Source organism: Nocardia sp. 852002-20019_SCH5090214 (assembly GCF_001665865.1).
GTDB lineage: Bacteria > Actinomycetota > Actinomycetes > Mycobacteriales > Mycobacteriaceae > Nocardia > Nocardia nova.
This window is the reverse complement of record NZ_LZMK01000293.1, coordinates 1-57,671: the sequence shown is the minus strand read 5'-3', so window position 1 is coordinate 57,671 and position 57,671 is coordinate 1. Positions and strand designations below refer to the sequence as shown.

At 68.7% G+C, this 57,671-nt stretch carries 47 protein-coding genes and 1 pseudogene (1 of these 48 running past the window's edge); 23 read left to right on the top strand and 25 right to left on the bottom strand.

All coding sequences use genetic code 11. The annotated features are described in order from the left end of the window. Window positions 1-412 carry the 5' portion of a cation:proton antiporter regulatory subunit gene (locus A5780_RS22880; RefSeq protein ID WP_030517228.1) on the bottom strand. Its footprint begins 71 nt before the window's first position, so only the first 412 of its 483 coding nucleotides appear in the window; its start codon is at window positions 410-412; its stop codon lies beyond the left edge, outside the window. Window positions 413-427: 15 nt separating this feature from the next. Continuing rightward, complete coding sequence (locus tag A5780_RS22875; protein WP_064905007.1) at window positions 428-802, bottom strand: DUF952 domain-containing protein; 375 nt, start codon at window positions 800-802, stop codon at window positions 428-430. A 433-nt stretch (window positions 803-1,235) separates the two neighbouring features. On the opposite strand from A5780_RS22875, the gene A5780_RS22870 reads away from it, so the two are divergent. Beyond that, window positions 1,236-1,430 (top strand): hypothetical protein, encoded by a 195-nt coding sequence (locus A5780_RS22870; protein WP_030517230.1) that lies wholly within the window; start codon window positions 1,236-1,238, stop codon window positions 1,428-1,430. Between the two features lie 81 nt (window positions 1,431-1,511). Here A5780_RS22870 and A5780_RS22865 read toward each other — a convergent pair whose 3' ends face one another. Further along, on the bottom strand, window positions 1,512-2,282 hold the full coding sequence (locus tag A5780_RS22865; RefSeq protein ID WP_064909557.1) for a TetR/AcrR family transcriptional regulator: 771 nt from the start codon (window positions 2,280-2,282) through the stop codon (window positions 1,512-1,514). A 197-nt stretch (window positions 2,283-2,479) separates the two neighbouring features. On the opposite strand from A5780_RS22865, the gene A5780_RS22860 reads away from it, so the two are divergent. After that, window positions 2,480-4,120: a DEAD/DEAH box helicase gene (locus A5780_RS22860; protein ID WP_197521836.1), complete on the top strand. Its 1,641-nt coding sequence runs from the start codon at window positions 2,480-2,482 to the stop codon at window positions 4,118-4,120. Between the two features lie 565 nt (window positions 4,121-4,685). Here the strand turns inward: A5780_RS22860 and A5780_RS22855 are convergent. Further along, window positions 4,686-5,423 carry an SDR family oxidoreductase gene (locus A5780_RS22855; protein WP_064909555.1) on the bottom strand — a complete coding sequence of 246 codons (738 nt, stop codon included), beginning with the start codon at window positions 5,421-5,423 and terminating at the stop codon, window positions 4,686-4,688. Between the two features lie 101 nt (window positions 5,424-5,524). Between A5780_RS22855 and A5780_RS22850 the strand changes: the two genes are divergently transcribed. Then, the gene (locus tag A5780_RS22850) at window positions 5,525-6,139 is read left to right on the top strand and encodes a TetR/AcrR family transcriptional regulator (RefSeq protein WP_064909554.1); all 615 of its coding nucleotides are present in this window, start codon (window positions 5,525-5,527) and stop codon (window positions 6,137-6,139) included. A 65-nt stretch (window positions 6,140-6,204) separates the two neighbouring features. Here the strand turns inward: A5780_RS22850 and A5780_RS22845 are convergent, their stop codons facing one another. Then, window positions 6,205-7,926 carry a DEAD/DEAH box helicase gene (locus A5780_RS22845; protein ID WP_227462841.1) on the bottom strand — a complete coding sequence of 574 codons (1,722 nt, stop codon included), beginning with the start codon at window positions 7,924-7,926 and terminating at the stop codon, window positions 6,205-6,207. Between the two features lie 251 nt (window positions 7,927-8,177). Here A5780_RS22845 and A5780_RS22840 point away from each other — a divergent pair, with 251 nt between their 5' ends. Beyond that, a complete protein-coding gene (locus A5780_RS22840; protein ID WP_227462847.1) occupies window positions 8,178-9,317 on the top strand; it encodes a YihY/virulence factor BrkB family protein in 1,140 nt (379 codons plus the stop codon). 62 nt (window positions 9,318-9,379) lie between these two features. On the opposite strand, the gene A5780_RS22835 is transcribed toward A5780_RS22840, so the two are convergent. Together A5780_RS22835 and A5780_RS22830 are read right to left on the bottom strand one after the other, a co-directional pair. Further along, on the bottom strand, window positions 9,380-10,402 hold the full coding sequence (locus tag A5780_RS22835) for a PHB depolymerase family esterase (RefSeq protein ID WP_064909553.1): 1,023 nt from the start codon (window positions 10,400-10,402) through the stop codon (window positions 9,380-9,382). 122 nt (window positions 10,403-10,524) lie between these two features. Next, window positions 10,525-10,758 (bottom strand): DUF3039 domain-containing protein, encoded by a 234-nt coding sequence (locus tag A5780_RS22830; protein WP_030517239.1) that lies wholly within the window; start codon window positions 10,756-10,758, stop codon window positions 10,525-10,527. A 337-nt stretch (window positions 10,759-11,095) separates the two neighbouring features. Here A5780_RS22830 and A5780_RS42070 point away from each other — a divergent pair, with 337 nt between their 5' ends. From A5780_RS42070 to A5780_RS22815, 3 genes are all read left to right on the top strand, one after another. Next, complete coding sequence (locus A5780_RS42070) at window positions 11,096-11,452, top strand: DUF3099 domain-containing protein (protein ID WP_051756799.1); 357 nt, start codon at window positions 11,096-11,098, stop codon at window positions 11,450-11,452. A gap of 66 nt (window positions 11,453-11,518) precedes the next feature. Next, a complete protein-coding gene (locus A5780_RS22820) occupies window positions 11,519-13,105 on the top strand; it encodes a methyltransferase (RefSeq protein WP_082976660.1) in 1,587 nt (528 codons plus the stop codon). 123 nt (window positions 13,106-13,228) lie between these two features. After that, the gene (locus tag A5780_RS22815; RefSeq protein ID WP_030517242.1) at window positions 13,229-14,197 is read left to right on the top strand and encodes a sigma-70 family RNA polymerase sigma factor; all 969 of its coding nucleotides are present in this window, start codon (window positions 13,229-13,231) and stop codon (window positions 14,195-14,197) included. 196 nt (window positions 14,198-14,393) lie between these two features. Here A5780_RS22815 and ppc read toward each other — a convergent pair whose 3' ends face one another. The 3 genes from ppc to A5780_RS22800 form a co-directional block, all read right to left on the bottom strand. Next, window positions 14,394-17,180, bottom strand: coding sequence for a phosphoenolpyruvate carboxylase (gene ppc, locus A5780_RS22810; RefSeq protein WP_082976659.1), 2,787 nt, complete (start codon window positions 17,178-17,180; stop codon window positions 14,394-14,396). 80 nt (window positions 17,181-17,260) lie between these two features. After that, a complete protein-coding gene (locus tag A5780_RS22805; RefSeq protein WP_063016615.1) occupies window positions 17,261-19,960 on the bottom strand; it encodes a bifunctional GNAT family N-acetyltransferase/acetate--CoA ligase family protein in 2,700 nt (899 codons plus the stop codon). Then, window positions 19,953-21,185, bottom strand: coding sequence for an acetoin utilization protein AcuC (locus tag A5780_RS22800; protein ID WP_064909552.1), 1,233 nt, complete (start codon window positions 21,183-21,185; stop codon window positions 19,953-19,955). Before A5780_RS22800 ends, A5780_RS22805 begins: the two co-directional genes overlap by 8 nt. 251 nt (window positions 21,186-21,436) lie before the next feature. Here A5780_RS22800 and A5780_RS22795 point away from each other — a divergent pair, with 251 nt between their 5' ends. Further along, on the top strand, window positions 21,437-22,123 hold the full coding sequence (locus A5780_RS22795) for a metal-dependent transcriptional regulator (RefSeq protein WP_030517246.1): 687 nt from the start codon (window positions 21,437-21,439) through the stop codon (window positions 22,121-22,123). A gap of 3 nt (window positions 22,124-22,126) precedes the next feature. Continuing rightward, window positions 22,127-23,107: a UDP-glucose 4-epimerase GalE gene (gene galE / locus A5780_RS22790; RefSeq protein WP_063016620.1), complete on the top strand. Its 981-nt coding sequence runs from the start codon at window positions 22,127-22,129 to the stop codon at window positions 23,105-23,107. 35 nt (window positions 23,108-23,142) lie between these two features. Here galE and A5780_RS39325 read toward each other — a convergent pair whose 3' ends face one another. Both A5780_RS39325 and A5780_RS22780 read right to left on the bottom strand, forming a co-directional pair. Next, window positions 23,143-24,588, bottom strand: a complete 1,446-nt coding sequence (locus tag A5780_RS39325; protein ID WP_197521835.1) for a DUF4192 domain-containing protein — start codon at window positions 24,586-24,588, stop codon at window positions 23,143-23,145. Between the two features lie 810 nt (window positions 24,589-25,398). Further along, on the bottom strand, window positions 25,399-26,112 hold the full coding sequence (locus A5780_RS22780; RefSeq protein WP_063016624.1) for a DUF5642 family protein: 714 nt from the start codon (window positions 26,110-26,112) through the stop codon (window positions 25,399-25,401). A gap of 320 nt (window positions 26,113-26,432) precedes the next feature. Between A5780_RS22780 and A5780_RS22775 the strand changes: the two genes are divergently transcribed. The 4 genes from A5780_RS22775 to speD all read left to right on the top strand — a co-directional run bounded on the left by A5780_RS22775 (window position 26,433) and on the right by speD (window position 32,539). Next, a complete protein-coding gene (locus tag A5780_RS22775; RefSeq protein WP_062962321.1) occupies window positions 26,433-27,365 on the top strand; it encodes a proteasome assembly chaperone family protein in 933 nt (310 codons plus the stop codon). Between the two features lie 90 nt (window positions 27,366-27,455). Then, complete coding sequence (locus A5780_RS22770) at window positions 27,456-29,963, top strand: RNA helicase (protein ID WP_064909551.1); 2,508 nt, start codon at window positions 27,456-27,458, stop codon at window positions 29,961-29,963. Between the two features lie 288 nt (window positions 29,964-30,251). Next, window positions 30,252-31,313, top strand: a complete 1,062-nt coding sequence (locus A5780_RS22765; protein ID WP_063016629.1) for a type III PLP-dependent enzyme — start codon at window positions 30,252-30,254, stop codon at window positions 31,311-31,313. A gap of 8 nt (window positions 31,314-31,321) precedes the next feature. Continuing rightward, entirely contained in the window at window positions 31,322-32,539 is a 1,218-nt protein-coding gene (speD, locus tag A5780_RS22760) for an adenosylmethionine decarboxylase (protein ID WP_064909550.1), read from the top strand. Between the two features lie 147 nt (window positions 32,540-32,686). On the opposite strand, the gene A5780_RS22755 is transcribed toward speD, so the two are convergent. The 3 genes from A5780_RS22755 to A5780_RS22745 form a co-directional block, all read right to left on the bottom strand. Beyond that, entirely contained in the window at window positions 32,687-33,139 is a 453-nt protein-coding gene (locus A5780_RS22755) for a gamma-glutamylcyclotransferase family protein (protein ID WP_063016633.1), read from the bottom strand. A gap of 241 nt (window positions 33,140-33,380) precedes the next feature. Next, complete coding sequence (locus A5780_RS22750) at window positions 33,381-34,175, bottom strand: MBL fold metallo-hydrolase (protein WP_030517255.1); 795 nt, start codon at window positions 34,173-34,175, stop codon at window positions 33,381-33,383. Window positions 34,176-34,235: 60 nt separating this feature from the next. Then, window positions 34,236-35,144, bottom strand: coding sequence for a hydrogen peroxide-inducible genes activator (locus tag A5780_RS22745; RefSeq protein ID WP_063016634.1), 909 nt, complete (start codon window positions 35,142-35,144; stop codon window positions 34,236-34,238). Window positions 35,145-35,277: 133 nt separating this feature from the next. Between A5780_RS22745 and A5780_RS22740 the strand changes: the two genes are divergently transcribed. From A5780_RS22740 to A5780_RS22730, 3 genes are all read left to right on the top strand, one after another. Beyond that, window positions 35,278-35,865: a peroxiredoxin gene (locus tag A5780_RS22740; RefSeq protein ID WP_030517257.1), complete on the top strand. Its 588-nt coding sequence runs from the start codon at window positions 35,278-35,280 to the stop codon at window positions 35,863-35,865. Between the two features lie 24 nt (window positions 35,866-35,889). Beyond that, window positions 35,890-36,429, top strand: a complete 540-nt coding sequence (locus A5780_RS22735) for a carboxymuconolactone decarboxylase family protein (RefSeq protein ID WP_063016636.1) — start codon at window positions 35,890-35,892, stop codon at window positions 36,427-36,429. Window positions 36,430-36,518: 89 nt separating this feature from the next. Then, window positions 36,519-37,214: a PhzF family phenazine biosynthesis protein gene (locus tag A5780_RS22730; RefSeq protein ID WP_030517259.1), complete on the top strand. Its 696-nt coding sequence runs from the start codon at window positions 36,519-36,521 to the stop codon at window positions 37,212-37,214. On the opposite strand, the gene A5780_RS22725 is transcribed toward A5780_RS22730, so the two are convergent. The 4 genes from A5780_RS22725 to A5780_RS40165 all read right to left on the bottom strand — a co-directional run bounded on the left by A5780_RS22725 (window position 37,215) and on the right by A5780_RS40165 (window position 40,281). Continuing rightward, on the bottom strand, window positions 37,215-37,865 hold the full coding sequence (locus A5780_RS22725) for a DUF5134 domain-containing protein (protein ID WP_064909549.1): 651 nt from the start codon (window positions 37,863-37,865) through the stop codon (window positions 37,215-37,217). 124 nt (window positions 37,866-37,989) lie between these two features. Next, window positions 37,990-39,213: an aspartate aminotransferase family protein gene (locus tag A5780_RS22720; RefSeq protein WP_064909548.1), complete on the bottom strand. Its 1,224-nt coding sequence runs from the start codon at window positions 39,211-39,213 to the stop codon at window positions 37,990-37,992. 127 nt (window positions 39,214-39,340) lie between these two features. Beyond that, window positions 39,341-39,973, bottom strand: coding sequence for a Pr6Pr family membrane protein (locus A5780_RS22715; RefSeq protein ID WP_064909547.1), 633 nt, complete (start codon window positions 39,971-39,973; stop codon window positions 39,341-39,343). Between the two features lie 119 nt (window positions 39,974-40,092). Then, the gene (locus A5780_RS40165; RefSeq protein WP_146098756.1) at window positions 40,093-40,281 is read right to left on the bottom strand and encodes a hypothetical protein; all 189 of its coding nucleotides are present in this window, start codon (window positions 40,279-40,281) and stop codon (window positions 40,093-40,095) included. 138 nt (window positions 40,282-40,419) lie between these two features. Between A5780_RS40165 and hrpA the strand changes: the two genes are divergently transcribed. Continuing rightward, entirely contained in the window at window positions 40,420-44,529 is a 4,110-nt protein-coding gene (hrpA, locus tag A5780_RS22710) for an ATP-dependent RNA helicase HrpA (protein WP_064909546.1), read from the top strand. 32 nt (window positions 44,530-44,561) lie between these two features. Here hrpA and nrdR read toward each other — a convergent pair whose 3' ends face one another. From nrdR to A5780_RS22695, 3 genes are all read right to left on the bottom strand, one after another. Continuing rightward, on the bottom strand, window positions 44,562-45,038 hold the full coding sequence (gene nrdR / locus A5780_RS22705; RefSeq protein ID WP_063016647.1) for a transcriptional regulator NrdR: 477 nt from the start codon (window positions 45,036-45,038) through the stop codon (window positions 44,562-44,564). A gap of 160 nt (window positions 45,039-45,198) precedes the next feature. After that, window positions 45,199-46,452: a hypothetical protein gene (locus A5780_RS22700; protein WP_064909545.1), complete on the bottom strand. Its 1,254-nt coding sequence runs from the start codon at window positions 46,450-46,452 to the stop codon at window positions 45,199-45,201. Between the two features lie 137 nt (window positions 46,453-46,589). Beyond that, window positions 46,590-47,081, bottom strand: coding sequence for a LysM peptidoglycan-binding domain-containing protein (locus A5780_RS22695; protein WP_063016651.1), 492 nt, complete (start codon window positions 47,079-47,081; stop codon window positions 46,590-46,592). A gap of 287 nt (window positions 47,082-47,368) precedes the next feature. Between A5780_RS22695 and lexA the strand changes: the two genes are divergently transcribed. Then, entirely contained in the window at window positions 47,369-48,139 is a 771-nt protein-coding gene (gene lexA / locus A5780_RS22690) for a transcriptional repressor LexA (protein WP_030517267.1), read from the top strand. Between the two features lie 86 nt (window positions 48,140-48,225). On the opposite strand, the gene A5780_RS22685 is transcribed toward lexA, so the two are convergent. Together A5780_RS22685 and A5780_RS22680 are read right to left on the bottom strand one after the other, a co-directional pair. Continuing rightward, window positions 48,226-49,215, bottom strand: a complete 990-nt coding sequence (locus tag A5780_RS22685) for a cytochrome c oxidase assembly protein (RefSeq protein ID WP_064909567.1) — start codon at window positions 49,213-49,215, stop codon at window positions 48,226-48,228. 68 nt (window positions 49,216-49,283) lie between these two features. Continuing rightward, window positions 49,284-50,297: a cation diffusion facilitator family transporter gene (locus tag A5780_RS22680; RefSeq protein WP_064909544.1), complete on the bottom strand. Its 1,014-nt coding sequence runs from the start codon at window positions 50,295-50,297 to the stop codon at window positions 49,284-49,286. Window positions 50,298-50,643: 346 nt separating this feature from the next. On the opposite strand from A5780_RS22680, the gene A5780_RS22675 reads away from it, so the two are divergent. The 3 genes from A5780_RS22675 (at window position 50,644) to A5780_RS22665 (ending at window position 53,271) form a co-directional block, all read left to right on the top strand. Further along, window positions 50,644-50,979 (top strand): Lsr2 family protein, encoded by a 336-nt coding sequence (locus tag A5780_RS22675; RefSeq protein WP_030517270.1) that lies wholly within the window; start codon window positions 50,644-50,646, stop codon window positions 50,977-50,979. Between the two features lie 175 nt (window positions 50,980-51,154). Beyond that, a complete protein-coding gene (locus tag A5780_RS22670; protein ID WP_064909543.1) occupies window positions 51,155-52,453 on the top strand; it encodes a diguanylate cyclase domain-containing protein in 1,299 nt (432 codons plus the stop codon). 5 nt (window positions 52,454-52,458) lie between these two features. Next, a complete protein-coding gene (locus A5780_RS22665; RefSeq protein ID WP_169812447.1) occupies window positions 52,459-53,271 on the top strand; it encodes an SAM-dependent methyltransferase in 813 nt (270 codons plus the stop codon). 9 nt (window positions 53,272-53,280) lie between these two features. On the opposite strand, the gene A5780_RS22660 is transcribed toward A5780_RS22665, so the two are convergent. Continuing rightward, window positions 53,281-54,291, bottom strand: coding sequence for an alpha/beta hydrolase family protein (locus A5780_RS22660; protein ID WP_064909542.1), 1,011 nt, complete (start codon window positions 54,289-54,291; stop codon window positions 53,281-53,283). A gap of 263 nt (window positions 54,292-54,554) precedes the next feature. Here A5780_RS22660 and A5780_RS22655 point away from each other — a divergent pair, with 263 nt between their 5' ends. Further along, a complete protein-coding gene (locus A5780_RS22655; protein ID WP_064909566.1) occupies window positions 54,555-56,642 on the top strand; it encodes an AMP-binding protein in 2,088 nt (695 codons plus the stop codon). A gap of 255 nt (window positions 56,643-56,897) precedes the next feature. Further along, window positions 56,898-57,671 (top strand): annotated as a pseudogene (locus A5780_RS42065) (hypothetical protein); the annotation flags it as partial.

The following is a 57,671-nucleotide window of genomic DNA, read 5'->3' as shown; positions in this document are numbered from 1 at the left end:
CCGCCACGAGCACGAAGTCCGGACCGGGCGAGGGGTAGATCTGCCCGGCCCGCATCACGGCGACGATCGACGCCTTGGTGCGGGTGCGCATGCGGGTGTCGCCGAGCGCACGCCCCGAATACGGCGATTCGTCACCGATCGGGAGCTGGCGGGTGGTGATGCCCGGCAGATCGCGATGATCGTCCTTGAGCTTCTCCACGAGCTGCGGTGCGCCCAGCAGATTGGCGAGTACGGCCGCCTCGTCGACGGTCAGCGGCACCTGGGCGGCGCAGTCGTCGGGATCGTCGTGCTTGGAGACGATGAGATCGATACCACCGTCACGATGCGCGACAACTCCGATCCGGCGCCCGGACCGCGCCTCGAAGTCCTTACGGACGCCAATTCCGGGCAGCTGTGTCACATCGACGTTCACGAAATCCAGCCTAGATCAAGCACTTCGAGAAGCCGGCCACTGAGCCGGATCCGCGGTGAGTGCCGGAAATGTCCCTTTTTCATCAGGGCCATAGTAACTGGTGCGCACCACCGCCGTGACGGGAAGCGGGCCGTAGAGGTGCGGAAAGCGCATCGAACCCGGGTCGTCGGCCACGCCCGGCTCCCAGCGCAGCGGCGCGCTCAGGCGGGTGACGTCGACCCAGAGCAGCAGCATATCGTCGCACCCGGCGAACAACCGGTTCGCCGGCAGATGCACCTGATGCGGTGCGGACAGATGAAGGAACCCCTCGGCCTCGAGCGAGGGTGCCACCCGTTCGCCGATTCGCTGCGCCTGCTCCCACTCCGCGGGCGTACAGAGATGAACCAGCATGCGCCCGTTGGTGTTTTCGGTATTCGAGGCGGCGGGGGCAACGTTGTCGGCAGTCACGGCTGCACCATACCCAGCGTGGCGCGCGCGACCCGCCGAACGGAACGAAGCGGACGTTTGATTGAGCGGTTGATTGTCGGTGGGCGCGGGTAATCTGCGAGCAGACAACTGGATCGGCCTTTTTCCGAAGTGTTGAACCACAGGTGGTGAACCGAGGTTCCCAAGGATGGTCATGGTGTTCGCCCACAGCGAAATACCTGGTCATGTTAGGGAAAACACATACAAACATCTTCGGGAACAAAGCCCCCGTCCCGAACGTCTGACAGAGTAGTCATCAGCCACTGCTGGGAAGTAGCGGTAGCGAGCCCGCGGAAGGGACCGCGGGCCCCACACCAGGCGAACGGCTTTCTGCGCCGGGAGCCAGGACGGAGGAGTCATGCCAGGAACACTGACAAGCACCCCACTGACTGCGGTCGATCGTTGCGACCGCTGCGGTGCGGCCGCGCGCGTGCGCGCGACACTTCCCGCCGGTGGCGAGTTGCTCTTCTGCCAGCACCACGCGAACGAGCACATGGAGCGCCTGCGCGAACTGGAGGCAGTCATCGATACCGAGTCGGCACCGGCACTGTAAGGCCGGCTCCTCACGTCCCCTGTCAGCCAAGGGCGGCCTCCGGGCCGCCCTTTTTCGTGTCTCGGATCACAGCACCTCCGATCACAGGTGCCGGGATGTCAGCCCGTCCAGCAGGCGGGCCAGTCCGTACTCGAAGGCGCCGTCCGGATCTCCGGGCGCCTGATACTGCTCCCCTACCGCGGCGCCCACCCGCTCCGCGAGCGGAAACGACTGCCCCGTCATGGCCTCGGTGAGCACCGGCCCGTACGCCTCCCACCAGCGCGCATCGCTCATCTCCTCGGCGCCGCGCCGGGCCGCGACCGCCGTGCGAGCATTGCCGGTCGCGAAATCCGACAGCGCGGAAATGGTCCGGTCCATGTCGACATCGGACAGCCCCGCCCCTTCCAGCGCGCTCAACTGCCGTTCGTAACGTCGCATCCGCCCCGGACCCAGATCCAGCCGCCACGGCGGTACCTCCAGTAGCCACGGGTGGGTGAGCAGTTCCGCGCGGACACCGCGAGCAATGGCCGCCAGACGCTCGCGCAGGGGCGCGGCCGGGTCGAGCGGCGTGTCGTCGCCGGCCACCCAGTCGACCATCGCGATGATCAGCGCCTGCTTGTCCGGGACGTAGGTATAGAGACTCATCGGCCCCAGCCCGAGCGCCGTCGCCACCGCTCGGATGGATACCGCGCTGTAACCGTCGCGGTCGGCGATCCGGATCGCGGTGCGAATCACCTCGTCCACCTCGACCGTCTGCTTCGGCCCGCGCATCCCCGGACGGGCCGGAAGTTCGCGGCGCCACAGCAGGGCGATCACCTGCCGCGCCCGGTCGGAGGCGGATTTCTGAGCCACAACACTCCTCGGGAATCTCATTACACTGTACGGGGTTATAATACTCCGTACACTATACGTAGATAAGCGAGGGTCCTCTGCACACGACACACGCCACCTATCTGCCCGACCGCCATGCGTTCGCCCTGTGGCACTGGGGCGCCGCGGCGACCGAAGCTCCGCCGCCCGGTGTGCGCGATACCGTCCGGCTCGCCCTCCCGGATCCCGACGGCACCACGATGGGAGTGAGCGAGGTCACCTGCGCCGTCGTCGACGCCGATCAGCTCGGCGCGGTCGACGTGGCCCGCGCCGGTTCGTCACTGTCGGCCTGGCAGCGCGTCGCACGAGAGGCCGGCGGGCCGGAGCTGTTGCCCGCCGCCGCCCACGCCGTACCCAATGCCGCGGCGACCGCGATCGTCTCCGCCGACCGGGCGGTGCGGGCCTACCGCGAGACCGAGGACATCGCGCGGGCGTTGCGCGAACCACTCCGTGCGCGGTTGCGGCCCTATCAGGCGCGCGGAATCTCCTGGCTGCACCGGACGACCGCCGACCACGGCGGCGCGGTGCTCGCCGACGAGATGGGACTGGGAAAGACCGTGCAGGCCATCGGCTTTCTCCTCGGACGCGCCGAGTCCGGCCCGCAACTCGTGGTCTGTCCGACCTCGCTGGTCGGCAACTGGATCCACGAGATCACTCGCTTCGCGCCCGGACTGCGCCCACTCGCCTGGCGCGGCGGCGAACTCGGCGAGCCCGGACCCGATGCGGTGCTCGTCACCGGATATCCGACGCTGCGCGGCCACGGACCGGCACTGGCAGATATCGATTGGGCCACCGCGATATTCGACGAGGCGCAAGTGCTGAAGAATCCCCGCACGCAGGTCTCGCGCGCCGCGCGCGCCGTGTCCGCGCGAGCGCGGGTCGCCCTGACCGGCACGCCCGTGGAGAACCATCTCGACGAACTGTGGGCGCTGCTCAATCTGGTCACACCCGCGGCGTTCACCCACAAGGCGCAGTTCCGGCGGCGCTTCGTCCGTCCCATCGAGGAGGGTTCCACCGTGGCCGTGCGGCGGCTGCACGACACCATCGAGCCGATCGTGCTGGCCCGCCGCAAGATTCAGGTGGCCGCGACTTTGCCGCCGAAGATCCACACCGACCTGGTCTGCGATCTGACCGCGGAACAACAGCGTCTCTACGACGAGCTGCTCGGCCGCGCCGAGGCCGACGGATTCGGCGTGGGCGCCGAACGCAACGCGCGCGTATTGGCCGCGCTGACCGCCCTGAAGCAGGTGTGCAACCATCCCGGGCTGGTCACCGGCGATCTCGACGAACTCACCGGCCGCAGCGGAAAGTTCGACGTCTGCTTCGATATCCTCGCCAACAACCTCGAACTGGATTGCCCGACACTGGTTTTCACCCAATACCGGCGCACCGGGGAGTTGCTGGCACGCCACTGCGCCGAGCGATTCGGAGTCGAGGCGCCGATGTTCCACGGCGGTCTGTCGCAGAGCGAGCGCGATGCGATCGTCACCGCTTTCCAGAGCGCCGACGGCCCGCCGATCCTGATATTGAGCCTGCGGGCCGCCGGGACCGGTCTGACCCTGACCCGCGCCGCGGACGTGGTGCACTTCGACCGCTGGTGGAATCCCGCGGTCGAGGCGCAGGCCTCGGACCGCGCGCACCGCATCGGGCAGACCCGCCCGGTCACGATCACCACACTGACCAGCGCCACCACCGTCGAGGAACATATCGCCGGTATGCACGATCGCAAATCAGCGCTGGCCGGACTCGGCGCCGGCGACGGACGTTCGGCGGTCGCCCGGCTGGCCCGGTTGGACGACGACCACTTGCTCGCCGTACTGCGCCGGAAGCGAGGCAATTGACATGCCCGACAACGAATTCGGTTACACGCCGTGGGGTATGGGCTGGGTGCGGCTGGCGGAGCCGATCCGGACGGCACGTCCCGAGCCGCTGCTGCCCCGCGCACGCAGCATCGCCCGCAACGGCGGCGTTCACCTGACAATCGACGGCACCACGGTCTCGGCGCACATCCACCGTGGCGGGCAGGCATCGGTGACGCTGCTGGAGATCGCACCGCTGCCGGCGTCCGTGGTGAGCGCCATGGCCGAGCACATCCCCGCGCAGCTGGTCCAGCTCACCGATGAGGTGCACGCCACCCTCACCGCCGCCGGCTTGGCTCCGATACCGCGGCTCGCTGCGACCGACTGCTCCTGTTCGGCCCGCAACCCACGCTGCCTGCACCTGCTGGCCGGCTGCTACGCCCTCGCCCGAGCCGTGGACGAGAACCCCTGGCTGTCCTTGGATCTGCAGGGCTACCGGTCCGGCGGCGCGGAGGAGACCGGCGCGGCGGACGTCCCGCCCGCGCGGTGGACCTCGCTCGATTCTCTAGACCCCGCAACGTTTTTCACCGGCGCGCACGACAGGATGTCACGCGTTGGTGCCGCCGTCGACGGTGAGGGTCGCACCGGTCAGGCGGGCGCCGGACGGGCCGGCGAGGAAGGCGACGACACCCGCCACGTCGTCGGCCTCGCCGAAGCGGCCGAGCGCCGAATGCCGTAGCTGGTTCTCGGCGTGCGACGACGCGGCCGGATTCATATCGGTGTCGGTCGAGCCCGGCTGTACCAGGTTGACCGTGATCCCGCGCGGGCCCAGTTCTCGCGCGAGCGCTCGAGTGAATCCGTTCAGTGCGGATTTGCTGAGGTTGTAGAGCGTCAAACCCTCGAACAACGCGCGTTCGGACAGGTTCGACCCGATGCTGATGATGCGCCCGCCGCGATCCATGTACGCCAGTGCGGTCTGTGCCGCGACGAAAGCGGCCCGGGCGTGGATGTGCAGCGCCTCGTCGATCTCGGCAACGGTGAAATCGGTGAACGGCTTGGCCGGGAAGATGCCCGCGTTGTTGACCAGGATGTCGACGCCACCCAGTTCCGCGGCGGTGCGATGGACCGCCGCGACGACCTGCGCGGCATCGGCACTGTCGGCCTGCACCGCGATCGCGCGCCGCCCGAGACCCCGGATATCGGCGGCTACCGCCTCGGCCGCCTGGGCCGCGCCGCGGTAGGTCAGCGCCACATCCATGCCGTCGGCGGCCAGGCGCCGCGCGATCGGGGCGCCGATGCCCCGGCTTCCTCCGGTCACGAGAGCCACGGTGGTCGACTCGCTCATCTGCACTCCAATTCTGTGTCGATCAATACAGAAATAGACAAGCAGCTCGGCCGACGGTCGTCAAGAGATATATTTAGTGATCGACACAGAAAGAGGATTCGATGGCCGAACGCGGACGACCGCGCGGATTCGATCGCGACATCGCGCTGCGGCGCGCCATGGAAGTGTTCTGGGAACACGGCTACGAAGGCGCCGCGATGAGCGATCTGACGTCCGCGATGGGGATCAATTCCCCCAGTCTGTACGCCGCCTTCGGATGTAAGGAGCAACTGTTCCGCGAAGCCGTCGAACTCTACGGCCGCACCGAAGGCGGATACACCGCCCGCGCGCTCGCGACCGCGCCGACCGCGCGCGCGGCCGTCGAGGCGATGCTGCGCGACAACGCGGCCGCCTACTGCGACCCCGCCACACCGCGCGGATGTCTGGTGGTGGTCGCGGGCAATACGGCGGGCCCGCGCCACGGCGCCGTCCGGGATCTGCTCGCCGAACGCCGTCGCCACACCACCGAAGCGGTGCGGCAGCGCCTCGAGCGCGGCATCCACGACGGGGATCTGCCGACCGACACCGACATCGACGGTCTCGCCGATTTCTACACCGCCGTGCTGTTCGGACTGTCGGTGCAGGCCGGTGACGGCGTGGACCTGCACCGGCTCGGCCGGACCATCGACCGGGCGCTGCAAGTCTGGCCGGAATCGGCCCCCGCCGAACAGCGCTGAAGCACCCGGTCCGTTTCGGAAAACGCTGCGGGCCAGGACTTTTCGCCACCCCGACGCAGCTGCGACTACATGCGCCGCAGTGCCGCGATGCGCTGGGACAGCTGATCGGCGGTCGCCAGCGCTGTCGGCGGCCCGCCGCATTCGCGCCGCAGCTCGCCGTGGATCACCCCGTGCGGCTTACCGGTGCGGTGATGATGCATGGCGACCAGCGAGTTGAGTTCGCGCCGCAACTCCCCCAGCCGATCGGCGGTCGCGACGCGTTCGGCCGCGGCCGCCGCGGACGGGCCGGCATCGGGCGCCTCGGCCACCGAGACAGCGGCGCTGCGTTCGCGGATCTGGCGGGTCTGGCGGTCGCGCAGCAGCGCGCGCATCTGATCGGCGTCCAGCAGGCCCGGAATGCCGAGGTAGTCGGCCTCCTCGTCGCTACCGGAGAACGTCGCGGTACCGAACGAGTCGCCGTCGTAGATCACCTGATCCAATTCGGCATCGGCCGCCAGCGCGACGAAGGCGCGTTCCTCCTCGCCCGGTTCGTCCTTCTGCTTGTTGGCGTCGATCAGCAGTTCGTCGTCGAGGGCGTCCTTCTCCCGATGCGGTTTGCCGATGACGTGGTCGCGCTGCACCTCGAGCTGGGCGGCCAGATCGAGCAGCACCGGCACCGACGGCAGGAAGACGCTCGCAGTCTCCCCGGTCCGGCGCGCACGCACGAAACGGCCGATGGCCTGGGCGAAATACAGCGGAGTCGAGGCGCTGGTGGCGTAGACGCCGACGGCCAGGCGCGGCACGTCCACACCTTCGGACACCATGCGCACCGCGACCATCCACGGGTCGGTGGTGTTGCTGAACTCCCCGATGCGCTGGGAGGAGGTGGGGTCGTCGGAAAGGACCACCGCCGGTTTGCTGCCCGAAATATGTTCCAGCAGTTCGGCGTAATCGCGGGCCTTCTCCTGATCGGTCGCGATCACCAGGCCGCCCGCGTCGGGCATGCCGGTGGCGCGCAACTGCCGCAGCCGGGTGTCGGCGGCGGTCAGCACCTTCGACATCCAGTCGCCGGCCGGATCGAGGGCCGTGCGCCAAGCGCGCGCGGTCTGTTCGGCGCTCAGCGGCTCGCCCAGCCGGGCGGAGTACTCCTCCCCCGCGCTGTCGCGCCATTGCGCCTCACCGGAATAGGCGAGGAAGACCACCGGCCGCACGACGCCGTCGGCCAGGGCCTCGGAATAGCCGTAGGTGTAGTCGGCACTCGACCGCGGGAATCCGGATTCGTCCGGTTCGTAGTTGACGAACGGAATCTGCGAATCGTCACTGCGGAAGGGGGTACCGGTCAGCGCCAGGCGGCGGGTGGCGTCGCCGAACGCCTCGGCTACCGCATCACCCCAGCTCTTGGCGTCACCCGCGTGGTGGATCTCGTCGAGAATCACCAGCGTCCGGCGATTCTCGGTCCGCACCCGATGCTTGAACGGATGCGAGGCGACCTGGGCGTAGGTGACCACGACGCCGTGGAAATCGCCGGAGGTGCCTCCGGTGCTGTTGGAGAAGTTCGAATCCAGCTGGATGCCGATCCGCGCCGCCGCCGCCGACCACTGGTGCTTGAGATGTTCGGTCGGCGCGACCACGGTGACCTGGTCGACGGTGCGGTCGGTGAGCAGTTCGGTCGCCAGCCGCAGCGCGAACGTGGTCTTACCCGCCCCGGGCGTGGCCACGGCCAGGAAGTCACGTGGTTTGGTCGTCAGATATCTGGTGAGTGCCCTGCGCTGCCATGCTCGTAACGAACCGCCACCACCCGAAGTCACTCGACAGACAGTAGCGACCGGCACCGACACCTAGCCAATTCGACACCACCTCATCCGCCACGAATCCGGCGGCGGCCCGGCTCACCTCGCAGATCACCGCGGGCCTGTGCGGCAGAACACTTACGACACGTTCACCTCCTGTTGCTGCTGTCGGGCCACCGGTGGGCAATGCTGTACTCACGATGTGTTCCGACCGACCGGCCTCGACCTCCGGCGCGGCGCGCTCCTGGCAGCGGCTGCGCGGCCGAGTCATGGCCGTGCTCCGGCGCATCTGGCAGGTGATCGCGCGGGTCGCCGACAAGGCGTGGAGCGATTCGATCTTCGCCAAATCGGCCGCCGCCGCATTCTGGCAGACCCTGTCGCTGGCGCCGCTGCTGCTCGGACTGCTGGGTTGTATCGGTTACGTCGGCGGCCTGTTCGGCCCCGACACCGTCCACATCGTCGAGGGCAAGATCGTCAGCTTCAGCCGCAATCTGTTCAGCGCCAACGTCGTCGACGAGATGATCGCGCCGACCGTGCGCGACGTACTGCAGCGTGGCCGCGGGGCGGTGGTCTCGGTGGGATTCGTGCTGTCGCTGTGGGCGGGGTCCTCGGCCATGGCGACCTTCGTCGATTCCATCGTCGCCGCACACGGGCAGGCCGATGCCCGCCATCCGGTCTGGCAGCGCATCTTCGCGCTCGGGTTGTATCTGCTGTTCCTGGTGGCGGCCGTGTTCGTGCTGCCGCTGGTGGCGTTGGGCCCGACCCTGATCGGCCGCACGCTGCCGCCGGACTGGCGCGAACCCGGATTACGCCTGATCGACACCTTCTACTATCCGGCGGCCGGACTGCTGCTCATCGTCGGCTTGACCACGTTGTACAAGCTGGCCCTGCACCGGTCGCTGCCGTGGCATCGGCTCTTCGGGGGAGCGCTGGTGGCCGGCATCTTCTTCATGGCGGCCAGCGACATCCTGCGCCGCTACCTGACCTACGCGGCGCGCGCCGGCGTCAGTTACGGGGCTCTCGCGACGCCGATCGCCTTCCTGCTCTTCACGTTCTTCCTGGCCTTCGCGGTGATCCTGGGCGCGGAATTCAACGCCACCGTGCAGGAGTTCTGGCCGGCCCGCGCGACCCGGTTCGAACAGTTCAAACAGTGGTGGGCCCGGCGCAAGCACCGGCACGACGGACACCACGACGAGAACGAGACCGTGCGCGGCGACGCCGAGCCACCCGCCGATCTGCCGTGGACGCAGCCCGATGACCCGGGAACCGCGAAGCCGCAACACGCGCAGCATTCGGAAGCCTCGCCGACGACCGGGCAGTCCGACGACCCCGCCGGTGGTTCCGCCCACCGCGCCGACACCCGCCCACCGACCGTCCTCGATCGCGGCCGGATCCGCCCCGCCGGCTGACCGCACCGGAGACGATCGAGCCGGCAGCCGGCCCGCTCGCTGGGTGCCGTTCGGCGCGTCGCCTACTTCCCGGCGCTGGGCAACGGGTGGTCGCGGAAGAAGTCCCAGATGATCCGGTTCGCGCTGATCGCCGTCGTAGTACGGCCGACCAGCGGTTCCGGCGAGATCACCGACGCGGTGCCCGGCCACGTGTGCCCGCCGCCTAGTACCGCGTACAACTGCACGGCCGTCTGCTCCGGGCACGGATAGGTGTAGCGCACGACGTCGGGGGTGACCTGCTGCCGGTCCGGTTGCGTTCCGCATCCTTCGCGCCGCGCCCACGCCGCCGCCTGATCGGGGATGCTCGCCGGTCCGGGTCCATCGACACCGCTCGGCCGCGTATCGCCGCGCTGAGCCGACCCGGTTCCGTCGGCCGAAGGCAGATATTTCGCATTGGGCCCGACACCGCCCGTATAGGCGACGATCGGATCCTCGGTGCCGTGGAAGGCGACCACCAGGACGGCCCGAACCGGATCGCACCACGCGAAGTCCTGCAGTCCGGCCACCGGCGCCACCGCGGCGATGCGATCCGCGAGCTGACATGCCAGCGACGAGGTGGTGAAGGCCCCCATCGACAGCCCGGTCACATAGACGCGGCGTTCGTCCACGCACCGGGTGGCCTCGACGTGGGTCAGCAATTCGGACAGGTAGGCGATATCGGCGCTGTGCTCACCGAAATCCCATCGCGGCACACCGGATTCGTCCAGCTGCGGCGTGACCGTCGCGAACCCGTTCGCCATGCCGAAGGAACCCAGGCCGGTGCCGGCGTACTCGAGTGCGGCCGGTTCCAGATAGCCGTGCAGATCGACGACCAGCGGCAGCGGTGCGGTGGCGGCGGGGACGTCGAGAAGGTAGGTCCCGGATTTCCCGGCCCCCGCGAAACTCTCGTTCGAGGTGCCGGTGGGATGCGGCGCCGAACATCCCGGCGACGGCCGCGCCGCGACGTTCGCAGGTTCGCCGGCCTGGGCGGTGGTCGCGGTCGAGAAGGCGGCAGCCGCCACGAGGCAGGAGACGGTGCGCAACCACCGGGACGTCGCGATTTTCATGTAGTGCCCACCTCGCGGAAAACATTGTTCTCGTCAGAGAGAACAATGATCACACAAGCGGGACGGGCGTGGGCGCAGACGGAGGAGACAGCCGCAAGCGGCCGCTCGGTCGGTGCTGCGGCTCAGTCCTTCTTCATCATTTCGTAGATGCGCTTGCAGTCCGGGCAGACCGGCGAGCCGGGCTTGGCCGAGCGCGTCACCGGGAACACTTCGCCGCACAGCGCCACCACATGGGTACCCATGACGGCACTTTCGGCGATCTTGTCCTTCTTCACGTAGTGGAAGAATTTCGGAGTATCGCTGTCGGTCGTCTCGTCGGTGGTCGTATCCGGACGAACCAGGGTGTCGGTGCTCACCCCATCGATTCTGCCATCGCCACGCGAGGGTGGTGAGCGGGTGTCGCCAACCTCATCGAATACCCCGCGGCCCGGCGGTGCTCGCGCGGCCGAAGGCGCGTGTGCATTCGATCATGCGGAGTGGAAGACTCGACGTATGCAGCGTGACGGCGACTCCTCCGACCTACCGCCCGAGTCCCGGACGTCGGGCCCCGGACGGGTCGGTTCGGAGCGCGAAGACGCACGCGCGGCCGAGCCCAGCGGCTCCGCGAACGCCGCCGAAGGCCCCGAGGTTTCGGTGCCGGCGGACGATCCGCGGCCATCGGGCGCGACGTTCGAGCGCCGGCCTCCCGGTTCGATCCCCCGGCCCACCCGCGCCTCGACCGGATATTTCCCCGGGGAGGACAAGCATCCGGTGTTGATCACCGAGGCCGCGCCCTCCCTGGAGCAGCAGCACCGCGCCCGCGTCAAGCGCTACATGATCCTGATGGGCTTCCGCATTCCCTGCCTGGTGCTGGCGGCGGCGGCCTACGGCCTGTGGAGCAACGCGCTGATCTCCCTGGCCATCATCGGCGTCTCCATCCCGCTGCCCTGGATCGCCGTCCTCATCGCGAACGACCGGCCGCCGCGCAGCAAGGACGAGCCCAGCCGCTGGGACGAGCGCCGGGCGGCGAAAGCGCTCGAATCGGGACAGCATCGGTCCATCGACGGCTGAACGACGCGGGCGACCTGCCCGGACCCGGCGAGTACGGCACCCCGTATCAGGTGGCAGAGTTCTCGTGTGCCTGCCGACCGGACCACCGCCTCCCTGCTCACCGCCCTCGCACCCGCGCTGCGCACCGCGCTGACCCGGGTCCGCTACGACGCCGACACCGTGCTCGAGGCCATCGGCGCCGACGCCCACACCGCTCTGGGGCGCTCCGAACCGGTACCGGTGCGCCGGGCCGCGCGCGAGGCCGGTGAACTCGGCACGCTGATCCGGCTGCTGCTGCTCGGTGACGCCCTGCCCGAACGGGAGGTGGCCGCGGCCTTCGCGCCGCTCGACCTCGACCGAGCCGTCGCCGCCGGTCTGCTCGAGCGCGACGGTGACTCTATCCGCGCCGAGCTGGACCTGCGCCCACTGGACCTGGGATCGGGCACCCGCTGGGTGCTGTCGGATCTCGACGACTCGATGCGGCGCCGCACACTCAGCGCCGACCACGTCCTGGGCGTGGGACAAGCGTCGCTGTCGCTGCTGCGCGCCACACCGACCGAACCCGTCGGATCGGTCCTGGATCTCGGCACCGGCTGCGGTGTGCAGGCGGTGCACGCCGCGGGCTATGCGAAGACGGTGACCGGCACCGATGTCAGCAGCCGGGCGCTGTGGCTGGCCGAGGCGACCGCCGCGCTCAACGACCTGGAGATCGAATTCGCCGAAGGCTCGTGGTTCGAGCCGGTGGCCGGGCGCCGCTTCGATCAGGTGGTGGCCAATCCTCCGTTCGTGGTCGGGCCGGCCCGGATCGAGCACACCTACCGCGATTCGGGGCTGGCCCTGGACGGCGCCAGCGAACTGGTCGTCTCCCAGGCGCCCGGGATGCTGAATCCGGGCGGCACCGCGGCGATGCTCGCCTCCTGGGTGCACGCCGGCGGTGCCGACTGGCGGACCCGGGTGGCGAGCTGGCTGCCCGACCACGGGGTCGACGCCTGGATCGTGCAGCGCGATGTGGCCGATCCGGCGCTGTATGTCGGCACGTGGCTGCGCGATGCCGGCCTCGATCCGCGCGATCCCGAGGCCCAGCAGCGGGCCGAACAGTGGCTGGCCGCCTTCGATGCGGCGAAGGTGGAGGGTATCGGTTTCGGCTTCGTCTATCTGCGCGCGATCGACGGGCCGACCGAAGTGCTCGCCGAGGATCTCACCCATGGTTTCGACGGCCCGCTCGGCGCGGAGGCACCGGCCTACTTCCGCCGCTCGGCGTGGCTGCGCACGGTCCTGGCGGACAACGATGTCGCCTGGCGTGCGCGATTCACCGTCGACGCCGCGACGGCGCTCGAACGCGTCCTGCTGCCGGGCGCCGAGGGCTGGCAGGAGCGCGTGGTCCGGCTGCATCGGGGTGACGGTCCCCGCTGGCAGCACGAGATCGACGACACTCTGGCGGCTCTGCTCGCGGGAATGCGGCCCGGCGGACTGCCGTTGGAAGAACTGGTCGAATTGCTCGCGATCGGCCACACCGGCGACACCGCCACACCGCAATTCCGAGCCGACGCGTTGTCGGCGGTCACCGGACTGGTCCGGCACGGACTGATCACACCGGAAGAACTCGACTCGACCGCAACCGACGCCGGGCGCGCGCCCGCGTCCTCCCCCCTGTTCCCGGAGTTCCCTTCTTAAGAACTTCTCAGACGGAGGATGTGAAAGCCGCAGCTCAGCACGGTTTATCGGCGCCAAGGCGGGGAACTTTCCCAGTGTCGGGTCCGTTGTTCGGAGTGAGACACCACCGACAGGAGGCAAGTCATGACAAGCCCCGCCACCACTGGAGTGCGCGCCATCGATTCGGACCTCGACGCCCAGAGCCCCGCAGCCGACCTGGTACGCGTGTACCTGAACGGGATCGGTAAGACCGCGCTGCTCACGGCCGCCGACGAGGTCGAATTGGCCAAGCGCATCGAGGCGGGCCTCTATGCCCAACACCTGTTGGAGACCGGCAAGCGGCTCTCGGCGACCCGCAAGCGGGATCTGGCGATCCTGGTCCGCGACGGCCAGGCCGCCCGCCAGCATCTGCTGGAGGCCAACCTCCGCCTGGTCGTATCGCTGGCCAAGCGCTACACCGGCCGCGGCATGCCGCTGCTGGACCTGATCCAGGAAGGCAACCTGGGACTGATCCGCGCGATGGAGAAGTTCGACTACGCCAAGGGATTCAAGTTCTCCACCTACGCCACCTGGTGGATCCGTCAGGCCATCACCCGCGGTATGGCCGATCAGAGCCGCACCATCCGCCTCCCCGTGCATCTGGTGGAACAGGTCAACAAGCTCGCCCGGATCAAGCGGGAACTGCATCAGCAGCTCGGCCGCGAGGCCAGTGACGAGGAACTGTCGGCCGAGTCGGGTATTCCGGTGGAGAAGATCGCCGATCTGCTCGACCACAGCCGCGACCCGGTGAGCCTGGACATGCCGGTCGGCAACGACGAGGAAGCCCCGCTGGGCGACTTCATCGAGGATTCGGAGGCGACCTCCGCGGAGAGCGCCGTCATCGCCGGGCTCATGCACCGCGACGTGCGCAGTGTGCTGGCCACCCTGGACGAGCGCGAACAGCAGGTCATCCGGCTGCGCTTCGGCCTCGACGACGGCCAGCCGCGCACTCTCGACCAGATCGGCAAACTGTTCGGTCTCTCGCGTGAGCGCGTGCGCCAGATCGAGCGCGAAGTCATGGCCAAGCTCCGCAAGGGTGAGCGGGCGGACCGCCTGCGTGCCTACGCCAGCTAGGTCACACAGACGCTGGGCCGCCCGGAATCCGGCCCAGCACCATCCCGGTGACCGGATAGCGTGGTCACCTCCGCTGCGCCGGCCGACGCCGGTGTGCCCTTTCCCCCTCCGGGGCACATCCGTCGGCCGGCGTGCTGTATCGATCCGCCCTGACTCTGTGTGCGAATCCCCTTGCGGCCGCGGGCGAATCGGCCGGCTATCCCGAATTGCGCAGGGCGGTGGCCAGGCCGTTCATGGTGAGCAGGATGCCGCGCTCGACCAATTCCGATTCGTCCCCGGCGCGCCTGCGCCGCAGCAGATCCACCTGCATCTGGTTCAGCGGTTCCAGATACGGGAAGCGATTACGAATGGATTCGGCCAGCGCGGGATTGTCCGAGAGCAACTGATCGCTGCCGGTGATCGCCGCGTGCACCTGCACGGTGCGGTCGAACTCGTCGCGGATCATGCCGAAGATGGTGGCGCGCAACGTCGCATCCTCGACCAGTTCCGCGTAGCTGGCGCCGATATCCATATCCGCCTTGGCCATCACCTGCGCCAGATTGGACATCACGGTGCGGAAGAACGGCCACCGCCGATACAGATCGCGCAGGGTATCCCAGCGCTCGGAATCCGTACCGGCCCACTCCTGGATGGCGCTGCCGGTGCCGTACCAGCCCGGCAGCATCACCCGCGACTGGCTCCACGCCATCACCCAGGGAATGGCCCGCAGGTCCGACACCGAATTGGTGGGCTTGCGCGAGGCCGGCCGGCTGCCGAGATTGAGGTCGGCGACCTCCGCGATCGGCGTGGAAGCCCGGAAGTAGTCGACGAAGCCGGGCGTCCGGTGCACCAGCCGCGCGTAGACCTCGCGCGCCGCGTCCGCGAGCTCCTCGAAGACTTCGTAGGCCGCCTCGGCGCCGGACCCCAACCCCTCGACATCCAGCAGTGACGATTCCAGCGTTCCGGCGACCAGCGATTCCAGATTGCGGTGGGCCGAACCGGATTCGGCGTACTTGGTGGAGATCACCTCACCCTGTTCGGTCAGGCGCAGCGAACCACGCACCGCGCCCACCGGCTGGGCGAGGATCGCGTCGTAGCTGCGGCCGCCGCCGCGGCCGACAGTCCCGCCCCGGCCGTGGAACAGCCGCAACCGGATTCCGGTCTTGCGCGCGGTTTCCACCAGATCCAGTTCGGCGCGGTACAACGCCCAGTTCGCCGCTAGATATCCGCCGTCCTTGTTGGAGTCGGAATAGCCGAGCATCACCTCCTGCGCCATCGCGCGGGCGGCGACCAGCCGGCGGTACGCCGGAACCTCCAGTGCCGCGGCCAAAGTCGCCGCACCACCGCGCAGATCGTCGATCGTCTCGAACAGCGGAACCACCCCGACCGGGGAGTGGGGTGGAGTCTGTTCGTCGCCGGGGTCGAGAATTCCCGCCTCTTTCAACAGCAGCGCCGCCTCGAGCATGTCGCTGACCGAGGTGCACATACTGATGATGTAGTTGGGCACGGTATCGGGCCCCAGCGCGTCGATCGCGGCCCGGGCCGCACGAACCACACCCAATTCCTTGGTGGCGAGTTCGCTGAGCCGGGCGTGCGGGCCCAGCAGCGGGCGGCGCGTACTCAATTCCTGTGCCAGCAGCTCGACACGCTCCGGTTCGGAGAGGCTGCCGTAATCCGGGTGCACTCCCGGCCACGCCAGCAGTTCGGCCACGACCTGCTCGTGCACCTCCGAGTTCTGGCGCATGTCCAAGCCCTGCAGGTGGAATCCGAACGTCTCCACCGCTCCGCGCAGTGCGGCCAAGCGGTCGTCGGCCAGCAGGCCGTCACCGGATTCGCGCATGGAGGCGTCGATGGTGTTCAGCTCGTCCAGCAGCTGCGCCGGCCCCTCGTACGGAGCGACGCGGGCGAGCTGCTCACCCGGCAGTTCGAGCACCGAGGGGAATTCGGCCGCCGAGCCGAGGGCGCGCTGCGCGGTCGCGGCCACCCGAAGCCGGATGCCGCGGATCGCGCGACGGTACGGTTCGTCGGCGCGCTGCGGTGAATCGTCGCCCGCGGCATCGGCCAGCCGGGCCAGCTCCGGGGTGATCGCGACCAGCCGAATCGACTGCGACAGCGACTTCTCCAGCGCGACAAGCTCTTTCAGATAGTGGCCGAAGATCACCGTGGCGGCCCGGCGGGTGGCGCGTTCCACCACCTCGCCCGTCACGTTCGGGTTGCCGTCGCGGTCGCCGCCGATCCAGGAACCGGGCCGCAGGATCGGCCGGGCGAGCAGATCGTATCCGGGCCACCGCGCCCGCAGCGCCTCGCGCACCCCGGCGTTGATGCGCGGAATCACCTCGAGCAGGGTGAGGTCGTAGTAGCGCAATCCGACCTCGATCTCGTCGGAGATCCGCAACCGCGCGAGGCGGATCAGCGCGGTGCGCCACAGGGTGAGGATCTGGCGGCGGATGTCGTGGTCGATCGCCGCGTATTCGGGTTCGTCCTCGCGATAGCGCGCCCGCCGCCGCATCAGTTCGGTGATGCGGGCCTGGACGTCGAAGACGGTACGGCGCCGCGTTTCGGTGGGATGAGCGGTGATCACCGGCGAGACCAGCGCGTCGTCGAGCACCTCCGCGGCGACCGCGCCGTCGACGCGGGCGTGGTCGAGAGCCCGATAGGTCGCGGCCAGGCTGGATTCCTGCGGTGGCTCACCGGCGGCGACGTGGACCGCGCGGCGGCGGTCGCGTTGCAGGTCCTCGGCGAGATTCGCCAGCAGCAGGAAATGGCTGAACGCCCGGATCAGCGGGATCGCCACCCGCAACTCGGTATCGCGCAGCATCTCCGCGACCGCGCTGCGTTCCACTTCCGACCGCCGCACCCTGAAGGCCTCGACCCGCACCCGTTCGACGAGGTCGAACACCTCGGGGCCTTCGTGGTCGTGAATGGTCTCGCCCAGGATCGCGCCGAGAAACCGAATATCGTCCCGCAGGGGCGCCGTAGCGCTCTCGATCTGATCTTCGCGCATACGGCCAGTATCGACCATGTCGCCCGACCGGCCGCGGTGGCGCTGGTCACGGCGGTATGGCGGACCGGGCACGCGACGGCTCACACCAGGCGGCGCGGCCCGTTGTCGAAGCGGCTCGGCTCCGGCCCGATCCGCACCCGCGCGTACAGGATCGCGGCGCCCTCCGGTGAGGCCAGCACCGGTTCCACCGACAATTCCCGCACCTCCGGCAGATCGTCGCACAGCGCCGAAATGCGTTGTGCCAGTGCGGCCAACGCCTTCTTGTCCACCGGTTCGCCGATCGTGCGACCCGATCCGGCCTGCCCGTCGAGCAGCGGGGCGGCGCGCGGCGCGTCGATCAGTTCCACCGCCTCGGCCTCGGTCAGCGGCAGCGCCCGATAGGCGCGGTCGCCGAGCAGGTCGATGATGGTTCCCGAGAGGCCGAATCCGATGACGGATCCGAACGAGGGATCGTCCTGGACCCGCAGCACGCACCCCACCCCCTTGGTCGCCATCTTCTGAATGTGGACGACCGCGTTGCCGGTCAGCTCCGCCAGATCGGTATAAGCACGCCGGACCGCGGTGTCGCGCCACAGATCGAGGCGGACACCGGTGAAATCGGGCCGGCTGCGCCACATTTCGCCGGTGGCCTTGGCGGCGACGGGATATCCCAATTCCGCGGCCGCCGCGACCGCGGCCTCGGGGTCGTGGGCTTCCCGGAATTCCACCACGCGAATGCCGTAGCAGGCGAGCAGTTCCGCGGCCTCCAGGTCACCGAGCCACTCCCCGTCGGGACTGCGAGACATCCACTGCTCCACCAGCTCTCGCGCCCGCACGACCTCGAGACCGTCCGGCCGTACCACCAGGGAGGCCGGACGCGTCCGCCACGCCGCGTACCGCCGCACCCGGGCCAGCGCCCGCGCCGCGCGTTCCGGATCCGGGTAGGACGGAATGGAACCGCGGTCGACGATGCCGCCGGCACCGCGCACGGTGAGCAGGTTCGGCATTCCGTGATCGGCGACGAACGTGGTGAGCACGGGTTTGACCGCATCCTGCGCGCCGGCCCGGATCGCCTCGGCGAAGGCGGTGACCGCCGCCGGTACCGGCGGCGCGAAGATGACGATGACGGCGTCGACCTCGGCGGAATCCATCGCACTCGCGACGGCGGTCAGGTAGTCGGCGGGTTCGGCCTGCGGCCCCAGATCGGTCGGCTCCCCCACCTCCAGTCCCTCCCCGCGCGCCGCATCCACCGCCAACCAGCCCAGAGCCGCGCTGTTGCCGATCACCGCGAGCCGCGGACCGCCGGGCAGCGGCTGATACGCCAGCAGCATGGCGCAGTCGAACAGTTCGGCGATCGTATCGACCTGCACGATTCCGGCCTGAGCGAACAGATCGCGTTCCACCGACCGTTCCAGACCGCTGACCGGCACGTTGGCGGCGTTGCGGCCGCTACTCACCGCCACCACCGGCTTGGTGCGGGCCACCCGGCGCGCGATGCGGGAGAACTTGCGCGGATTGCCGAACGTCTCCAGATACAGCAGTACGACGTCGGTGTCGGGATCGGTGTCCCAGTACTGCAGCAGGTCGTTGCCGGATACATCGGCGCGATTGCCCGCCGAGACGAAGGTCGACAGGCCGAGCTTGCGCGCGGCCGCCTCACCCAGGATGGCCGCACCCAGCGGCCCGGACTGGCAGAAGAATCCGACTCGGCCGCGACCCGGCAGGACCGGCGCCAGCGTCGCGTTCAGCGAGACCGCCGGATCGGTGTTGGCGATACCGAGCGCACTCGGGCCCACCACTCGCATGCCGTGGCCGCGCGCGGCATCGACCAGATCGCGTTCGGCGTGATAGCCGGCCGGCCCGGTTTCGGAGAATCCGGCGGTCAGCACGACCAGGCCTTTGACCCCCTTGGCCATACAGTCGTCGAGGACGGATTTGATCTCCTCGGCCGGTACGGCGACCACCGCCAGATCCAGTTCGTCGGGGATGTCGTGCACGGTCGGGTAGGCGCGCACACCGCGGACGGAGTTCCGGTTCGGATTCACCGGGTACACCGGGCCCTGGAACACGCCGGACAGCAGATTCGCCAGCACCGCCCCGCCGACCCGGCTCGCCGCCGGGGTGGCGCCGATGACCGCGATCGACCGCGGGGCCAGCAGATTGCCGACACTGCGCGCCTCCGAGGCCCGCTCCCGCGAATCCCGCACCGACAGCAGCGCTTCGGTGGGGTCGATGGCGAATTCGAGGTGCAACACCGACCCGTCGCGACTGCGCTGCACCTGGTATCCGGCCTCCCGGAAAACCGTGACCATGGTGTGGTTCTCGGCGAGCACCTCGGCGACGAAGGTCTCGATGTCGTTCTCGGCGGCCGCACCGGCCAGATGCTCGAGCAGAATCGACCCCAGCCCGCGGCCCTGATGCTCGTCGGCGACGACGAACGCCACCTCGGCCGCGCGGGGGCCTTCGCGATCGGTGAGCAGTTCGTAGCGGCCGACCGCGATGATCACCGACCCCAGCTCGACGACCAGCCCCACCCGATTGTGGTAGTCCACGTGGGTGGTGCGGTACAGATCCTTCGGTGTCATCCGCGGATAGGGACCGAAATAACGCAGATAGCGGGTGCGATCGGACAACGCCGCGTGGAAGGCCTGCATCGGCTCCGCATCGGCGGGGGTGATCGGGCGCAGCCGGACCACACCGCCGTCGGCGGCGAGCACGTCGGCGAACCAATGCTGCGGAGGCGGCGGCGGATCGGCGGGAGTGTTCTCGGCGTCCGGTGTGGTGGCGGATGATTCAGTCACGGGGGTCCTCCGGGTCCAGGCCCAGCAATCCGTAGGTCGCGCGGCGGGTGGCGAGCACCGAGGTGTCGATCGCGCGCTGCACGCGGTCGATACGGGCGTCGCCGGTGTCGAGCACACCGCCCGGCCCCTCCCACGGGGTGAACGCGGTGTCGCCACCGTCGCCCATCGTGACCGGCGCCGGCACGGTCGGGGCATAGGCGCGCACCAGCTCACGCCACTCCTCGGGGATGACGGTCCCAGGATCGATCTCGCGATCCAGCGCTATCGCCAGCAGATGGGTCCACGCTCGCGGCACCACCCGGACGACCCCGTAACCGCCGCCGCCCACGGCCAGCCAGCGCCCTTCGGCATAACGGTCCGCGAGTTCACGCATGGCGCGAAACGCCGCGCGCTGGCCGTCGACGGTGAGTTCGAGGTCGGCGAGGGGGTCTTCGCGATGGCTGTCGACTCCGCACTGACTGACCACCAGCTGCGGCCGGAACGCGGTCAGCGCTCCGGGCACCACGGCGTGAAATCCGCGCAGCCACTGCGCATCCCGGGTGCCGGGCAGGACGGCCAGGTTGATCGCGGTGCCTTCGGCCGGGCCCGCGCCGATCTCCTCGGGCCAGCCCGTGTTGGGCCACAGCGTCGCCGGATGCTGATGCAGCGAAATTGTCAGCACGCGAGGGTCGTCGTAGAAGGCGCGCTGCACGCCGTCGCCGTGGTGCACGTCGACGTCGACGTAGGCGATGCGGTCGAATCCGTTGTCCAGCAGCCACGAAATGGCCACCGCCACATCGTTGTAGACGCAGAACCCCGATGCCGCGTCGGGCATCGCGTGATGCATACCACCCCCGATGCTCACCGCCCGCCGGGTGCGGCCGGCCGCGATTTCCCGGGCGGCGGCAAGGGTTCCGCCGACGATCACCGAGGCCGCCTCGTGCATATGAGGGAAGACGGGATTGTCCATCGACCCCAGCCCGTGCGGGGGCGCGGCCGGCGGCGTGGTGCCCGGCGGTGCGGGAACGGCGTGACGCACCGCGTCGAGATAGGCGGCGGTGTGGATGCGCAGCAGCTCACCGTCGCCGGCCGGGCCGGGCGCGAGGGTTTCGATGCCGTCGAGCAATCCGAGACTGCGCGCGAGTGCCATCGTGAATCGGAGCCGGGCCGGTTTCATCGGGTGCTCCGGGGTCCAGGTGTAGTCCAGGAAGCGGTCGGTCCACACCACGGCGGCGTCGTCTGCCATACCGTCACGCTAGCCCACCGCGGCCCGTCGCCGTGGCGTTGCTCGCACGGTCGGGGACACGGGAAGCAGACCACCCGAGTTGTCGTTGTCATGCAGTAGAAATGCAAGACGACACCGGGCGCGCCTGTCGCCCGCGCGCATCCGGTCGCGCGCGCAGGTATCGGCGGAGTTCGTGCAGGACGTGCGAAATATGCTGAGGCCGATTGCGCAGCCGGGCGTGGGTAGAATTCGTGCCGACGAAGGGGTAACAGGTGAAGGATCTGGTCGACACCACGGAGATGTATCTCCGTACCATCTACGACCTCGAGGAGGAGGGCGTGGTGCCGTTGCGGGCGCGTATCGCCGAGCGCCTCGAGCAGAGCGGCCCGACGGTGAGTCAGACGGTCGCGCGGATGGAGCGCGACGGTCTGCTGATGGTCGCCGGCGACCGGCACCTCGAACTCACCGACAAGGGCCGTGCGATGGCCGTGGCGGTCATGCGCAAGCACCGGCTGGCCGAACGATTGCTGGTCGACGTGATCGGGCTGGACTGGCAGAACGTGCACGCCGAAGCCTGCCGCTGGGAGCACGTGATGAGCGAGGAGGTGGAAATGCGTCTGCTCGAGGTGCTCAACCATCCCACCACCTCCCCGTACGGCAACCCCATCCCCGGCCTGGACGAACTCGGCGTCAACTCCATCCATTCCGGTGAGGAGACGCTGGTCCGGCTCTCCGATCTGCCGCCCGGACAGGTGTCGGCGGTCGTCGTGCGGCGGTTGTCGGAACATATCCAGGCCGATCCGGATGTGATCGGTCAGCTGCGGGAGGCGGGGGTGGTCCCCGACGCCCGCGTGACCGTGGAGACCAAGCCGGGTGTGGTGATCATCTCGGTGCCCGGGCACGTCGGTTTCGAACTGTCCGACGAGATGGCCCACGCGGTCCAGGTCAGGCTGGCCTGACGAATGAAACTCCTGGTAACCGGCGGTGCCGGATATGTCGGCGGAGTATGCGCCCAGGTACTGGTTCAGGACGGCCACGAGGTCGTGGTGGTCGACGATCTGTCCACCGGCAACGCCGAGGGTGTGCCTGCCGGGGCGAAATTCGTCGACGGAGATATCGCGACCACCGGCGTCGAACTGATCGAATCCGAATCCTTCGACGGCGTCCTGCATTTCGCGGCACAGTCGCTGGTCGGCGAATCGGTGCAGCAGCCCGAGAAGTACTGGTACGGCAATGTGGTGAAGACGCTGGCGCTGCTGGAGGCGATCCGCCGCACGCAGACCCCGCGGCTGGTGTTCTCCTCGACCGCGGCGGTCTACGGTGAGCCGGAACAGGTTCCGATTCTCGAGTCCGCCCCGACCCGGCCGACCAATCCCTACGGGGCGTCGAAACTCGCGATCGACCACGCGATCACCTCCTACGCCGTCGCCCACGGTCTGGCCGCGACGAGCCTGCGGTATTTCAACGTCGCCGGCGCCTACGGCGGGCTCGGTGAGAACCGTGTGGTGGAAACCCATCTCATCCCGCTGATCCTGCAAACGGCTCTGGGGCATCGGGATTCGATTTCGGTCTTCGGCACCGACTACCCGACGCCGGACGGCACCGCGGTGCGCGACTACATCCACATTCGTGACCTCGCCCGCGCCCATGTGCTGGCGCTGGCGCAGTCGCGGCCGGGCGAACATCGCATCTTCAACCTCGGCAGCGGTACGGGTTTCTCGGTGCGCGAAGTGATCTCGGCCTGTGAGCGTGTGGTCGGCCGGCCCATTCCGGCGGTGGACGCGCCGCGGCGCGCCGGTGATCCGGCGGTGCTGATCGCCTCGAGCGCGAAGGCGATCGACGAACTCGGCTGGCAGCCCGAACACAACGATCTCGACGAAATCGTCTCCGACGCGTGGGATTTCCTCACCTCGCTCGGCGACCGCGCGCACAGCGCTCGCTGATACGCGCGGTCCCCGCGACCGTGACCGGGCGGGTGTCACCGCGACTCCGCGTCGGTGGGCGGTTCGCCGAGGTCGGCGACGGCCAGGTCGACACCCAGCCCGGCGGCGATATCGCGGCCGCTGACGGCGAGTTTGCGCACATCACCGGGGCGCATGCCGGTGCGTAGCGCCGCATCCAGCAGTCGTGCGATGCGATGCGCCGGATCGGCCTGCAGTGCCGCCTCGAACGCCACACCCGCCAGCGGTCCGTCGCCGCGGGTGTAGGCGCTGTAGCCGAACAGGGTGGCCAGTTCGGCGCGGTCGGGGCCGGTGAGGCCGCGGCAGGCACGGGACCACAGCGCTTCGGCCGCGGCGGCATGGGCACCCAGCGCCACCGCGAACAGGGAATCGCGCACCGCGGTGTCGCGCACGGCGACGGCCAGATCCGCGAGTTCGCGTGGGTCGAGTTCGTCGCCCGATTCGACGGTGCTGATCTGCCACAGCACCATGTCCAGGGCCGCGCGGCTGTAGGAGCGTGGCTCGCCGGCACGCAGTGCGCGCCGGAACCGCAGCCTGGCGGCCTCCGCGGCGCTGCCGATCACCGCGTCGATCTCGACACGCAGCGGCATATCCTCTGCCACCGCGGCCGTGAGCTCGGTGCGCGAGCCGCGGATGGGACGGCCGTCGAGCACCTGGGCGAGCGCGACCGGCGAGGCCGCCGGATCCGCTTGTGTCCCGGCACTGTCCGGATCGAGCACACTCCACCAGTCGGCACCCGGGGTGATCTCGCCCACGGCCCATGCTTCGGCGAGGAGTACGTCCTGGCTCCGCAGCGCGCCGTCGAGCACCCGCACCAAGTCGCGATGCCGGGCCGCGCGCCGCCCGGCCCGCCCCGCCCGCGGTGCCGTAGCACGATCGTCGACGATCAGCGTCACCACACCGACGGCCTGCTCCTGACCACAGAGGGCGGCCAGCTGGCCGGCCAGTCGCACCCAGGCCCCGCACCCCGCTACGTCGAGATCGTGGCGGGCCACCGCTCCGAGATAGACCGCCCCCGGGTACTTCTGCGACCGCAGCAGCAGACAGGCCACCAGCGAGCGCTGCGGTCGAAATCCCAGCAGCGCGGGCACGGCCGCGATGAACTCCGCCGGTTCGTTCATGGTCAGCGCCGTCGCCGTCCACAGCTGTTCGACGCCTTCTGCTCGCGTGTGCTGTTCCATCGCGTCTTGGGCCAGGTTCCCGGACGTCCCACCGTCGCCCCGGCCGGACAAACCCGGTTCGGCCTCACCGTCGTGCCCATCCCCGCCGGGCGGTGTCGAACCCGGTCCGGCGAGAGGCGTGTCCGCCACGCTCCCCGCCGGTTCCGGCGGCGTATCACCCTGTGACGGCAACGGTTTCGCCGTATCACCACCGGCGTCCACCATGTCGTCCGCGTTGTGCACAGCACCGTATTCCTCGTCACCGCTGTCGCTTCCGCAGATATCCGCACGCGGCCGCAACACCTGGTCGGCCTCACACCGCCAACGCCGCTTCGGCTCCCTCGAGTCGCCACAGCCGTCTCCGGCGCCGGCGCATTCGCGCACGGCCGCGCATCGGGTGCCGGCACACGCGTCTCGCGGGGCGTCCACACGTGCGCTCCCGCGAACAGTGTTGCAGTACAACGGAACTGGTGCCGTCTCGGCGGTCGACCCGCCCGTCCTCCCGCCCGTCGTGCGGGTGACTCCGTCCTGCGAGCGCCAGATCCGGTGGGCGTGTGGGGCGATGCGCGGTGAGAAAGGCGGCGACGCCGCGTCGCGCTCACTATCGGTAGCGGCTTCGTCCTCCGCGGCCTTCGTGGCCCCCGAGGCGTCCATGACCTTCCGCGCATGACCCGCGGCGGCCGAGGTGCCCTCCGACCCGCCGTGGCCTGCCTTCCGCGCATGACCCGCGGTCGTCGAGCAGCCCTCTCGGCCCGGCACGCCCGCCTGCGCCGTCGACTCGGGCAGCGGCGGGGTGCCGGGTCCGGTCACGACTCGTATCGTGTCCGCCTCCGGCGAGGCCGCGTCGGGATGCGACGCAGTGTTCGAGGGCGAGGGCGTCCGCACGGCATCGGGGCGGTCGGTGCTGGGCCGGCTGGGGTCGGTGTGTGTGGTCATGACATTCACACTGCCCGGGCGTCACCGCCGGCCCGCGTGGCTGAGCTGGGCTTTCATTTCGTCTGGGGAGCCCCTCGAGACCTGGGGATCGCGGCGGCGACACGCGGTGGAACCAGGCGGAGATGTCGGTGCCTGCTGTTACGGTTGCGCCGGGGAGAGCACATCCGCCCGAGGTGTTCAGCGGGTGCGGACCTTGGCGACCGCGGCCGTGAAGACCTGGTCCAGGCCGGTCGTATCCGGTGCGTCGGCACCGAAAGTCATTGCCGTGGTTTCGATTCGGATGTCACCGACCTGCGCGAGCAGTGTGCGCAAGGCCGGATCGGCGGAGCTGCCGGGCGGCGCGCCGGTCACCGTCCGGCCGAAGGCCAGAGAGTCGTCGGCATCGACCGGCGGAGGCGGCAGCAGCCGCGTGGTGATCGTGCGATCGATCGCCGCGTGCCGGGCGTGCACCGTGGCGCAGCGCGAAAGCTGATCCCCCAGACGGGACAACGGCTCGTTCGTACGGCTGAGCACGACGGTGATCGTGGCTCGCGTCCGGTCGTCCGTGCCGACCACGACGGCGATCCGGCCGGGATCGGGCGGATCGGGTGCGCAGTCCGGCGGGTCGATTTGTGCCCCCGGCGGAATCGCGGTGAGGTCCGCGGCCGCCGCCGCGGCGCGATCACCGGAGGCGACGACGGTCGTATAGCCCGTCGGGAATCGGTCCTGGCCGGGCAGCATCGCCGTCAGATCACCGTCGATATGCCGGGTGACCACACTCTGGCGCATCGCGGCCGGATGCCCGGACACCGTGGAACCGCACGCGGCGAGCAGACAACTCAATGCCGCGTACCCGACGGTGCGGCCGAACCCGCGGCGCCTCCGCGAGGCCGGCGGATCCGGGACGCTCACTCCCCCACTATGGCCGATACCGCCGCCCCCGCGGATCTGCCACGCCGACCCCGCGGGAATACGGCCCGCCGATCCGGAGTTGTCTTCTCCGGTAGGGCAGAGCGTGGCCTACCTCCGCCGGGTGCGCTCCGCGACCGCTACTCTGCAGGGTTACATCCCCCGGTGGACCGGCGGTTTCCGTCGGATGTCACCACCCGCACGCCGACCGGTACGCGACCCCCGCGCGCGTACCCTGGACGGTGGAGAGGTGGCGAGATCCGGCACCGGGCCACCACTGAAAACGACTGAGGCGGACAGGGCTTGACCAGGGAGTTTGGCAAATGAGCAGTATGTACGAGCTGGAGTTCCCCGCTCCGCAGCTGTCCTCGGCCGACGGCGAGGGTCCGGTGCTGGTGCACGGCCTGGAAGGTTTCACCGACGCGGGTCACGCGGTACGGCTGGCAACGACCCATCTGCGCGAAAGCCTCGAATCGGAGCTCGTCGCCTCGTTCGACGTCGACGAATTGCTCGACTATCGCTCGCGGCGGCCGTTGATGACGTTCAAGACCGACCACTTCTCGGACTACGCCGATCCGGAACTGAACCTGTGGGCGCTGCGCGATACCGCCGGCACCCCCTTCCTGCTGCTGTCGGGCATCGAACCCGACCTGCGCTGGGAAAAGTTCGTGACGGCGGTGCGCCTGCTGGCCGAACAGCTCGGCGTGCGTCGCAGCATCGGCCTGAGCGCGATCCCGATGGCGATTCCACACACCCGGCCGCTGGGTGTCACCGCACACGCCAGCGACCGCGATCTGATCGGTGAGCATCAGCGCTGGCCCGGAGAACTGCAGGTTCCCGGTAGCGCGTCGTCGCTGCTGGAGTACCGCATGGGACAGCACGGCCACGAATCCATCGGATTCTCGGTGCACGTCCCGCACTACCTGGCGCAGACCGCGTACCCGGAAGCCGCGCAGACACTGCTGGAGAACGTCGCCGACAACGCCGGGCTGGAACTTCCGCTGGCCGCACTGGGCGAGGCAGCGGCCCGCGTGCGCGAACAGGTCAACGAGCACATCGCCGGAAATGCCGAGGTGGAGACGGTGGTACAGGCGCTCGAGCGCCAGTACGACAGCTTCGTCACCGCCCAAGAGCGCCGCTCCAGCCTGCTCGCCGGCGAGGCCGACCTGCCGACGGGCGAGGAACTGGGCGCGGAGTTCGAGCGCTTCCTCGCCGAGCAGACCGAATTCGGCGACGGCGACGACCCCCGGGACTGACCCACACCACATCGCCCGGCGCGCACGGTTCACCGCCGTGCCGCCGGGCGATGCGGTACCCGCGGCGGTTCGTCGGTAACGTGGACGCACGTGCAGCTGTCCGAACTGGTTCCCGACCGTGCCGTGCCCGACGTGGATGCCGACTGGCTGTACGAAACCTTCGCCGAATGGACTTCCGCCCAGGGGCTGACGCTGTATCCGGCGCAGGACGAGGCGCTGCTCGAGCTGATGACCGGCGCGAACGTCATCCTCGCCACCCCCACCGGCTCCGGCAAATCGATGGTCGCCGTCGGCGCCCACTTCGCCGCGCTGAACCGCGGTGAGCGCAGCTACTACACCGCGCCGATCAAAGCGCTGGTCAGCGAGAAGTTCTTCGCGCTGTGCGAGGTGTTCGGCGCCGACAAGGTCGGCATGGTCACCGGCGACGCCGCGGTGAATCCGACCGCCCCCATCATCTGCGCCACCGCCGAAATCCTCGCCAATCTCGCGCTGCGGGAAGGCGCGGACGCCGATATCGGCCAGGTGGTGATGGACGAATTCCATTTCTACGCAGATCCCGATCGCGGCTGGGCCTGGCAAGTGCCGCTGCTGGAACTGCCGCGCGCCCAATTCCTGCTGATGTCGGCCACTTTGGGTGAGGTGGACCATTTCGCCCGGGATCTGGAACGCCGCACCGGCCGCTCCACCGCCGTCGTCACCGGCTCCGAGCGCCCGGTGCCGCTGCTGTTCTCCTATGTCCGCACTCCCATCACGGAGACCCTGGAAGATCTGGTGACCACCAGCCAGGCCCCGGTCTACGTCGTGCACTTCACCCAGGCCGCCGCACTCGAGCGCGCTCAGGCGCTGACGAGTGTGAATTTCGCGTCCAAGGCGGAAAAGGACGCAATCGCCCAGGCGCTGGGCGGATTCCGGTTCGCGACCGGATTCGGCAAGACACTGTCGCGGCTGATCCGCCACGGCATCGGCGTGCACCACGCCGGGATGTTGCCGAAGTATCGGCGGCTGGTGGAACGGCTGGCCCAGGACGGGTTGCTGAAGGTCGTCTGCGGCACCGACACCCTCGGTGTGGGCATCAACGTGCCGATCCGCACGGTGCTGCTCACCGGATTGACGAAATTCGACGGGGTGCGCACGCGGCGTTTGAAGGCGCGCGAATTCCATCAGATCGCGGGCCGGGCCGGGCGCGCCGGGTACGACACCGTCGGCACGGTGGTGGTGCAGGCACCCGAGCACGAGGTGGAGAACGCCAGGCTGGTCGCCAAGGCCGGCGACGATCCGAAGAAGCTGCGCAAAATCCAGCGGCGTAAACCTCCGGAGGGTTTCGTGTCCTGGTCGGAGGACACCTTCGACCGGCTCGTCACCGCGCAGCCGGAACCGATGGTGTCTCGCTTCCGTGTCACCAATTCGATGCTGCTCAACGTCATCGCCCGGCCGGGCAACTGTTTCGACGCGATGCGCCATCTGCTCGAGGACAATCACGAACCACGGCCTGCGCAGCGCAAACACATCCTGAAAGCGATCCGGCTCTACCGTGCGCTGCGCGATGCGGGCGTGGTCCAGCAACTCGACGAACCCGACGCCACCGGTCGTCGGGCGCGGCTCACCGTCGATCTGCAGCGCGACTTCGCGCTCGACCAGCCGCTGTCGCCGTTCGCGCTGGCAGCGCTGGAGCTGCTTGACAACTCCGCTCCCAGCTACACACTGGATGTGGTGTCGATCATCGAATCCACACTGGAGGATCCGCGCCAGTTGCTGCTCGCCCAGCAGCACCGGGCGCGGGGTGCGGCGATCGCCGAAATGAAGGCCGACGGCATCGAGTACGACGAACGCATGGAGCTGATCGAGGAGATCACCTGGCCGAAACCGCTGGCCGAGTTGATCGAACCGGCCTTCGAAACCTATCGCGCCGGCCATCCGTGGGTCTCGGAATTCAGCCCCTCCCCCAAATCCGTGGTGCGCGAAATGATCGAGCGCTCACTGACTTTCGCCGAACTGGTCTCCCAGTACGAGCTGGCGCGCTCGGAGGGTCTGGTGCTGCGCTACCTCGCCGACGCCTATCGCGCGCTGCGCCGGACCGTCCCCGAATCCGCGCGCACCGAGGAACTCGAGGACATCACCGAATGGCTCGGTGAGCTTGTCCGCCAAGTCGATTCGAGTCTGCTCGACGAATGGGAGCAACTCACCAATCCGGGCGCCGAGACCGACGACGATCAACTCGCCTTCGGCGCCGACACCGTGCGGCCGATCACCGCGAACGAACGTGCGTTCCGGGTCATGGTGCGCAACAGCATGTTTCGCCGGGTCGAGCTGGCCGCCCGGCAGCGCTGGGACGAACTCGCCGAATTCGACGACGGTCCGGACTGGGCGAACGATCTGGCCGCGTACTTCGACGAGTACGGCGCGATCGGCACCGGCCCGGACGCCCGCGGCCCGGCGCTGTTCGCCGTGGAGACCGAACCGGGTTTCTGGCGGGTGCGCCAGGTGCTCGACGACCCCGCCGGTGATCACGGCTGGGCGCTCGAGGCCGTCGTGGATCTGGCCGAATCCGATGCCGCCGGCGAGGTGGTCTTCGATGCGATGACGGTGCGTGCGGGATGAGCACGATCGTTCTCGGCCTCCGTCGCGATCCGGCCACGACGCTCGTACGCCGCCGAAAACCCGGTGCCGACGCGCTGATCTGATCCGGCCGCCGTCCCCCGGTGCGGGCCGCGCTGACCCGAGCGTGATCAAGCCGACCCTCGTTCCGGTTCGTTTCCCGTGCCCCCGCGCTGATACTCTCTCGCTCGCTGCCTGCAGCGGGAGGCTGCCCAGAAGAAAGAGAGTTCCCTTAGATTGACCGGTACAAACGCGCCCGAGTCGCCCTGTCTCGTCATCGACCTCGATCGGGTGCGCGGCAACTTCCACGCTTTCCGTGCGGCCTTCCCGTCGGCACGAATTCGCTTCGCTGTCAAAGCATCTCCGATGCCGGAGATCATCCGGCTGCTCGATTCCGAGGGCGCCGAATTCGACGTCGCCAGCATCGGCGAGATCGAGATGTGTGTGGCGCTGGGGGTCGACCCGGCAGTGCTCTGCTACGGCAATCCGATCAAGAAGGCCGCCCACATCGCCGCCGCCTACGCCGCGGGCGTGCGCCGGTTCGCCTTCGACACCGAGGACGACCTGGAGCGGATCGCCGAACTCGCGCCGGGCTCGGAGGTGGAGTGCCGGTTCCTCGCCTCCGCGCCGCAGTCGCAGACCCCGTTCGGCACCAAATTCGGCTGCGCGCCCGGTGAGGCGGTGCGGCTGCTGGTGCGCGCCGGCGACCTGGGCCTGCGGGTGGCAGGCCCCTATTTCCACGTGGGGTCCCAGCAACTGGATCCGGTGGCGTGGCAGATCGGCATCGAGCAGGCCGCTGCCATCACGGAGGCGCTGGCGGTCAAGGACATCCCGGTGACGTCGGTGAATATCGGTGGGGGCCTGCCGATTTCGTACGCCGACCCGGCGCCGGAGCTGTCCGAACTGAGTGCCGTGATCGCCGAGTCGGCGACGCGGCACCTTCCCGAGCACACCGACCTGGTGGTGGAACCCGGCCGTGCCCTGGTGGGCAATGCCGGCGTGATCCACGCCGAGGTCGTGAACGTGCGCATCGCGCCGGACGGGCGGCGCTGGGTGTATCTCGACATCGGCCGCTACAACGGTATGGCCGAGACCGAGAACGAGTACATCGCCTACCGGATCGACACCGACCGCGACGGCGACCCCGTCGACGAGGCGGTGATCGCGGGCCCTACCTGCGACGGAGACGATGTACTGTATCAACGCACGCGAGTCCTTCTGCCGACCACGCTGCGAGCCGGTGATCCCGTTCGGATCCTCGATACCGGCGCTTATACGGCGAGCTATTCGTCGGTGTCCTTCAACGGTTTTCCGCCTTTGACTGTGCATGTCATCGGCGCTGAGCGAGAGTGAGTTTGCCCATGACGGCAGAATTCACCGGCTGGCACGTGCTGGCCGAGTTCGGTGGTGTCGACGTAGCCCTCTGCGACGATCTCGAACGACTCGAAACAGCGCTTCGACAATCGTTGCTCGCCGCGGGAGTGACGATCTGCGAGGTGGTGCACAAGAAGTTCGAGCCCCACGGCGTGACGGTGCTGGCGCTGCTGTCGGAATCGCACGCGTCGATCCACACCTATCCGGAATCCGGCGACATCTTCGTCGACGTGTTCACATGCGGCAGCATCGGCGCCGGCGCCACCAAGGCGGTCGAGTTGCTGCAGGAAGCGCTGCAGCCGGAATCGGTGCATATGGAGGTCGTGCAGCGCGGGCATCACGCGCGCCGGGTGCACGAGCCGGTCGGCGACGGCCTGACCCGCGTCTGGGATCTGTCGGAGGTGATCGTGGATGCGCGAACTCCGTTCCAGCACATGGTGATCGCGCGCACGGCGCAGGGCGTGTCGCTGTTCTCCGACGACGACCGGCAGTCCACCGAGTTCTCCCAGCTGACCTATCACGAGGCGATGCTGGTCCCGGCCTACGCGCTGGCGGCCAAGCTCGACAACGTGCTCATCATCGGTTCCGGGGAGGGCGTGGCCAGCCAGATGTCGGTGGCCGCGGGCGCGACCCGCGTCGACCATGTCGATATCGACCGGATGGAGGTCGAGCTGTGCGCCCGGCATCTGCCCTACGGATACACTCCCGCCGATCTGGAGGCCGCGGTCCGCGGTGACGGCGCGATCCGGATGCACTACGCCGACGGCTGGGACTTCCTGGCCGAGGCCGAAGCCGCCGGTGTGCGCTACGACGTGATCGTCATCGACCTCCCCGACGAGCGGGTCGAGGACGCCCAGCACAACCGCCTCTACGAGGAGGAATTCCTCACCCGATGTAAGGCGCTGCTGGCCGAGGGCGGCGTTCTGGCCGCTCAGGCCGGTTGCCCGACCATGTGGCGCAACGAGACGCTGAAGCGTTCGTGGCAGCGGTTCACCGATCTGTTCGCCACCGTGGTGCCCTACGGCAGCGACGAGCACGAGTGGACGTTCCTGTTCGGTGTCGCCGAGCGCATCGACGACCCGGTCGCGGCGATGTGCGAGAAGCTGCCGAAGCTGCCCTACCATGCGGAGACGGTCGACGAACGCGCGCTGGTGCGCGGCGCCATCGAACCGTACGCACTGCGGGAGATCGCCGCTCGGGCATGATACGGCCGGCGATCGTGGATCGGCTTGCCTGACAATCGAATACGAGAAGGACCGCCCGGGACGACAGTCCCGGGCGGTCCTTTTCGACAGCCGTCGTCACGAACCTGCCGCACACCTGCTTCGCGGTCTATGGCCGTCCACCGACGCTCAGGCGCGCTCCTGCCGCCACTGGGCCGTGCGCTCGACGTAGCGGTCGAGGTGGTGGGAGACGAACACTTCGGGCAGCCAGTCGTTGCCCGTGACCGCCGACGACCAGACGAAGGTCCGCACGGGTTGCTCGTAACCGATCAGCTCGATCGGGCGCAGATCGTATTCCGGATCCTCGAAGGCTTCGATGGTCCGCCAGTCGGCCGCGGTCAGCCCGCGCAGGACCAGCCCGCCCGCCATTCGCCCGGGTTCGGCCACCAGCCCCGGGTAGAGCCGCTGCGGCAGGGCCGCGACCCGCCAGCCCCGCGCGACCGCGACATCCATCTCGGGCGTGCGGCCCAGCAGCACATCGAGCACGGGACCGAATTGCAGGGTGCCGTAGGCGAACAGGTCCGGGCCGGGATCGTCGGGACGCGCGCGGCGTTGCGGCGCGGGCTTCTTCGCCGCGGTCACCGGATCACCCCTCCGGCATCTCCGGCGCCCTCCGCGCACCTATCCGTCGTTACGTCGAACCATCCGTTCCTACTCGCACACCCGTATCGCATCCCTCCACTGTGCCGAATGGGCGAGCGGCGCATCACACCGGGTAAACGTGACCTACATCACAGGTTACGTCGTCGCTGGTCACGGGTTGCCGAGAAGTCGCCAGACCGGGAAACCCTCCTTCCGCGGGATGCGCGCGGTAGCCCTCGCGCTATCCGACAGGCCGCACAGAATTCCCGGTGACCCGGGCGAACAGATCAGGGTCGTGCGAGTTGACGATGGTGATCGCATTGCCGTGGGCGCGGCCCAGTTCCACCAGTCGCCGCCGGTTCTCCAGATAAGCCCCGCGCACGATCGAGCCCAGTTCGAACGACCACCAGAACAGCGGCGTCTTCGGCCCGGCCGGGTCGATCTCGCTCGCGACGTAGAACGCGTCACCGGCGTGCAGCAGCCAGCCCGACCCCGTGTCGACGGCGACCCCGACGTGACCGCGCGTGTGGCCGGGCAGCGGGACGACCAGGATTTCCGGCGGCACGCCCGGCAAATCGCGCACCGCGCGGAAACCGAACCACTCGTCGGTGCCGTCGAGTTCGTTGACCATCCAGCGCGGCCCGTGCGACCACTGCGCCGCCCGGTAGCGCAGTCGCTCCGACAGCGTCCGCCCCGCGGTCGCCGCGCGGAATTCGGGCCCGTGCACGTGAATTGTCGCCTCGGGGAAATCCGCCAGTCCGGCGGAGTGGTCGAGGTCGAGGTGCGTGAGGATGATGTGGCGCACATCGGCGGGGTCGTAGCCCAGCGCCTGGATCTGCCGGATTGCGGTGTGGTGCTCGGCGGGCCGGATGCCGAGCAGAAAGCGGCCGGGGCCGACGAAGCGGCCGGGATCGCGCACACAGTCGAGCCCGAATCCGGTATCCACCAGCACCAACCCGGTCCTGGTCTCGATGAGCAGGCAGTGGTCCACCATGCCCATGGCCATGGTGCCGCAGTTGAGGTGATGAATCCGCACGCGACGAGCGTTCCAGACGCCCACCGGCCGGTCAATCGGGATGGGAGACCATGGAATTTCTCATATCGGGCGTTGTGCCCGAATGATTTCCGCCAGCTGTTCGTAGTCCTCCACGCGTGCGGTCGAACCCCGGAAGACCAGGCCGATGGTGCGCCCCGGCGCGGGCGCGGCGAACCGAGCGATATCCAATGTGCCACGGGAGGTTTCGGCCGCCACGGCCATCTCGGGAATCAGCGTCACCCCGAGCCCTCCGCCCACGCACTGCACCACCGTCGTCAGCGAGGCCGCGCGAGTATCGCCGACCGGCCCCGGGCGCACGTCCTGCGACCGGCACAGATCCAGCGTCTGGTCACGCAGGCAGTGCCCCTCGTCGAGCAACAGCAGCGGCAACTCGTCCAGGGCCGCGGGCTCGATGTCGCTCCGCCCGGCCAATTCGTGGCCGAGGGGCGTGACCAGGACGAATTCCTCGGTGTAGAGCGGGATTTCGACCATGCCGGTGGCCTCGGACGGCAGTGCCATCATCGCGACGTCGAGGACGCCGCTGCGCAATCCGTCGAGCAGCCGGGCGGTCTGATCCTCGATGACATGCGGCACCAGAGCCGGCAACCGGCGGCGCAGTTCCGGCAGCAACGCGGGCAGCACATAGGGCGCGACGGTGGGGATGATGCCCATGCGCAGGGTGCCGCCGAGACCGTCGCCGGCCGCGGTGGCGACGAAGCGGTCGGCGGCCTCGAGCGTCGCCATCGCCTGCGGCAGCAACCTTTTGCCCGCGGCGGTCACCAGCACCCGGCGGGTGCTTCGCTCGATCAGCTGCAGGCCCAAACCGTTTTCCAGTGATGCCAGTGCCTGCGATAACGTGGGTTGGCTCACATTCAGATGAGCCGCGGCGGTCCCGAAGTGGCGGTATTCCGCAATCGCCACGAACGCACGCAGCTGTGACAGGGTGGGCTGATAAGTCTGATCAGTCACGCCTATCAGTATAGTGCAACTGATCACCTTTACCTTTTATTGGTTTTTGGGCATGATCGACAGCGAAAGCTTCGACGGTGTCCCGCACCAGGGCGACCCGTCACCCGTGCCCCACTACGACGAAGGAGACAACATGGCTCTGCTGACCATCGGCGACCAGTTCCCCGCCTACAACCTGACGGCGGTCATCGGCGGTGACCTGTCGAAGGTGAACGCGCAGCAGCCCGACGACTACTTCACCCAGGTCTCCAGTGACGACTACGCCGGCAAGTGGCGCATCGTCTTCTTCTGGCCGAAGGACTTCACCTTCGTGTGCCCGACCGAAATCGCCGCCTTCGGCAAGCTGAACGAGGAGTTCGCCGACCGCGACGCCCAGGTCCTGGGTGTGTCGGTCGACAACGAGTTCGTGCACTTCCAGTGGCGCGCCCAGCACGAGGATCTCAAGACCCTCCCCTTCCCGATGCTGAGCGACCTCAAGCGTGAGCTCGTCACCGCGACCGGCGTGCTCAACGCCGACGGTGTCGCCGACCGCGCGACCTTCATCGTCGACCCGAACAACGAGGTCCAGTTCGTCTCCGTGACCGCCGGTTCGGTCGGCCGCAACGTCGACGAGGTGCTGCGCGTGCTCGACGCGCTGCAGTCCGACGAGCTGTGCGCCTGCAACTGGAAGAAGGGCGACCCGACCATCGACGCGGGTGAGCTGCTGTCCGCGAGCGTCTGATCACCGAAAAGGAAGTTCCTGCCCGTGTCTGTTGAAAACCTGAAGAATTCGCTTCCCGAATACGCCAAGGACCTCAAGCTCAACCTGTCGTCCATCGCACGGTCGACCGTGCTGAACGAACAGCAGCTGTGGGGCACCCTGCTCGCCGCGGCGGCCGCCACCCGGTCGGCCACCACCCTGCGCGAGATCGGCGAGGAGGCCGCCGACACCCTGTCCGCGGAGGCCTACAACGCGGCACTGGGCGCCGCCTCGATCATGGGTATGAACAACGTGTTCTACCGGGGCCGGGCGTTTTTGGAGGGTCGTTACGATGATCTGCGCGCCGGGCTGCGCATGCAGATCATCGGCAATCCGGGCGTCGAGAAGGCCGATTTCGAGCTGTGGTCGTTCGCAGTGTCGTCGATCAACGGCTGCCAGCACTGCCTGGAGGCCCACGAACACACCCTGCGTGAGGCCGGTGTCTCGCGCGAGGTGATCTTCGAGGCGCTGCGCGTCGCCGCGATCGTGGCGGGCGTCGGCCAAGCCGTGCAGGCCAGCGAGACGCTGGCCGCCGCGACGGTCTGAGGCACCGTCGAGACGCATTCCACCGGATGCCCCGCCCCGTCCATCGGGGCGGGGCATCGCGCGTGTTGCTCCGGGTACGCTGGGGCAGCATGAGCCAATGGGAAAGCGACGGCACACAGGTCGAGGTGGTTCGGGTCTTCACCGACGTCACCGGCCGGCTCGGTAACCCACTGGGCATCGTGCGCGCGGGGGCCGTGGCCGCGATCGATCACCAGTTGCTGGCGGCGCGAATCGGCCACAGTGAGACGGTGGTCGTCGACGATCCGGTGGCCGGGCGCGCCCGGATGCGCATCTACACCCCCGCACGGGAGCTGCCGTTCGCGGGACATCCGACGGTCGGCGCGGCATGGTGGCTGGCCGATCAGGGGCATCCCGTGAAGATCATCGACGTGCCCGCCGGTCCCGTCGAAATCCAGATGCTCGACGACGGCCTGGTCTGGATTCGCGCCCGCGCCGAATGGGCGCCCGAGTTCACCTTCGACGAATTCTCCGACGCCGCCTTCCTAGACACGGTCGACCCGCGCCACTTCACCGACGGCCAGCATTACGTGTGGGCTTGGACGAACGAGGCGCGCGGCGCCGTGCACGCGCGAATGTTCGCTCCCGCCTTGGGAATCGCCGAGGACGAGGCGACGGGCGCGGCCGCGATCGCACTCACCGCGAAATTGCGCCGCAGCCTGATCATCACCCAGGGCGCGGGTTCACAGCTGTTCACCGAATGGGATTCCGACGGCTGGGTGCGTCTGGGCGGACGTGTCGTGGCCGATCACCCCATACTCCTCTGATCAGGCGACGGCGGCGATCAACATATAGGCGGTCCCGAGATCCATCACGACGTGCGGAACGGCGCCGAGGGCGCCCGGTGTGCCGGACGGATGCGAAATACTGTGCCGCAGTGCGGTTCTCGTACACGGGAACAGCAGCAGTAGGCCGTCGAGCGCGAACAGCGCGGCCACGATCGAGACGGGTACGACCGGCGGGCCATCCGCACCGCTCATATCCGGGTGCCCCATACCGTGATGATGTCCGGCCATCACCCACAGCATCGCCGCGGCCGCGACCAGGTGGTAGACCACCGCCGGGAGCCGGAATTCGGCGCCGTCGCCGCCGGATGCCGTGCGCCAGTGCGCGATTCGCACGATCGACAGGCCCGCGTACACGACGATCATGGCGATGAGCACCCCGCGGATCGCATCGAGCGCGGCAGCCACCGGGAACAGCAGCATCGCGAGCATGACCAGGCACATCACGAGATGGGCCGCATCGGATTCGTGCGCGTCGACCTCGCTCGGCCAGGTTCCCGGCCGCTGTCCGCTCGCGTGTCCCGGCGTCACCGGCACCGCCACATGCCGTACCAGAACGATGCCCGCCGCGGCGACGAACGCCGTGACGACGCCCCAGCGCAACACCTCGTGCTCGGTCACGAAAGACCCCACACCCCACCACCTTCCGCCGCGGCGCGTTCGCCTTCGCATCCATGCTCGCACGGCGCGACGATGGGCACCGCCCATCCGGCGGCCCGGAGGCACCGAAGAGGCAGCCGTGGGGCAGACCGTGCGCTCAGCCCAGCGCGCGACCGATCGCCGCCGCGAGCTCGCCGATCTGCTCGTCGGTCATGACGAACGCCGGCGAGATCTGCAACGCGCCCTGGCCGGCGGACCGGGTGGAAACGCCTTCGGCGCGTAGCGCTTTCACCATGGCCGGCCCCTCGGACGGATCGGCGAGCTGCACCCCGGCCACCGCGCCCAGCCCACTGCGAACCTCCGCCACGCGCGGATGTCCGGCCAGCGGCGTGAGGTGGTCGTGCAGCAGCGATTCGATGTTCTTGCTGGCGTCGAGCAGATGCTCGCGTTCGATGATGTCGAGATTGGCCATCGCCGCGGCGGCCGATCCGGCGTGGCCGCCGTAGGTGTAGCCGTGCCGGAACCACACTCCGCCACCGAAGAACGGTTCGGCCACTCGCGGTGCCACGAAGACCGCGCCCATCGGCAGATAGCCGGACGTCAGGCCCTTCGCGGTGGTCATCAGGTCCGGTTCGAGCCCGAAACGAGTGGAGGCGAACCACGATCCGCCGATCCGCCCGAAGCCGGTGACGACCTCGTCGGCGACGAACAGGATGTCGTTGTCGCGGCAGAGGCGGCGAACCTCGGAGAGATAACCCTCCGGTGGCAGATACACCCCGCCCGCCCCGATGATCGGCTCGCAGAAGAACGCCGCGATCCGATCGGCACCCACCTCGTCGATCAGCGCCCGCAGCGCCTGCGCCTGATCGAATTCCACCGTGCGGGTATCGGCCATCAGCTCGCCGTATCCCTCGTGATTGCCCTCGATGCCGGCCAGCGCCGTTCCGGCGACGTGCATTCCGTGATAGGCCAACCGGCGGCCGACGAGCAGCGTCTTGTCCGGACGGCCCTGCTCGCGCCAGAACCGGCGGGCGAGTTTGGCGGCGGTGTCAACCGAATCGGATCCACCGGAGGTGAACATGATCTTGCTGCCGGGCACCGGCGCCAGCTCCGACAACCGCTCGGCCAGCCGCTGCGTCACCGGCGCGGTCAGATCGCCGAAGTTCGAATAGTGTGCGAGCGTCGACAATTGCGCCGCGACCGCGTCGGCGATCTCGCGGCGGCCGTGACCGACATTGGTGAACCACAGCCCCGCCGTCGCATCGAGATACCGTCGCCCGGCCTCGTCCCAGATGTAGGCGCCCTCACCGCGGGCGACCACGAAGGCGCCGTCGCGCTCCACCGCGCCCATATCCGCGAATCCGTGCCACAGCGCACCCATGCTCGGCTCCTCTGCCCGTCGTCCGGTGGCGATGGGCATACCCGATCGCCCGCGCCGCCAGACTACCCGCGCTACGCCCGACGAGGCCGGGTCGTCCGGCCCGCGCAATCGACCGGCAACCGCAGGGTCAGACCGGAACGGGGGCCTCGCGACGGTTGTGCAACGACCCCAGCCGCGCCACCGCGATCGCCAGCAGCGCGATCACCGCAGCCAGCATCACCACCCCGATCAGCAGCGAGACATACCCCTGCACTCGGGGGTCCAGGAACGGATACGGATACCAGTCCACGATCTCGCCGCGGACCAGGCTGTAGGCGCAGAAGGCGAGCGGGTAGATCAGCCACCCGCCGATCAGCGCCGCCGAGACCCGCAGCCGCGCCGGCACCAGAATCCAGTCGGCGACCAGCACGATCGGCAGCACCCGATGCAATGTGTCGTTGATCCACTTGTCGGTGAGCATCACATCGATGTTCGCCAGCAGCACCGCGTAGATCACCCCGGTGATCAGCAGATACAGCGTGGCCGCGCCGCGCACCACCTGCCAGCACCGCGCCGCCGGATCCAGCAGTCCCCCGATCAGCAGAACCAGCACACCGGCGATATTGGATTCGATGGTGAAGTAGCTCACGTAGTTGCCGATCGAGAATCCGGGCGATCCCCACGCACGGAGCGGAATCCACAGCAGCGCAACAATTCCCAGCACACCGAACGCGATCCGCAGGATCCGGATCCACATCGGCGTTCCCGCACGGGCGATCATCGTACGATCCTCGCATACCGGTCGGCCCGCCAGGCGATTTCACCACCGGCGCCCCGGCCACCGGCAGACGACGAACCCTGCCGCCGGCGTAATCCGGCGGCACGGAAGGTCTTCCGGGTCTAGGCGGATCCGACCGGCGACGTACGCTGCCTCGTCGCGGGCTCGGCTGCCACCGGCCGGCGCAGCGTGTTCGACGCGGTCGTCGCGACCGCGCGCACCCCGTCGCGGACCAGAGCGGCGATGCCCAGCAGCACCGACACCACGCGCAGTCCACGGACCCACATCGGCGTTCCGGAACCAGCAGTCATGATCCGATGGTGACACAACCGACCCCCGCCGGGCACCAAGATCATCCGATAGCAACGATTCGGTTATCTTCATCGTCCGGCGCCTCGACCAGCGCGGGAACGGGCCGGACGGCCGGTTTCGCTACGCTGGTCGATGCAATGACCTCGACTGCCACCACCCGCGAGCTGCGCGCTCGCCTGGCCGACCTCTCTCTCCGCGACGAACACCGGCTGCGCCGACGGCTGGACAAGGCACACGGCAACGACGGCGAGATCGAGCGGCTGGAGCGTGAGATCGCCGCCGCGCAGGCTCGCATCGACACCCGCCGCGGCGCGGTCCCGGCGATTCGCTATCCCGAACAACTGCCGGTCTCGGCCCATCGCGACGATATCGCCGCGGCGATCGCCGCCCATCAGGTCGTCGTGATCGCGGGTGAGACGGGGTCGGGTAAGACCACGCAGATCCCGAAGATCTGCCTCGAACTCGGGCGCGGGATCCGCGGCACCATCGGCCACACCCAGCCGCGGCGGCTCGCGGCCCGCACGGTGGCCGAACGCATTGCCTCCGAACTCGATACCGAGCTCGGCGACGTGGTCGGCTACACCGTGCGCTTCACCGATCAGGCCTCCGATCGCACCCTGATCAAACTGATGACCGACGGCATCCTGCTGGCCGAAATTCAGCGCGACCGGCTGCTGCGTCGCTACGACACGATCATCATCGACGAGGCGCACGAGCGCAGCCTCAATATCGACTTCCTGCTCGGCTATCTGAAGTCGCTGTTGCCGAAGCGTCCGGATCTCAAGGTGATCATCACCTCGGCGACCATCGACCCGGAACTGTTCGCCCGTCATTTCGCCGATGCCGACTCCGGGGAGCCCGCGCCGATCGTCGAGGTCTCGGGGCGGTCCTATCCGGTCGAAATCCGGTATCGCCCGCTGGCTCCGGACATGGCCGGCACCGACGACGAGGACGACTTCGAGGAGGAGCCGGCGCCGCGTCGCCCCCGGCAGAGCGGACGCGGCAGCGCCGAGGACGCTCGCGACCAGACCGATGCCATCGGCGACGCGGTCCGCGAACTGCTCGCCGGGGGCGACGGCGACGTGCTGGTATTCCTGTCCGGTGAGCGCGAGATCCGCGATACCGCCGACACGCTGCGCGATCTGAAACTGCCGCGCACCGAGATCGTTCCGCTGTACGCACGCTTGTCGGCGGCCGAACAGCATCGAGTCTTCCAGCCGCACACCGGCCGTCGTGTGGTGCTGGCCACCAACGTCGCCGAGACCTCGCTCACGGTGCCGGGTATCCGCTACGTGGTGGATCCGGGCACCGCGCGCATCTCCCGCTATTCGATGCGCACCAAGGTGCAGCGCCTGCCGATCGAGCCGATCTCCCAGGCCTCCGCACGGCAGCGTTCCGGGCGCTGCGGACGCGTGGCCGACGGCATCTGCATCCGGCTCTACTCCGAGGAGGACTTCGAGGCGCGCCCCGCGTTCACCGAACCGGAGATTCTGCGCACGAACCTGGCCGCGGTCATTCTGCAGATGACCGCACTGGGGCTCGGCGACATCGAGAGCTTTCCATTCGTCGAGGCCCCGGACCGGCGGGCGATCCGCGACGGTATCGCGCTGCTAGTGGAACTCGGCGCTCTCGGGCGCCCTGCCGAGGCGCCCGTGCCGGCTCGCGGTGCGCGCCGTCGCCGCGGACGCGGCAGCGAAGGCGCCACCGGGGGCCATGTGCGCGCGCCGGAGGGCGGGGACGAGCTGGCACTCACCGCGGTGGGACGGCAGATGGCCCAACTTCCGGTCGATCCGCGGATGGCGCGCATGCTCGTCGCCGCCGAGGCGAACGGATGCCTGTCCGAGGTGCTGGTCATCGTCGCGGCGCTGTCGATCCAGGACGTGCGGGAACGGCCGGCCGAATTCCAGCAGGCCGCCGACACCAAACACGCCCGCTTCACCGTCGAGGGCTCGGATTTCCTCGCCTATCTGCGTTTATGGGACTATCTGCGCGGACAGCGGAAGTCGTTGTCGTCCAATCAGTTCCGGCGACTGTGCCGCGACGAGTTCCTGCACTACCTGCGCATCCGGGAATGGCAGGATCTGCAAGGGCAGCTGCGCACCATCACGAAAAGCCTCGGCTGGTCGGCCGCGGAATCGATCGCGCCGCAACAGAATCCGGAAGCCCTGCCGTGGGACGGGGACTCGATCCATCGCGCGCTGCTGGCGGGCATGCTGTCGCATATCGGGGTGCGCGAGGCCGAATCGCGGGAGTTCCTCGGTGCGCGCGGCGCGAAGTTCATGATCTTCCCCGGTTCGACGCTGGCGAAGAAGCCGCCGCGCTGGGTGATGGCGGCCGAACTGGTGGAAACCTCGCGACTGTGGGGCCGGATGGCCGCACGGATCGAGCCCGAATGGGCCGAACGGCTCGCCGGCGATCTGGTCAGACGCAACTACTCCGAACCGCACTGGTCATCCCGGCGCGGCGCGGCGATGGCCTACGAGCGGGTCACCCTCTACGGCATTCCGCTGGTCACCCAGCGCCGCGTCGACTTCGGCCGCATCGATGCCCAGCTGTCGCGGGAGCTGTTCATCCGGCACGCACTGGTCCAGGGCGAATGGCAGACCCGGCACCGGTTCTTCCACCGCAACCGCGAACTGCTCGACGATGTGGCCGATCTGGAGCATCGGGCACGGCGGCGCGACATCCTCGTCGACGACCAGGTGCTGTTCGATTTCTACGAGCAGCGCATTCCCGCCGACGTGGTGTCGGTGCGGCATTTCGACAGCTGGTGGCGCAAGGCCGAGCGCGAGGATCCGCATCTGCTGGACTTCTCGACCGCCACCGTGGTCAATGCGCAAGCGGCCCAGCTGGATCCGGCCGCCTACCCGGACAGCTGGCGGCAGGGCGAGCTGACTTTCCCGCTCACCTACCAGTTCGAGCCAGGACAGGCCGACGACGGCGTGACCGTGCACATCCCGGTCGCCCAGCTCGCCCACGTTCGTGCCGTGGGCTTCGACTGGCTGGTTCCCGGCATGCGCGAGGAACTCGCCGCCGCACTGATCAAGACCCTGCCGAAACAGCTGCGCCGCAGTGTCGTTCCCGCGCCGGACTTCGCGAAGGCCGCGTTGGCGCGGCTGACTCCGCGCGCGGAACCATTGCGCAGCGGACTGGCCCGCGAATTGTCGGCACTGGCGTCGACCTCGATCGCACCGGCCGACCTCGACCCCGCCGCGCTGCCCGATCATCTGCGGATGACGTTCGCCGTCGCCGGTCCCGACGGCGCGCACCTCGCCCGTGGCAAGAGCCTCGCTACCTTGAAAACTCAGCTCTCCCAGCAGATTTCACAGTCCGTGGCGAAGGCGACGAGTGCTGCCGAGAAGGCGCCGGCGACGGTGTGGACGGCGCAGACGCTGGGCACCGTGCCGCAGACCGTTCGGCGTGAGGTCGGCGGCCAGACCATCACCGGCTATCCCGCGCTGGTCCGCGAGGGCGACGGGGTGGCGGTGCGAGTGTTGTCCTCACCGGCGGCACAGCGTGCCGCGATGCGCACCGGAACCCGCGCGCTGCTGCTGCGCGAGATGCCGGCCGCGCAACGCTCGGTCACCTCGGGGCTGTCGGCCGCCGATCGCCTCGCGTTGAGCCAGAACCCGTACGGATCGCTGGAGGCACTGCTCGACGACTGCCGCGCCTGCGCCGCCGACGAACTGATCGCCGCACACGGTGGCCCGGTGCGCAGCCCGGAGCAGTTCACTCGGCTCGTCGAGCAGGTTCGACCGCAGTTCGCCGGTGCGGTCGCGCGCATCCTCGCGCTGGTGGTTCCGGTGCTGGCGGCCGCGCACCGGGTGCGCACCGCCCTGGCCGACACCACCGATCGCGATATCGCCGACGATGTCGCCGGGCAGCTCGACGACCTGGTCTTCGCCGGTTTCGTCAGCGAATTCGGCAGTGCCCGGCTGCGCGAGATCCCGCGGTATCTGCACGCCGCCGAGGCACGACTGCTCGCGTTGCCGGCCTCGGCCGACCGCGATCGCCTCGGCGCGGCCGAACTGGATCGGGTGCACACCGCCTACGCGCGGTTGCTCGACCGCCTCCCGGAGGCGCGTCGCACGGCCGCCGACGTCACCGAGATCTGGTGGATGATCGAGGAACTGCGGGTGAGCCTGTTCGCCCAGCAGCTGGGCACACCGTATCCGGTGTCCGCCAAACGAATCGTCAAGGCCATCGACGGCATCGGCGCGGCGCCCGCCGGCGCGCGATCCCGCTGACCACCGGTCCCGCTGATCACCTGGCGCGTTGATCAGTCGGCGCCGGCGCTCACCGATCGTTCGGCGCGATGGCGGCGCAGGTCGGCGATCTCGCGTTCGAAATCGTCGGCGGAGCTGAAGGACCGGTAGACCGACGCGAAACGCAGATAGGCGACCTCGTCGAGATCGCGCAACGGCCCGAGGATGGCCAGACCGACTTCGTGGCTCGGCACCTCCGGAGAGCCCTTCGCCCGCACCGCATCCTCGACCTGCTGGGCGAGCAGGTTCAGGGCATCGTCGTCGACCTCGCGCCCCTGGCAGGCGCGGCGGACACCACGGATCACCTTCTCGCGGCTGAACGGTTCGGTGACACCGCTGCGTTTGACCACCGAGAGGATCGCGGTCTCGACCGTGGTGAAGCGGCGACCGCACTGCGGACACGCGCGGCGGCGCCTGATCGCGCTGCCTTCCTCGGCCTCACGCGAGTCGACCACCCGCGAATCCGGGTGCCGACAGTACGGGCAATGCATCCGGGATCCTTCGTCGATGCCTGCGTCGGTTCGCGACGAGCTGCCTGCCCTCGACCTTGTTCCGCCGATACAGCCGCACTCACCACGTATGTCCTGAGCGTCTTTCAGGATACCCGGACGGTGTTCGGCACGGCCCATGCGGACCCGCGACCGGGGCCGCTCACGCCGTCAGTTGCCACTGGCTCGTCAGGTCGGTGAGCAGATCCGGCAGGCGATTCAGCAATCGTCCGGCGGCGAGATCACCGGCGAACGGCACCGACAGCACCTGGCGGGCCAGACCCGGAGTGGCCTGCATCCGTTCGTAGCACGGCACCAGGTCGCCGGTGATGTAAGTCCAGCGCGGGTCGCGGTCGGCCCAGTTGAAGTTGGGCAACGGGGTGCGCAGCGTCATCGTGCGACCGTCGACCTCCGCCGAGACGGTGGTCGGTGCGAACACACCGGGTGCGCGCACGCCGGGTACCGCCGGCTTTGCCGCCACGGTGCTGACGTAGGTCATCACCCGGCCCATCGCGCCCCGCCCCTGCGATGTCACATCCCATTGATCGGCGATGATCTGATTCTGTTCGCGATCGGTCATCCGCATCAGCGCGTCGTTGTATCCGGTGACCGTGCCGGTGGCGAGCGAGCGCCAGGCCTGGACGGCATTGTCGTCGAGCACGCCGGCGGCGTACATCTCCTCGATCGCGGGCAACCCTCCCGCGACATAGGCCTCGTGCATCGGCACCTGGTCGAGGAAGATGTGCTTCTGCATGATCATCAGCCGGGTCTGGAACCATGCCAGATCCTCGGCGGTGAGCCGGGGCCCCTCGCTCGCCAGGAGCCGGATGTCGGCGGGTAGCGCCGCGACGAGCTGCGGCGGTGTGGCTCGCAGCAGATCCGCGACCGCGCCACCGAGCTGATGAATACCCGGCACGCTGAGAATTGTTGCCACGTCGCTCATGTCGAAGAAGCCGGAGGCGAACGAGCCACCCGCCAGTCCGGCCAGCCCGGTCCAGTAGAACTCGGGGTGGGCGGTCGTCAGCCGCAGGTAGTTCACGTAGACCTGGGTGAAGGTGCGCGAATTGGCGGCAACTCCCCGGATCGGATCCCACGCGGCCAGGTCGATATCGGCACCGGCGGTCGCCACCGTGAGCCAATACTGATGCAGCAGTGCCGCATACCGCGACGGTGCGACTCCGTCGGCGCGGGCCTGGTCCAGCGCCGCGCGCAGCGTCGAAATGTCCAGCGGCAGCTCGGGATTCAGGCCACCGGCGCTCTCCCCCGCCCCGTTCACCACGGGAATGTCCAGATATGCGGTGTATCCCGCCTCCGCGTGTACCGCCGGCGCCGCGGCACCGGCGATGACGAAACAGATGAGCAGTGCGGCCGCGTGTGCGAACAGTCGCGGCAGCGCCCGCTGGAGGGTGTGCGCCATGATGCCTCGTCCTCGAAATTTGTTGGCGGCGAATGTAGCCCCGATCACATTCCGAGCAGAGTAGCAACAGGTTTCAGTTCTGGATCAATAAATCCGGCCACGCGGATTCGCAGTCATCCAGGCCTCCGACCACGGCTTTATCGCGATGCCGGAACCACGAGAGTGCGTCCGGCGGCCACCTCGGCGCCGCGTAATCCGTTCAACTCCACGATGCGGGCCACCGTGTCGCGCACCGGATCTCCCGGCGCCACCCGCTGCGCGAGGTCGGCCAGCGACTCACCGGGCTGCACCTGGACGGTCTGTGTGGACGCCGGGCCACCCGCGTCGCGCAGCTGCGCCACACCCATCAATCCACAGACCGCTGCCGCGGTGAGCAGGGCGGTCGCCGCGAGGGTCGCGAGTCCGATTCGGGCTTGTTCCACCCGCTGGAGCGGATGGGGCCCGCGGGCCGGCGCGGCGGCCGGCACTCGGTCGTAGCCCGCCACGGCGTGCGGGCGATACGGGCCGCGGGGACGCCGCAGGTCGGCCCGGCCGTGGCGCCGGACCGGCCGCACGGTGCGGACGGGGGCACCGCCGGCCGAACCGGTCCGGGTGCCGATCGTGCTGAATTCATCGACCGCGGTACGCATCTGACGACCTCCATGAATGCTGTGACGAGTGCTGGGCTGATGGATCACAGGGATATGAGAGTGGTGGCGTATTCGCTCATCTGTTCGACGAACTGATGTTCGAATTCTTACCACGCCGGACCGACAAAGTCACCAGCCACGCCGACATGCGTCGAACAGATGTTTGAAACCTGGCCGCGGGCGGACTACATTCGAAACACGCGATCCGACGGCGCCGGCAGAACCCGGCGCCGGCAGAACCCGGCAGACACACGCCCCGGCAGACAGACGAATGGAGGACGGCGAGCGTGAGCGAACGTACGGTGGTCGGACACGAGGAGGCGGCCGGAAGCGGCACGGTCTCCCCCGACGGCGCCCCGGCGCCGGCCGGTGACACCGAAACCCCCGGCAACGGAGCGGATCTCACCGTCCGCCAGCGCAAGGTACTCGAGGTCATCCGGACCTCGGTGAACGAACGCGGCTATCCCCCGAGCATCCGCGAGATCGGCGATGCGGTCGGACTCACCTCCACCTCCTCGGTCGCGCATCAGCTCCGGGCACTCGAGCGCAAGGGGTATCTGCGCCGCGATCCCAACCGTCCCCGTGCGGTCGACGTTCGCGGCCTGGACGAGACCGCCGTGCGCGCGGCCGGTGCCGCGCCGGTGCTGCGCGCGGTGGCGACCGAAACCTCCGACGCGACCCCGGCGCCCACCTATGTGCCGGTGCTGGGCCGCATCGCCGCCGGTGGGCCGATCCTCGCGGAACAGGCCGTGGAGGACGTGTTCCCGCTGCCGCGCGAACTGGTCGGCGAGGGTTCGCTGTTCCTGCTGAAGGTCGTCGGCGAATCGATGGTCGACGCGGCGATCTGCGACGGCGACTGGGTGGTCGTCCGCCAGCAGAATGTCGCCGACAACGGCGATATCGTCGCGGCGATGATCGAGGGCGAGGCGACGGTCAAGACGTTCAAACGCACCGGCGACCAGGTCTGGCTGATTCCGCACAACCCGCTGTTCGATCCGATCGACGGTAACGACGCCCAGATCCTGGGCAAGGTCGTCACGGTGATCCGCAAGATCTGAGTGCGCAAGATCTGAGTGCGCGAGATCCGGGTGCGACAGCCCGGCCGGCGGCAGGAAGCGGTGGCCGTCCGGACGGGCGCATTCCGTCAGCGCCGGAAGCGGTCGCGCAGCACGGGATCGTTTTCCCACCACAGGCCGCTCTGGACCGGTGCCTCCGCGCTCGCCGTCGCCGCGGCGGGCGCGGGCGAGGTCCGCCCGTCCGCGTCGGCCGGTGGCGCCGAAAGCTCTTCGGCCGCATCGAGTTCGGCGTCCATTTTCGCGGCGTTGCGTCGTTCGTCGGCCGCCCACGATCGCATCAGCGTCAGCAGGTAGGGCAGGCCGAGCACGTCGCCGAGCACCCAGATGATGCCCGCGCCGATGATCTGATCCATGCGTAGATCGGGGCCCCACGTCCGGCCCACCTCGGTGTAGTAGTCCACCGCGACCAGCGGCCCGAACCACAGCACCAACCCCAGCACCCCGTCTGCCAGCGACTCGAAAACCGTGATCAACAACGAGAGGGCCTGCGAATAGCGGTGCGGCACCGGATCGGTCTGCAGCCGCGAATAGAAGTACAGGAAGCCGACGGCCACCAGCAGCATTCGGGTGAGCGCATCGACCACGCCGTGCCGCAGGACGGCTTCGTACCACGGGGTCAGGATCAGCAGCCAGGGAGTGGCCAGGATGGCGATCGAGGAGACCAGCGGATAGGTCACCACCCGCGCCGGCGCCGAGGCCAGCACGCGTTCCATCCTCGCTCGTCCGGCCGCGCCCAGCGAATCCCGCACCACGGTCAGCGGCCGCCCGGTCGCCAGGCCGAACGGAACCACGTAGAGCAGCAGCAGGATCTGCAGTGCCCGCATCCAGAAGAGGGTCCCGGAATACACGCCGATCACGCTGATGCCGGTCAGCAACCACACTCCGAGGCCGACCGCGCCGAACGCCCAGCTGCGTCCCGCCGATTCCGTGCTACCGCGCAGATCGGCGCGCCGGCGAGCCAGGCCGTAGCCGAGCCCCAACGCCGCGGTCACCACGATGGTCGAGGTGTCCCAGCGCCATTCCTCGATGACGGACTGCACGGTCAGCGGCGTGTCTATCCATCCCACGGCAGCCAGTATCCACCCGGCGTCCCGGGGCGTTTGCGCCGGTCCGGCGGGGTGTCCGGTTAGTTCCGATTACCGGATTCGTGGGCGTGCGCGACACCCTGCGACCGGTGCGCGGGGCCGTGCGACTCAGCGCAGTGGCCACTCGAACCGGCCCCGAGTTCGATCAGTTCGGGCTGTGCGTGATCCACCTGCAGCGTGGCGTGCTCGATGTGATGGTCGGCGGCCAGCCACTGCGCCAGATCCTGACGCACCGCATGACAGTCGCGGCCGGGCTCGACCAGCACGTGCGCCGAGAGCGCCGGAGACCCCGAGGTGATTTCCCAGATGTGCAGGTCGTGCACCTCGACCACCCCGTCACGGGCGGCCATGCCCACACCCACCGCAGCCGGGTCGATATCGGCCGGGGCGGCCTCGAGGAATATCCGGCTCGACGCGCGGACCAGGCCGACGCCCGCCTTGACCATCAGCGCGACCACCACCAGCGTCGCTATCGCGTCGGCGCGTTCGAATCCGGTGACCATGATGATCACTCCGGCCACCGCGGTCGCGAGGAAGGCGTAGAGATCGGTGAGGATGTGCTGGAACGCGCCCTCGACATTCAGGCTGCTGCGATTGGCCCGGGAAATCATCCAGGTGGCGGCGAGATTCACGACCACACCCACGAGCGCTGTGGCGAGGACGAGCTCCCCGGTGACCGACGGCGGCTGGATCAGGCGGCGGATCGCCTCGTAGAACAGCCAGGCCGACAACACCAGCAGCGTCAGGCCGTTGGCTTGCGCGGACAGGATTTCGACGCGCTTCCAGCCGAAGGTCATCCGCCCGGCCGGTGGTCGCGCCGCGAGACGAATTGCCCACAGCGCCAACGCGATCGAAGCGGCGTCGGTGAGCATGTGCGCGGCATCCGACAGCAGGGCCAGTGATCCGGCCACCACACCGACGACCACCTCGCCGAGGAGGAAGACCACGATGACCGCGAGCGCCCCGGCGAGCCAGCGCCGATCGCTGTCGGGAGTGGCGTGCGCATGACTGTGCGCATGCCCGTGGCCCGAGCCGTGTGTATGTCCGGCGCCCATGCCCGAAACTCCTCTCCGTCGCTTCGTTCGTCATCATATGCATACATCGCTATGTGTGCAATATCCCCTGCTGCGCGCGCCGCGAGGCCCGGCAGCCGGGTACCCGCGCACCGCTCCCTTTATCCGAACCGCGCGATCCGAACTCCCGAGTAGTGTCCGAAGACCGCGAGCATTCCGATAACTTTTGCCGTGCCCGCACTAAATGCGTCCCGCCGATTCTTTTCGCATTCCGGGAACATTCACGATCGAAAACGCCCGAATAGCACCGGATTCACTACGGCCGGTCGCACTACGGTACGGTATACACAATCCCAGTTGCTCCGTGTCAGTGCGAAAGGGCTCGATCATGGCCAAGAAAGTCACCGTCACACTCATCGATGATTACGACGGGAAGTCCAAAGCGGATGAGACCGTGCAGTTCTCGATCGACGGTGTGGCGTATGAAATCGACCTGTCGACATTGAATGCCGGGAAGCTGCGCGGGGCACTCGAACCCTGGACGGAAAAGGCCCGCAAGGTCGGCCGCTTGAAGTCCGGCGGCGGCACCCGCACGAAGTCCGCGGCCGACCGCGAGCAGACGGTGGCGATCCGGGAATGGGCCAAGAAACACGGCTATAACGTCTCCGCGCGCGGCCGCATTTCCTCCGAGGTTGTCGCCGCCTATCACAAAGCGAGCAAGTAGCCGGCATCCGATCTTTCCACCGAGATCGCACACCGTACATACCGAGCGGGCCCGCAGCATCACGCCACAGCCGTGATCTTGCGGGCCCGCTCGGCGCGGTAATCTGGTTCTCTGGTTCGGCGCCGCGCCGTACTCACAAGTCGCTGGGAGTAGTTCCGAGGCGGGGTTGGTGTGCATGACAGGGGAAACCGGGGTCGGTGAACTGGCTCGGCGATGGCGTATCGCGATCGCCGACACCGGTTTCGTTCCCATGTCCATGCGCGAGCTCGAGCACCTGCTGCTGGGGTTGCTCCAGCAGCTCGTCACCATCGTGCGGGCGGAACCGTTCGACGCGGCGCCCGCGGCCGCGATCGGCGCCGCGCTGGTGCGCGCCAACCTCACCGATCCGCAGGTCATGCCCCGCTCCGCCCGCGCGCTGACGCCGCTGGCCACCACCACCTTCCCCCCGGGCGATCGGGTGCTCGCCGTACTGGGTGAGATGGCCCGCGGATATACCGAGGAGTTACTCGCCACCCGGGCACGGCATCAGGAAATGTTGCACTCGGCGATGGCCGATGCCCGCAATGCCGCCGAGGCGCGATTCCGGGTGGTATTCGACAATGCCGCCATCGCCATCGGCATCGGTGACGCCGAAGGCCGGGTGGTCGACGTGAATCCGGCCATGGCCGCGATGCTGGGCGTGAGCCGCGAGTATCTGCTCGAACGCGGGGTCACCGATCTGATCCATCCGGACGATCGAGTGGAATTGCGGCGCCGCGTGCTGGGCGAACTTTTGCACGCCGGCTCGGGCACGGTCCGGATGGAATTGCGCTACCCCCGGCCCGAAGGTGTCGACGGGTGGGCCACCTGGGCGATCACCCTGGTGCCGGCGACCGGCGGGCGCGCGGCCTATCTGCTGGTGGTCGGCGAAGACACCACACAGCGGCGGGAATTGCAGGCCGAATTACATCGCCAGGCCCGCCTGGATCCGCTCACCGGCCTGCCCAATCGGCGGCAACTGGTGGAAGTGCTCTCGGCCATCATCACCGACGCCGAGACCGAGGACTGCATCGGCTTGTGTTTCATCGACCTCGACGGATTCAAATCGGTCAACGACACCTACGGCCACGGGGTGGGCGATCGCCTGCTGGTCGCGGTCGCGGACCGGCTCTCGGCGGCCGTCCCGGCGATCCTGCTGGCCCGGGTGGGCGGCGACGAATTCGTCGGGCTGGTGCGGCCGACCTGCGATACCGAGCACATCGCCACGGTCGCGCAGCGCCTGCTCGACGCGCTGGCCGACCCCATCCCCGTCGACAACCACGACCTGATGATCTCGGCCTGTATCGGCGCGATCGTCACCCCCGTCACCGGCACCGACGCCGAGCGGCTGCTCGATGCCGCCGACGCCGGGCTCTATCGCGCGAAGGCCAGCGGACGCAACCGCTGGGTCCTTCATGCGACCGATGTCGCCGCCCGGGTGCGCGGCCTAGGATGAGCTGCGTGCAACCTCTGTTACCCGACTGGGCGGCCGACGACATCGACCCCAGGATTCCCAGCCCGGCGCGAGTTTACGACTATCTGCTCGGAGGATTCGCCAATTTCGAGGTGGATCGGGCGGTCGCCGCGCAAATGATCGAGGTCATTCCCGAAGTCCCGCGCACGGCCCGCGCCAACCGCGCGTTTTTGCAGCGTGCGGTGGGTTTTCTCGCCGAGGCGGGTATCGACCAATTCCTCGATCTGGGCTCCGGAATTCCGACCGCGGGCAACGTGCACGAGATCGCGCAGCGCGTCGTGCCGGGCGCGCGAGTGGTCTATGTCGATATCGATCCGGTCGCGGTGACCATGAGCCGCAAGCTGCTGGCCGACAATCCGAACGCCACCGCGGTGCACGGCGATTTCACCGATATCGATGGGGTACTGGAGCATCCGCAGGTCCGGGAGCTGCTGGATTTCGACCGGCCGGTCGCCGTCCTGCTCGTATCGATGCTGCATTTCGTCGCCGACGACGCGCTGGCCGCGACGGTATTCGAACGACTGCGCGACACCATCGCCTCCGGAAGTTATCTGGCGCTGTCGCATCTGACCAGCGAGGGACCGCCCGAGCAGATGGACCGCATGCTCGCGGTGACCGAACGCGTCACCGGCCGGGGCGATCGGCTGCGCACCCGCGCCGAGATCATGGAACTGCTCGGCGATCTGGTCCTGGTCGAACCCGGCCTGGAATATCTGGCCCGGTGGCGACCGGATCCGGACGAGCCCCTGCCGGAGGTCCGGCCCCTCGACGGCTACGCGGGTGTGGCCCGCAAGCCCTGATCCGGGCTGCTAATCGGCGAGCGCCCGTGCGATCATCGGCCACGCCTCGTGCAGGGACCGCTCCCAGTACGGCCAGTCGTGCAGCCCGCCCGGCGTGTAGCGGTAGGTGGCGGGAATTCCGAGAGCCTCGGTCGCGTCCTGCAGCCGCCGGGTGCACTGCGCGACCACCGATTCCAGCGCACCGCCTCCGGCGGGATCGGCGACAGCCGGGCCGTTCGTCGCACCGCCGGGGCGCGGCACCCCCGCGGTCACGAAAAGCTCTGTCCCCCGGAGCTTTTCCAGATTCGCCGCGGTGCTGGGATCGGCGTCGTTCCAGCCGGGCGAACCGTCCGGGCCCCACATGTTCCACGGATTTCCGCCGCCGGAGGCCACCACCGCCTGCACGAAGCGCCGGCCCGGATCGGTTCCGGTCTGGGCGCATCCGCTGAACGACCCCACCGCGGCGTACAGTCCGGGAGCAGCCTGCGCCAGCGCGAGGACCGAGGTCGCCGACATCGACACCCCCGCAATCGCATTGCGGCCCGAGGTGCGCAGCGCGGCGTCGACGAGCGGCGGCAGTTCCCGCGTCAGGAAGGTCGTCCATTCGTTGCGGCCCAGCACTGGATCGTCGGCGAGCCAATCGGTGTAGTACGTGTAGCGGCCGTCGAGGATGTTCACCACGGTGACGTCCTTGTCGGCGGTGAAAGCGTCGATGTCGGTGCGGGTTTCCCACGAGGTTTCGATGCCGCCGGTCCCGATGCCGTCCTCCGCGCCGTCGAGCAGATACAGCACCGGAGCCGGCCGCGAGGTGTCGGCCGGGCGCAGTACCCGCATGCTGATCGTGCGGTCCATGGCCGCCGAGTACACGACGAGCGTGGCGTGGCGGGCGTCGATATCGATGATCCGGTCGATCCGGGATCCGTCCGCGGACGCCGATCCGTCGGTCGCCGCGGCGACGCCGCTCGACAGCGCCACCACGGCCGCCAGTGCCAGGCACAGCACCGCCGGGCGCCGGTACCGTGACCCGAATCGCCTGCTCATCCAGCTCACACATCCTTTTCCGGCGGGGTCCGGCACCGTTGTGACGCGGGACAGCCGCTGGCTCAACGATCGGAGCGGCGGACGACGTTCCGTTCCGGACTGCGACGCACATCACGCATCGGACGATCGGCGGCCAACTCACAACCGTGCCCCCGGGCGCTCCGGGAATTGTCACAAGGCATCTTCTGCGCGAAATCAATCCCGGTTACAAAGGAGTTCCCGCCGGTGTGCTCGAAGAACCGGCCCGCGAGAAGTGTAAGAAGTTGGCTACCGAGGTTTTCGACACCGCCGTCGAGCTGCCGGTCGAGCGCAGCGCCGTCTGGGAGCTGCTCATCGACCCGCAGCTGTATCCGCGCATCTTCACCGGGATCGGCGCCTGTGAACGGCTCGAGGCCGTCGCCGGCGCGCCGCTGTGGCAGCTGCGCATCGGAACCGCCGACACCGAGATCCGGACGCTGTCGCTGACGGTGCGGGTGGGCCCGCGCGGGGAGGCCTTCGAGTTGTACTGCGCGGCGACCGGAAGTTTCGCCTCCGTGCGGCTGCGCGATATCGAGGGCGGCACCCGGGCCGTGATCACCTGTTTCGCCGCCGGCCGGATACATCCGGTCGCCGCGCGCGCCTCGACCGCCGGCGCGCTGGCCTGGCTCGACGCCGGACTGCGGCGGCTGCGCCAACTGGTCACGGCCGCACCGACTTCGGTCGTGATCAACCGCGAGAACTCTCCGCTGCGGCGGCGCGCGGACGTGGCTCGCCACATCCTCGGAACGGGCGTGGTGCACACGGCGCGGCCGGATCGCAGTGTCGGGCAGCTGCGCGGACTCGCCCGGTGGGGTTTCAATCTCGCCGGCGGCTACGCGGCCGCGGCCGCGCATTCCCCCCACCGCATCGCCGTCATCGACGATCGGCGCAGTCGCACCTTCGCCGACATCGACCGGCGCAGCACCGCACTGGCGGGCGGCATGGCCGGCCTGGGCCTGCGCACCGGCGACGCGATCGGCCTGCTGGCTCGCAATCACGCCGGCATGGTCGAAACCATGGTCGCGGCAGGCAAACTCGGCGTGGACACGATCCTGCTCAACGCGGGCCTGTCGGCCCGGCGGATCGAGGAAATCGTGCAGCGGCACCGGCTGGCGCACGTCTTCGTCGACGCCGAGCTGGAAGAACTGATCCACTACCTGCATTCCGACATCGTGCGCATCGCCACCGACGACGGCGCACCCGGGCGCACCACCATCGAGGATCTGATCACCGAGGGCGACAACGGTTTCGACAAACCCGCACGGCCGGGCCGGTTGATCGTGCTGACCTCCGGGACCAGCGGCACCCCGAAGGGTGCGCGCCGCCCGCACGCCAAGGGCTTCGCCACGGTGGCGGCGCTGCTGTCGCGCATTCCGCTGCGCATGAACGACACCATGCTCATCCCGGCACCGCTGTTCCACACCTGGGGGCTGGCCGCCCTGCAATTGAGTACGGCGCTGCGCGCCACCGTCGTGCTGCCGGAGCAGTTCGATGCCCGCGACACCCTGCGCCGGATAGCCGAAAACCGGGTCGGCACGGTGATTCTGGTACCGACCATGGTGCAGCGGATCCTGGACCTGCCGACCCATGTGCGGGCCCGCTACGACACCTCCAGCCTGCGGATCGCGGCGAGTTGCGGGGCGCCGCTGGCCGGTGCCACCGTGCTGCGGTTCGCCGACAACTACGGCGATGTGCTCTACAACATCTACGGCTCCACCGAGGTGTCGTGGGCGACCATCGCCACGCCCGAGGATCTGCGGGCCGCGCCGACCACCGCCGGGCTGCCACCGCTCGGCACCAAAATCGCTGTGCTGGGCCCGGATCGCACGCCCGTGCCCGTCGGCGCGACCGGACGCATCTACGTGGGCAATCACATGCTGTTCGACGGATACGTCAATTCGGCGCCGCCGGACGAGACCGACGGCATGCTCGACACCGGCGACCTGGGGTATCTGGATGCCGACGGACGGCTGTTCATCGCCGGCCGCGACGACGAGATGATCATCTCGGGCGGTGAGAACGTCTTCCCGCGGCCGGTGGAGGAGGCGCTGTCACATCTGCCGCAGATCGCCGATGTGGCCGTGGTCGGGGTGCCGGACCATGAATTCGGGCAGCGGCTGGCCGCGTTCATCGTCAAGCGCGAGGGTTCGGGCCTGGACCCGGACATGATCCGCACCTACGTCCGCAACCGGCTGAGCAGGTTCTCGGTGCCGCGCGATGTCACCTTCCTGTCGGCACTGCCGCGCGGTGAGACCGGCAAGGTGCTCAAGCGGCTGCTGATCGGCGGGAGCGCCGACCTGACCGGTCCGTTCCAACCGGCGGCCGAGTTGTGACCGTTCACCAGGGCGCACCCGGGTGACATCCTCATTTGTCACGAGGATGAGCGAAATACATCCATCGGGGTCTCGTTACGGTTACGTTATAAAGGCAGCGCAGTAAACGGGCGGGGAAGGAAGTTTTCGCCAATGTCTGTTGCCACGCCGGGTTCTGCCGCCTCGCCAGGGTCTACCGCCGCGTCCCGGGGGCCCGTCGCCGCACCGGGCGCTTCCGGCGAGGCCACCGCCGGCTCGACGCGCCCCAGTTTGACCATGTCCGGTCAATTGCTGTCGTCGCCGTTGAAGGATGTGTGGTCGCTGTCGCGGCACATGGTCGGCCACTTCGTCGAAAACGTCGCCCCCTGCGGCACCCTGCCCGGCGACGCCATCCACGGCGACATCACCACCATCACCCGCACCTGCCTCGAACTCGCCATCAGCCTCCTCGACGGCCGCGACATCCCCGAAAAAACCGAACGCCTCAAAGACGCCGCCGCCGCCTGGGCCCGCGAAGGCGTCCCCATCGACACCATCCACCACGCCATCCACGAAGGCTTCAAAATCGGCTTCGACCTCGTCGTCACCAACGCCACCACCAAAACCCGCACCACCACCAACAGCAACAGCAGCGGCGGCGGCAACAATGGCAGTAACAGTGCCGGCGGCAGCAGTGACAGTGGCACCGACGGTGAACCGACACTCACCCTCACCCACACCGACTACACCAACCTCCTCCAAGGCGCCAAACTCCTCGTCGAAATCCTCGACACCATGACCACCGCCGTCTCCCACGCCTACGTCCGCGAACTCCGCGCCGTCGTCTCCGAACACCACAACGCCGTCCACACCCTCACCTCAGCCCTCCTCGGCGGCCACCCCACCAGCACCATGGCCCGCGAATGCGGCATCGAAATCGCCGACAACTACCACATCCTCGCCCTCCACATCCCCCCACACCCCGACCAAGCCAACCCTCCGCGCGACCGGCCACCGAAACGCCTGCCGCGCAGTCGCCTTCGCCGCAGCCCACCTCCACACCGGGGCCCA

Excerpts from the sequence above, each read along its gene's own strand:
- A5780_RS22875 (WP_064905007.1), bottom strand. The coding sequence starts at position 802 with ATGCTGGTTCATCTCTGTACGCCCGCGGAGTGGGAGCAGGCGCAGCGA.
- A5780_RS22870 (WP_030517230.1), top strand. The coding sequence starts at position 1,236 with ATGCCAGGAACACTGACAAGCACCCCACTGACTGCGGTCGATCGTTGC.
- A5780_RS22865 (WP_064909557.1), bottom strand. The coding sequence starts at position 2,282 with ATGAGATTCCCGAGGAGTGTTGTGGCTCAGAAATCCGCCTCCGACCGG.
- A5780_RS22860 (WP_197521836.1), top strand. The coding sequence starts at position 2,480 with ATGGGAGTGAGCGAGGTCACCTGCGCCGTCGTCGACGCCGATCAGCTC.
- A5780_RS22855 (WP_064909555.1), bottom strand. The coding sequence starts at position 5,423 with ATGAGCGAGTCGACCACCGTGGCTCTCGTGACCGGAGGAAGCCGGGGC.
- A5780_RS22850 (WP_064909554.1), top strand. The coding sequence starts at position 5,525 with ATGGCCGAACGCGGACGACCGCGCGGATTCGATCGCGACATCGCGCTG.
- A5780_RS22840 (WP_227462847.1), top strand. The coding sequence starts at position 8,178 with ATGGCCGTGCTCCGGCGCATCTGGCAGGTGATCGCGCGGGTCGCCGAC.
- A5780_RS22835 (WP_064909553.1), bottom strand. The coding sequence starts at position 10,402 with ATGAAAATCGCGACGTCCCGGTGGTTGCGCACCGTCTCCTGCCTCGTG.
- A5780_RS22815 (WP_030517242.1), top strand. The coding sequence starts at position 13,229 with ATGACAAGCCCCGCCACCACTGGAGTGCGCGCCATCGATTCGGACCTC.
- ppc (WP_082976659.1), bottom strand. The coding sequence starts at position 17,180 with ATGCGCGAAGATCAGATCGAGAGCGCTACGGCGCCCCTGCGGGACGAT.
- A5780_RS22800 (WP_064909552.1), bottom strand. The coding sequence starts at position 21,185 with ATGGCAGACGACGCCGCCGTGGTGTGGACCGACCGCTTCCTGGACTAC.
- galE (WP_063016620.1), top strand. The coding sequence starts at position 22,127 with ATGAAACTCCTGGTAACCGGCGGTGCCGGATATGTCGGCGGAGTATGC.
- A5780_RS22775 (WP_062962321.1), top strand. The coding sequence starts at position 26,433 with ATGAGCAGTATGTACGAGCTGGAGTTCCCCGCTCCGCAGCTGTCCTCG.
- speD (WP_064909550.1), top strand. The coding sequence starts at position 31,322 with ATGACGGCAGAATTCACCGGCTGGCACGTGCTGGCCGAGTTCGGTGGT.
- A5780_RS22740 (WP_030517257.1), top strand. The coding sequence starts at position 35,278 with ATGGCTCTGCTGACCATCGGCGACCAGTTCCCCGCCTACAACCTGACG.
- A5780_RS22730 (WP_030517259.1), top strand. The coding sequence starts at position 36,519 with ATGAGCCAATGGGAAAGCGACGGCACACAGGTCGAGGTGGTTCGGGTC.
- A5780_RS22720 (WP_064909548.1), bottom strand. The coding sequence starts at position 39,213 with ATGGGTGCGCTGTGGCACGGATTCGCGGATATGGGCGCGGTGGAGCGC.
- A5780_RS22715 (WP_064909547.1), bottom strand. The coding sequence starts at position 39,973 with ATGATCGCCCGTGCGGGAACGCCGATGTGGATCCGGATCCTGCGGATC.
- A5780_RS40165 (WP_146098756.1), bottom strand. The coding sequence starts at position 40,281 with ATGACTGCTGGTTCCGGAACGCCGATGTGGGTCCGTGGACTGCGCGTG.
- hrpA (WP_064909546.1), top strand. The coding sequence starts at position 40,420 with ATGACCTCGACTGCCACCACCCGCGAGCTGCGCGCTCGCCTGGCCGAC.
- nrdR (WP_063016647.1), bottom strand. The coding sequence starts at position 45,038 with ATGCATTGCCCGTACTGTCGGCACCCGGATTCGCGGGTGGTCGACTCG.
- A5780_RS22700 (WP_064909545.1), bottom strand. The coding sequence starts at position 46,452 with ATGGCGCACACCCTCCAGCGGGCGCTGCCGCGACTGTTCGCACACGCG.
- A5780_RS22695 (WP_063016651.1), bottom strand. The coding sequence starts at position 47,081 with ATGCGTACCGCGGTCGATGAATTCAGCACGATCGGCACCCGGACCGGT.
- A5780_RS22680 (WP_064909544.1), bottom strand. The coding sequence starts at position 50,297 with ATGGGCGCCGGACATACACACGGCTCGGGCCACGGGCATGCGCACAGT.
- A5780_RS22675 (WP_030517270.1), top strand. The coding sequence starts at position 50,644 with ATGGCCAAGAAAGTCACCGTCACACTCATCGATGATTACGACGGGAAG.
- A5780_RS22670 (WP_064909543.1), top strand. The coding sequence starts at position 51,155 with ATGACAGGGGAAACCGGGGTCGGTGAACTGGCTCGGCGATGGCGTATC.
- A5780_RS22660 (WP_064909542.1), bottom strand. The coding sequence starts at position 54,291 with ATGAGCAGGCGATTCGGGTCACGGTACCGGCGCCCGGCGGTGCTGTGC.